This is a genomic window from Pseudomonas oryzihabitans NBRC 102199 (assembly GCF_000730625.1).
Classification (GTDB): domain Bacteria; phylum Pseudomonadota; class Gammaproteobacteria; order Pseudomonadales; family Pseudomonadaceae; genus Chryseomonas; species Chryseomonas oryzihabitans.
Window position 1 is genome coordinate 113,095 of the sequence record NZ_BBIT01000019.1, and the last position, 54,946, is coordinate 168,040.

Genomic DNA, 54,946 nt, shown 5'->3' on the forward strand with positions numbered 1-54,946 from the left:
CGCCGGGCATCCTCGACGAAGCCCTGGCCGGGCTGTGCCGGCGCAGTGGTCTGGCGCCGGAGGCCCTGCTCGCTGCCGAAGGCGTCCAGCCAGCCGAGCTGCTGCTTGACCGCGAGCGCCTCTCGGCGCCGCTGTTCGGCCAGCTGTGGTATCGCCTGGCGTGGCGTTTCGATGACGAGTTCTTCGCCCTTGGCCCACGCCCGCTCCCGGCTGGCAGCTTTGCCTTTCTCTGCCAGAGCACCCGCCTGCAACCGACCCTCGGTGACGCCCTGCGGCAGAGCGCCGACTTCCTGCGCCTGACCCTGGGCGTCGATCTGCGCCTGCAGCGCAATGGCGAGCAGGCGACCCTGCGGCTGGCCCCCGGCAGCCTGCCGGGTAGCTTTGCCGTCTTTACCCTCTGGCTGATCCTGCATGGCCTGGCCTGCTGGCTGGTAGGCCGCCGCTTGCCACTGGCGGAGATTCGCCTGACCGCCCAGGAGCCGCCGGCGGAACTGCTGGCCGACTATCACCAGCGCTTCGGCACCCACCTCAGCTTCGCCCACGGCGAAGACTGCCTGCTGCTGGACGCCGCCGTATTGGGCCTGCCGATCCGCCGCAGTGCCGCGGATGCGCGTCGCTTCATCGCCGCCGCACCGGGCAATCTGCTGGTGCACTATCGCGACGACGCCAGTCTGATCGCCCGCATCCGCGCCCTACTGCGCAGTCGTGCCCCGGAAGACTGGCCGGACGCCGTCAGCCTGGCCGCGACCCTGGGTCTTTCGGCTGCGACCCTGAGACGCCAGCTGGCGGCGAGCGGCCAGACCTACCAGCGCCTCAAGGACGAACGTCGCTGCCGCCTGGCCTGCCGCCAGCTGGATCAGGGCGCCCTGCCCCTGGAGGAGCTGGCCCTGCGTCTGGGTTTCGCCGATCCCCGCTCCTTCCAGCGCGCCTTTCGCAAGTGGACGGGCTTGAGCCCCCTGGGCTATCGCCAGCGCCAGACCCGAGCGGGTTAGCCCTCGGCCAGCTGGGCAGCGATGGCGGCGGTGTCGATCACCGAGCGCACCTCACGGATTCGCCCGTTCTCGAAGCGATAGAAGACGTGCTCGCTGAAACGCACCCGCCGTCCGTTTACCGCCAGCCCGAACAGCTCGCCCCGTGGCGTGCAGTCGAAGTCCAGTTGCGCGGCCAGCCAGGGCGCTTCCACGACCAGCAAGCGCGCCGCGAAGTGCAGATCGGGAATGGCGGCATGATCGCCTTCCAGCATGGCCTGGTAGCCCGCCAATCCCAGGGGCCGGCCGTTGTGCTCGACGCCTTCGTCGACATAACGGCCCAGCTCCGTCCAGGCCTGGCGGTTGAGGCAGTCGAGGTAGGCCTGGTAGTGACTGCCGAGTTCGGTTGCGGCGAGGGGCATCACGAATTCTCCATGGGCATTGACTGCTACAGGGGACCACGCCAGGCCGGCAAGTCTCCCTTCACCCGAGGCGATTCTTTACCAGACGGCCGCCCTGCAGGATGACGTCCAACCGCTCGCCCTGCCCCACCAGGCAGGAAATATCGGTCAAGGGATCGCCATCCACGACCAGCAGATCCGCCAGGGCGCCAGCCGCGATGCAACCCAGCTCGCCCTCCCGTTCGAGGATGCGCGCCGCGACGCTGGTGGCGCTGCGCAAGGCTTCCAGATTGCCCAGCACCTCGGCGCGGATGCGCAGTTCCTGGGTCTGGTATTCGTGCATCTCGCCCAGCAGGTCGGAGCCGTAGCCCATGGGTACGCCCGCCTCGGCGAAAAATTCCAGGGCGCGACGGCCGGCCAGGCGGACGTCTTCGATCTTGGCCACGGAATCCGCTGGCAGCCCATAGCGGGCGCCGTGCTCGGCGAGCATCTCGTAGGTCACCTGGGTGGGCACGGCGAAGGCGCCCCGCTCGCGCATCAGCTGCGCCGTCTCCCGGTCGACCAGATTGCCGTGCTCGATGGTGCGCACCCCGCACGCCACGGCGCGGCGAATGGCGCGGGCGGTATAGGCATGGGCCATCACATAGGTATTGGCCGCTTCGGCTTCCTCGACGATGGCGCGGATCTCGGCTTCGCTGTACTGGGTATTGGCGATGGGATCGGTGGGCGAGGACACCCCGCCGGAGGCCATGATCTTGATCTGGCTGGCGCCCTGCTGCAGTTCCTCGCGCACCGCCTTGCGCACGTTGTCCACCCCGTCCACCACCCGGGCGATGGCACCGGCGCGGAAGCAGCAACTGCACGGCTCGTTCAGCAGCAGCTCCCCACGCGCCCGCATGTCGCCATGGCCGCCGGTCTGCGACAGCGCCTTGCCGGAGGCGAAGATCCGCGGGCCCGGCACCAGTCCCAGGGCGATGGAGCGCGCCAACGCCCAGTCCGCGCCGCCGGCATCGCGGACGGTGGTGAAGCCGCGCTCGAGCATGGCGCCCAGGATCGGCAGGGCGCGGTACATGATGATGGCGTTCGGCTGCAGGGCGTTGAAACCCAGGTTGGCGCTGGATGCCAGGACATGCACATGGCAATCGATGAGGCCGGGCATCAGGGTGCGGCCGCCCAGATCGATGACGGTGACGCCTGCCGGCGGCGCAGCGCTCTGGTCGCGCACGGCGGTAATGCGCTCACCCTCCACCAGGACTTCCTTGCCGGTGATCAGGGTGCCGCTCGCCAGATCCAGCAGCTTGCCGTTGCGCAGCAGTAGAGAGGTGCCTTGAGTCATGCGGATTCTCCCGAAGGTTGCTCGCTGGCGGCGTCGCGAAACAGCGCCGCGCCCACGGCACTGATGGCCGCGGCGAACATGATGTAGAAGGCCGGCGCCAGCGGGCTGCCGGTGGCGGCGATCAGCCAGGTCACGGTAAAGGTGGCGAAGCCGCCGAACAGGGTCACGGCGAAGTTGTAGGCCACCGACAGTCCGGTGGAGAGCACCCGGGTCGGCAACAATTCGCCGAAGGCCGCCAGCAGACCGCCCAGATAGCCGGAGATCAGCAGTCCCAGCACGGCCTGGAACACCAGCAGGGAAGCCAGGCCCGGCCAGCGATTGAGCATCCAGAACAACGGCCAGGCGAGGCAGAAGATGGCGATGGCCGACCCCAGCAGCCAGGGTCGCTTGCCCTGGCGATCGGCCAGGCGCCCTACCAGCGGCGTCGCCACCAGCAATACCAGGCCACCGAGTACGCCGGCGGTGAAGCCCAGGCCACTGGGCAGACCCAGCACCCGGGTGGAGTAGGACGGCAGGTAGAACAGCACGGAGTAGGTGCAGACCGTCCAGAGCACGACCATGGAAAAGGTGATCGCGGTCTGGCGGGGATAGATGCGCACTACCTCCCGCAGCGGCGACTGGGCACGCTCGACGGTGGCATAGGCCGGGGTTTCGTCGATGCGGCTACGGATGTAGAAACCGACGGGGCCGATCAGGGAGCCGAACAGGAACGGCAGGCGCCAACCCCAGCTCTCGAGTTGCTCCGGAGTCAGCAATGCCGACAGCAGCGCGCCGGCGCCTGCACCCAGGGCGACCGCCACCCCGATGCTGGCCTGGATCCAGCTGGAGTAGTAGGCCTTTTGCCCAGCGGGCGCGTGCTCGGTGAGAAAGGCGGTCGCGCTGCCCATCTCGCCACCCGCGGAAAAGCCCTGCAGCAAGCGCGCGAAGACGATGAGCGCCGGGGCGAACAGCCCCCACTGGGCATAGCCCGGGGTCACGGCGATGATCAGGGTACCGGCGGCCATCAACAGGATGGTCAGCGACAGCGCCGCCTTGCGGCCGCGGCGATCGGAGTAGATGCCGAGCAGGATGCCCCCTACTGGCCGCATGAAGAAACCGACGCCAAAGGTGGCCAGGGCCAGGAGGTAGGAGGTGAGTTCGCTGGCGGTCGGAAAGAACACCTTGGCGATGATGACGGAGAAGAAGCTGTAGACGGTGAAGTCGAACCACTCCAGACCGTTGCCGACCACGGTGGCGACGACCGCCTTGTTGGCCTGGCGGCGGTGGGCGGTGGACGGCTGCGGGAAGGTCGTAGCGCTCTGCATTGTTGGCTCCCTGAATGCGAGTCGCGCAGGAAACTCGGGAGTCCCTGCACCGGCGACGGCAGTTTCGATAAAGGAAACAGGACGAGGATCTCCGCCCTCTGCCGCCGAGCTTAAGGGGCTACCCGGGACGCAGGAAAACGCTGATTGCAGGGGTTTGCATGCGCCAGGCGCATGCAAGAGGGGTCAAGGTGACGCGCTCAGGGCGTCGTTAAGCCAGGCTTCGAAACGGCGCGTCGCCAGGCCCGGCTGGCGATCGCCCGGCCACAGCAGGTAGTAACCCCCCTGCCCCTGCACGCATTCGCTACAGGCTTCGACCAGCGCGCCCGAGCGCAGGTGGGCATCGATCATGGGGCGCCAGCCCAGGACGATACCGTGACCGGCAATCGCCAGATCGACCAGGATGGGGTACTGACTCACGGTGAGCCGCTGGCGGATCCGCGGGGCTGGATAGCCTAGCCGCGCGAACCACTCCGTCCAGGACAGCCAGCGTCGCTGCCCGTCCTCGATCATCAGCAGGCGCCGGTCGAGCAGCTCCGGGGGAGACAGCTGCTGCCCGCCCAGGTAGTCCGGGGCGCAATAGGCGCCTACCCATTCGGGAAACAACTGGCGACCGGCCAATCCCGGCGGCGGCGGTTCCCGCAGGAAATAGAGCGCCAGATCGAATTCGGGCTTGAGCAAGGTATCGAGGTTGTCCAGCACCCGCAGGCGCACGTCGATGCCGGGAAAGGCACTGGCAAAATGGCCGATCAGCGGCCCCAGCCACAGGGCGGCGACGCCCGAGGAGCAGGCCAGGACCAGTTGCTGCTCGCCACTGAGATCCATAACCTCGGCGGTGGTTTCCGCCAGGCCCGCCAAGAGTTGCTGGACCCGCTCGGCATAGCGCTGCCCGGAGACGGTCAGGTGCAGCCGCTTGTGTTCCCGCCGAAACAGCGCGCGACCGAGAAAGGCCTCCAGCTGCGCCACCTGACGGCTGATGGCGCTTTGCGTGAGATTGAGTTCGAGCGCGGCACGGGTAAAGCTGCCAAGCCTGACCGTTGCCTCGAAGGCAATCAGATTGGTCAGGGGTGGCAAGGGGTCGATACGCATCCGAAGGCTCTACGACGCTGGGCGGAAACGGCCAGTCTAGCGCCTCCGAGAGGCGCCGGGAGCGCTCAACGATGCTCGAACTTCGCCGGCCGCTTCTCGACGAAGGCGGCCATGCCTTCCTTCTGGTCGGCGCTGGCGAACAGCGAATGGAAGACCCGGCGCTCGAAGCGGATACCCTCGGCCAGGCTGGTCTCGAAGGCGCGATTGACGCTCTCCTTGAGCAGCAGGGTCGCCGGCAGCGAGCGACTGGCGATGCCACGGGCGGCTTCCAGGGTGCGCTCCAGCAATTCGTCGGCGGGAAACACCTGGGCGACCAGGCCGGCGCGCTCGGCTTCGGCGGCGGGCAGCTGGCGTCCGGTCAGGCACAGCTCCATGGCCTTGGCCTTGCCCAGGGCGCGGGTCAGGCGCTGGGTGCCGCCGATGCCAGGAATGACACCCAGGGTGATCTCCGGCAGGCCGAAGCGCGCGGTGTCGGCGGCATAGATGAAGTCGCACAGCAGCGCCAGTTCGCAGCCACCGCCCAGGGCGTAGCCGGCCACGGCGGCGATCAGCGGCTTGCGCCGCTCGGCGATGCGGTCGGCGACACGGAAATAGTCGTCCAGGTAGATCTGCGGATAGCCCTGCCCCGCCATTTCCTTGATATCGGCGCCGGCGGCGAAGGCCTTGGCCGAGCCGGTGAGCACCACGCAACCGACCTCGGGATCGGCGTCCAGACGCGCCAGCATGGCATCCAGCTCGTGCAGCAGCTGGGCATTGAGGGCGTTGAGCGCCTTGGGGCGGTTGAGGGTGATGAGGGCAACGCGCGCCTCGATCTCCAGCAGCAGGGTCGATTCGGCAGAGGGTTCGCTCATGGTCTTGTCCTTGTCTAGTCGTTGAGTTCCAGCGCCATGGCCGTGGCCTCGCCACCGCCGATGCAGATGGCGGCCACGCCCCGGCGCAGACCGCGCTGGCGCAGCGCCTGGATCAGGGTCACCAGGATCCGCGCGCCGGAGGCGCCGATGGGATGGCCCAGGGCACAGGCGCCACCGTGCACGTTCAGGCGCTCCGGGTCCAGCCCCAGGGCATCCTGGGCGGCCAGTGCCACCACGGCGAAGGCTTCGTTGATCTCGAACAGGTCGACGTCGTTCAGCTGCCAGTCGATGCGCGCGAGCAGGGTGCGGATGGCGCCGATGGGCGCGGTGGGAAAGTCGCCCGGCGCGCCGGCATGGGCGGCATGGCCACGGATCGTCGCCAGCGGCGTCAGGCCTTCGCGCACCGCCGTGCTGGCGCGCATTAGCAGCAATGCCGCGGCGCCATCCGAGATGGAGCTGGCGTTGGCCGCGGTGACGGTACCGCCTTCGCGAAAAGCCGGCTTTAGGGTGGGAATGCGTGCCGGATCGGCACGGCGCGGTTGTTCATCGGTGTCGATGCTCAGGGTTTCCTTGCGCCCCGCCACCTCCACCGCGACGATCTCGGCGACGAAGGCGCCACTGGCCTGCGCCTGGCGCGCCCGGGCGAGGGACTGCTGGGCATAGGCATCCTGGCGCTCGCGGCCGATACCCAGACGCGCCGCGCAGTCCTCGGCGAAGGTGCCCATCAGGCGCCCGGGCTCGTAGGCGTCTTCCAGGCCGTCGAGAAACATGCTGTCGATCAGGGCGCCGTGGCCGAGGCGGTAGCCGCTACGGGCCTTTTCCAGCAGATAGGGCGCGCGACTCATGCTTTCCATGCCGCCCGCCACCACCACCTCGGCACTGCCGGCGCGCAGCAGGTCATGGCCGAGGATGGCCACCTGCATGCCCGAACCGCACATCTTGTTCAGGGTGGTACAGCGCGTGCTCTGGTCCAGGCCGGCGCCAAGGGCCGCCTGGCGGGCCGGTGCCTGGCCGAGGCCGGCGGGCAGCACGCAGCCCATGAGCACCTCGTCGACCCGCTCCGGCGACCAACCGCTCCGCTCCAGCACGGCGCGAATCACGGCGCTGCCCAGCTGTGGCGCCGACAGCGCCGCCAGTTCGCCGCCCAGGGCGCCCATGGGGGTGCGAGCGGCGGCGACGATAACAATGGGATCGTTCATGACAACTCTCCTAGGCCCTTACGAAAAGTGCCTACACTCGGTGATGCTTCGTTGAAAAGCGCTTCGGAATGCTCATTTACCACTCGTAAACTCCGCTTCCTCAGCGCTTTTCGCCTCGCCTGACCATCGCTCGGCGACTTTTCGTACAGGGCCTAGCGCGGGGCCATGCGCAGCGCACCGTCGAGACGGATCACCTCGCCGTTGAGCATGGGATTCTCGATGATGTGGCGGACCAGGGCGGCGAATTCCTCGCCGCGACCGAGGCGCGGGGGAAAGGGCACGTTGGCGGCCAGGGCCTCGCGCACCTCGGGGGTCATGCCGGCCATCATGGGCGTCTCGAAGACGCCCGGCGCTATGGTCATGACCCGGATGCCCTGCCCGGCCAATTCGCGCGCCGCCGGCAGGGTGAGCGCGGCAACGCCCCCCTTGGAGGCGGCATAGGCGGCCTGGCCGATCTGGCCGTCGAAGGCGGCGATGGAGGCGGTGTTGATGATCACGCCGCGTTCGCCGCCGGCATCGGCCTCGCCCTGGGCCATGGCCGCGGCGGCCAGGCGCAGCACATTGAAGCTGCCCACCAGGTTGACGTTGATGATGCGCGCGAAGGCGGCGAGATCGTGGGGGCCGTTGCGCCCGAGGATGCGTGCGCCGCCAACGATGCCGGCGCAGTTGATCGCCCCCTGCAGACCGCCCCAGCGGGCCAGGAGGGTATCCATGGCAGCGCTCAGGGCCTCGGCATCGGTCACGTCCACGGCGAGCGCCAGGGCCCGGTCGCCGAGTCGTTCGGCCTGGGCCTGCACGGCCTCGGCCTGCAGATCCAGCAGCGCCACCCGGGCGCCTGCCGCGATCAGCGCCGCGGCGGTGGCGGCGCCAAGGCCGGATCCGGCGCCGGTTACCAGAAAGGTGTGCTCGTCGATGCGCATGGGCGGGCTCTCCAGGATGATGGACTTATCTTCGATCCTCGACAGAGGTCGGACAAGGGCCGGATCGCTCAGCCGCACTGAGCGATCCGGCCCCCTGCTCACCAGGGCAGGGCCTGGCCCTGGTAGTCGAGAAAGGCACAGCCGCGCTGGCCGGCCCGCGCCTCGATCGTCGCTACCAGACCGGCAACGCTAGCGGCCACCTCGACCGGCGCGCCGGCCCCGCCCAAGGCGGTACGCACCCAACCCGGGTGCAGCGCCAGCACGGCGAAGGCGGGTTGCTGCCCGGCTACCCAGCTCTGCAACAGGCTGTTGAGCGCCGCCTTGCTGGCGCCATAGAGCGGCATGTCGGCGGCCCGTGCCAGGCTGACGCTGCCCATCTGCGAACTCAGGCAGGCCGCCACTCCCGCCGCAGCCATCCGCGGCGCCAGGGCCTCCAGCAGCCGCAGCGGCGCCACGGCATTGGTCAGGAACAGCTCGCCCAGCTCTGCGGCGGTCGCCCGCTGCCCCTCCTCCTCTGTCGGCCCCATGATGCCGGCATTGACGATCAGCCGATCCAGCGGCTCATCGCGGCTTTCGCTCAGCAGTCGCGTGCCCAGCTCGGGATCGCAGAGATCGCCGGTCACCACCCGCAGCCGCCCTGCGGTGGTCGCCGCCAGGGCGTCCAGCGCCGCATTCGGTGTTCGTACCAGCGCCAGCACCTGGTCGCCACGACCCAGGTAGCGCTCGACCAGCCCCAGTCCTATGCCCCGCGAGGCGCCTATCACCCAGACCTTCATCGCCTTCTCCTCAGTCCACCGCTGTGATGCGCAGATGCCGCTTCTTGCCCAGACTTACCCGTCGACCGACGTCGCCCGCCGTGAGCCGCACATCGGGATCGGGTACCGGCTGCTCGTCCAGGCGCAAACCCCCGCCTTCCGCCAGCCGGCGGACCGCACTGCGCGACGGCTGCACACCGGTCTGCACCAGCAGCTCGACCAGGCTGACACCCCCATCGAGCTGCCGGCGACTCAGAGCGAGCGTCGGCAAGCGACCACCGCCGTCCCGGTCGGCGAAGACCTCGGCGGCCGCCGCCTCGGCCGCACGCTGGGCCTGCTCGCCGTGGGCCAGGCGGGTCGCCTCGTTGGCCAGCACGGTCTTGGCCAGATTGATCTCCGCGCCGCCCAAGGCCGCCAGCCGCCGTACCTCGTCCAGCGGCAGCTCGGTAAACAGCGCCAGGAAACGCTCGACGTCGGCATCGTCGCAGTTGCGCCAGAATTGCCAGAAGTCGAAGGCCGACAGCCGCTCCTCGTTGAGCCAGACCGCGCCCTGGGCCGACTTGCCCATCTTGCGGCCGTCACGGGTGGCCAGCAACGGCATGGTCAGGCCATGGAGCTGAGGGCCACCCTGCCGGCGTGACAGCTCCACGCCATTGATGATGTTGGCCCACTGGTCCGCGCCGCCCAGTTGCAGGGTGCAGCCATAGCGCCGCGACAACTCGACGAAGTCGTAGGCCTGCAGCAGGGTGTAGCCGAATTCCTCGAAGGACAGCGAGTGCTCGCGATCAAGGCGATTCCTAATGGCATCGAAGGTCAGCAGTCGATTGATGGAAAAGTGCCGACCCACGGCGCCGAGGAAATTCAGATAGCCGAGGCCGTCGAGCCATTCGGCGTTGTCCACCACCTGGGCGCGACCGTGGCCATCGCCGACCTCCAGGTAGCGGTGGAAGGCCTTGGCGATACCGGCCATGTTCAGGGCGATCTGGCCGTCGGTGAGCACCGGACGGCTGCTGTCGCGAAAGCTGGGATCGCCGATGCGGGTGGTGGCGCCGCCGATCAGCAGCAGGATGGGATGGCCGGCGCGCTGCAGCCAGCGCATCAGCATCAGGCCCTGCAGATGGCCGACGTGGAGACTGTCGGCGGTGGCGTCGAAGCCGAGATAGCCGGTCACCGGGCCGCTGGCAAAGGCGCGGGCGAGGCCGTCACGGTCAGTGGTCTGATGGACGAAGCCGCGGGCTTCGAGGGTGGCGAGCAGGTCTTGCGTAGTGCTGTCCATGGGGTCTCCTGTGGCTGGACGGTGCCTGGGAGACCGGGAGAAGTTGCCTTGACCGAGCCGCCCTGGGCGGTTCGGTCATGCAGCGCAGTACCTACCACCCGATATTGGTCAGGTAGTAGTAATAGGCGCTGATGGGGCAAAGGAAGGTTCGCATGGGGCGCCACGCTACCCACTCGCCCGCCGCTTGGCAACTGCGAACCGCTCGCACTGCCGCTTCGACCAGATGTCGCACCTCCTCTGCCGGCGGCTGAACGAACGGCGACAGTGGCGTTCCGAGTCCTGTCCTTTGCCAGCAGTATCGAGACGCAGAGATGAACCTACCCGCTCCACCCCCCGAGATCCCCAGCACCGGCATGACAGTCCCAGGCGTACCTGGACAAGGAACAGCCCTTGCGTGAGAGGATCTCCCCGATGAAAAGCATTACCCCGGCCAACCTGCTTTTGCTGCTGCTCTGCCTCACAGTACTGGCCTACGCCACCGATCTGATCGGCTAGCCGAGCCCGGCCGATCGGCCGGTTACCCGGTTGGCTCGGCGGTCTGGCGGTTGCTCTCCGCCGTCTCTTGGCCTAGCGTTCAGGGCCTGTCCGTAAGAGAACTACCGCGCCATGCCCAGCCAACCCTCCAGTACCGTCGAAAGCATCGAGCTGCTGGCGTCCCTGGATTCCGTCGCGGCGCTCCTGCGCGTGGTCTGCGACATCAGCGGCCTCGGGGTCGCCACCGTGGCCGAGGTCACCGAGCAGCGCTGGATCGCCTGCGCGGTGGAGGATCGCATCGCCTTCGGTCTGCAACCCGGCGCCGAACTGGATCTCGAATCCACCCTGTGCAATCACGTGCGCTCCTCCCACGACGCCGTGATCATCAGCGACGTGACCCAGAACCCTACTTACTGCGACCATCCGGCGCCCGGCCTCTATGGCTGGAAGAGCTATCTGTCGGTCCCGGTGTTCCGGCCCAATGGCACCTTCTTCGGCACGCTGTGCGCCTTCGATCCCCAGCCCGCACCGCGGCTGGAGCAGCGCCCGGTGATCGACACCCTGGACGGCTTCGCCCGTCTGCTGGGGGAATTGCTCGCCCGAGAAGAACAGCGTCGCGAGGCGAGCCCCGGTGCGCGTGGCGACCACGATCTCACACCGCTGCGCGAGCAACTGCTGGTGCTGCTGGAAGAAGACCTGCAGCGTCCGCTGCAGGCGCTGGCCGCGCAGGACCTGCCCACGAGCGCCGCAGAGGCCGAGCCCTGGCAGGCCGAGGCCCGGCGCCTGGCTGAACGCAGCGCTGCGGCCGCCGATTTCGTCCGTGTGCGTCTCGGCCACGGCCTGCCGCTGAAACTGACCTTGGTGGAGGGCGTCAACGAGCGTCTGACCAACCTGCTCGCCACGCTGCAGGCCCGTTTTCCCGACCAGACCCTAGGCAGCGAGCTGCCGGAGTTACCCGCCGCGCTGCGCCTCGATCTGCCGCGCCTGCTACAGGCCGTGGGCGCGCTGCTGGAGTGGGTCGCTTGCCGCAATCCCCCCGGCGGTACCCTGCTATTACGCGGCCTGATCCAGGAACGCTGCTACAGCCTGGCCGTGGAAAGCCGCACCGCCGTGGTGGATCCTGGCAGCCTGAGCCAGGTGTTCCAGCCGGCGCTGAGCCAGGCCACGCCTGAACAGCCCGCCCGCCTGGAGCTGAGCCTCTACCTCGCCCAGGAGGTCGCCCGCGGCCATGGCGGCAGCCTGATCGCGCGACTGGAAGACGGCCGCCTGCGTTTCCTTCTCACCCTGCCCACGGCCCTGGACTGATGCCCTTGCCCTTCCCCGCTCCCTTGCTGGTGATCCGTCACGGCGAAACCGACTGGAATGCCAGCGGCCGCCTGCAGGGTCGCCAGGACATACCGCTCAACGCCCGTGGCCGGGCCCAGGCCGAGGCCGTGGGCCTGGCCCTGCGCGAACGCCTCGACGTCTCTCGCTTCACCTGCCTGAGCAGTCCGCTGCAACGCGCCAGCGAAACCCTCGATCTGATCCTGGCGCAGCTGCCCGGTGCGCCACTCAGCCTGGGCCGCGATGCGCGTCTGGCGGAAAAGGCCTTTGGCGACTGGGAAGGCCTGGACATGCCGACCATCGCCCAGCGCTATCCCGAGCAGCACGCCCAGCGCATGGCCGAGCCCTATACCTTTAGGGTGCCCGGTGGCGAAAGCTATGCCGATGCCGCCGAACGGGTGCGCCCCCTGCTGGAAGAACTCCAGGGTCCCACCCTGCTGGTGGCCCACGGCGCCCTGATCCGCAGCCTGCTGGTGGCCCTCGGCCTGGCCAGCCCGGAGGTGGCGACCCGGATGGTCATCCACCAGGGCCGCTGGCTGGAGCTGGATGCGGCCGGTTATGCGTGGTACAGCGCCCCCGGCTGGGACGCTCAGGCTTAACTCAGCCGGCGGGCGAACTGGCTGACCGCGCCCACCACCTGGCGGGCGCCCTCCTGGATCTCGGTGATGCGCACCCCGGCGTTGCTGGCTAGGTGCAGCCCCTGCTCCGCCTGCTGGCGACTGGCGGCCATGTTGCTGACCGCCGTCTGCGCCAGTTGCTGGTTCTGCTGCACCACGCCGACGATTTCTTCGGTGGCCTTGCTGGTGCGCCCGGCCAGTTGCCGGACCTCGTCCGCCACCACCGCGAAGCCGCGCCCCTGCTCGCCGGCCCGGGCGGCTTCGATGGCGGCGTTGAGCGCCAGCAGATTGGTCTGCTCGGCGATGCCGCTGATGGTCTTGACGATGGCGCTGATCACCAGCGACTGCTTGCCGAGGTCCTCGATGCCATTGGCGGCGACCTGGATCTCGTCGGCGATGCGGGTCATCACCGCGACGGTGTCCTGCACCACCGCCGCGCCCTGGCGGGCGCTTTCGTCGGTGGTCTGGGAGATGTCGAAGGCGACCCGCGCGGCCTCGGCCACCGCCAGTTCCTGTTCCACCTGATCGGTGATGACGGTGGCGAACTTGATGACCTTGTACAGCTCGCCACGGGTGTTGAGTACCGGGTTGTAGGAGGCTTCCAGCCAGACGGTACGGCCATGGCTGTCGATGCGCTTGAAGCGGCTGGCCACGTAGTCGCCGCGATTGAGGCGCTCCCAGAAGGCGCGATAGTCGGCCGATTCGGCCTCTTCACGGGTGCAGAACATCCGGTGGTGCTTGCCGACGATCTGCGCCAGCGAATAGCCCATGCCCTGCAGGAAGCGCTCGTTGGCGGTCAGCACCTCGCCGGACAGGTTGAATTCGATCACCGCGGTGGATCTCAGCAGCGCATTGATGATGCCCGAGTGTTCCGTGGAGGTCTCCACCTGCTCGGTACGGTCATAGGCATAGCAGCGGATCTGCTTGACCTGGCCCTGGCTATCGCGCACTGGCGTCCAGATCGCATAGAGCCAGGCGACGCCGCCCGTTCCGCGCAGCAGCCGATAGATGCCACTGGCCTGGCGGCCTTCGCTGAAGCTGCGTTTCAGGTCGCCGTAGCAGACCAGCTTCTTCACGTAGTCCGGAATGATGTCGTCCAGATTGCGCCCGGTCAGACTGCCGGGGGCGTAGCCTAGGCAGAGCGCGAAGTTCTCGTTGAAATCCTCGATCCGGCCCTGGGCGTCCAGCAGCAGATGCAGCGAATCCTGATGGAAGGCCGCGCTCACCTGGCGGTGCTCGGACAGTTCGGCTTCGAGATCGGCGATGCGACGTTTGAGTGCGGCGTTGAACATGGGATCACCCAGGAAAGTTGTGTCTTTCTCTGGTTCGACGCGCCGCGGGATTTCTTGACCGGGTGCTGATGAACGCCTGGCTCCCGAGCCGGCAACAACAGCGCCGATCGCGCGCCCGGCCTGACATTGGAGGGAAAACCCGAGCGGCTCTAGCCTGCCGCTGCCGCTTCGATGATGACGTCCGGCGGGGCCGGACCAGAGTGCCGGCGATCCGTTACCCGACCGCTCAGCGAAGCGACAGGCGGTAGGTCAGATCGCCGCGACCAAGGGCTCCGGCAGGGTCTGGCGTGGCTGGCCTTCCAGGCGCCGCGCCAGGGCGCCGAGGTCGATCAGGGTCGCCTGGCGACTGTTGCCCGGAGCCCCTACCCCTACCCAGCTCTGCGCCCGCTGCGCCGGCACCGCGCCGCCCTCCCCGGGCAGTTGCCAGCTGCGCGTCAGGGCATCGGCGCGCAATTCGGTAAAGGCCTCGATGGCTTCCACCCGCTGCACCACGAAGCCCAGGCGCTGGCGCTGCCCCTCCACCACGATCACCTGATCGTCGGGGTCGGGAGCGACCGCCACCGCGCCGGCGAGGGTGCGCAGGCACACCAGGGTGATCTGCTGGCCGCGGACCTCCATCACCCCCAGCAGCCGCGGATCCCGCTGACCGAGGCGCAGGAAGTGCGCCGGCAGCGGCAGGACCTCGGCCACCTGCTCCAGCGGTACGGCGAACAGCAGTTCGGCGAGAAAGGTCAGGCACGGCTGACGTCGCACCTGGCGGCGCTCTTCGCGCAACAGGTCGCGATCGGTGCGATAGATCCGCGCATAGGCGACCGCCGCCTCCTGGCACCCCGGGGCCAGATGATCGATCACGATCGCCGCCTCGCCGTCCGCGGCGCTGAATACCCCACGCAACAGCGCCGGCTGCTCCAGGCCAAAGCCCAGCAGTGGCGCGCATTGCGCCGGATCCCGGCGCCACATGCCGAGCAGCCGCTGGAAGCCGAAGGCGACCCGATACTGACCCTGGTCGCCCGCCGCCAGCACCAGCAGCTGCTCATGGTGACCGTTCGCCGGCGTGGCCAGGCCGAGCAGCTCGGACAGCTCCAGCACCGGCAGGGCCTGGCCCCGCAGCTGCACCTGATAGCGACAGCTGTCGCTGGCGAATTCGCTGGGGGTCAGTTGCGGTCGATCCACCAGCTCCTGCACCACCGCCGCGTCCAGGCACAGGCGGCGCCCGTCGCACTCGAACAGCAGATAGAGGCGCTCCCCTTCCTTGCCGCGGGCCACCTGCTGCCGCGTCGACGGCACGTCGGCACTGACCTCGAAGCCCGGCAAGGCGGCCAGGGCGTCCAGGTCCAGCAAATGCACCAGCCGACCGCTGTCCGGGCGCAGGTACACCTGCCCCAGCAGGCGTCCAGGCGCCCCTTGCAACCGTACGATGACGTCATCCGCCAGACCGAGGAGATCCACCACGCCATCGATGGCCAGGCCGAAGCGTCCACCGCCCTGGCGGATCACGGCGATCCGCCGCTCGCCCTCGCCCGCCGGCAGCCCCAGCAGGCGATGACCGTCCACCAGCGGCAGCGGCTGGCCGCCCAGCTCGAAGAGGCCGAGCAGCCAGGGCACCGGACTTGGATGAGGGGCCAGGCGCTCCGGCCAGGGCACCACGCGTTCCAGGGCCTGGGCGGACAGGGCGACTTCCAGTTCGCCGATTCGCACGACGCCCTGGGTCGCGGTCACGATCGCGCTCCCCCGGTCACCGGCGTGAGCGTGGTGGCCGCGTCCAGCTCCTGGATCAGTTGATTGACCCGCGCCGCATCCTCGAGCTGGGCCGCGGTGGAGCCGTTGATGGCCTCGATGGACTGCTGGGTCTTGCCCACCCCTTCGGCGATCAGGCCAAAGGCCTCGCCCACGCTGCGCGAGATCTCGCTGCCCTGGGCGATGCTCTTGACCGACTCCAGGATCAGCTTGTTGATCTCCTTGGTCGCCTGGGACGACTTCTCGGCCAGCTTGCGCACCTCGTCGGCCACCACCGAGAAGCCCAGTCCGTGCTCGCCGGCACGGGCCGCCTCGATGGCGGCGTTGAAGGCCAGCATGTTGGTCTGGTTGGCGATGTCGCTGATCACCTGGACGATGTCCTGGATGCCCCCGGCCGTGGTGCCTATGGCCTCCATGGCGTCCAGCGAGCGGCCCAGGGTCAGGGAGCCGCGTTCGGCTTCCTCCAGGGTGCGTCGGGCCATGCGGTTGGCGTCGTCGGTGGTCTCGGCGATCTGGTTGATGGAGCGGGTCAGGGCATGCAGCGAGAGATTCATCTGCTCGATCTTCTGCCGCAGGTGCTGCTCCAGCTCCACCTGGCGGGTGATATCGGTGGCGAACTTCACAACCTTGTGCACCTGACCGTCGGCGTCGAAGATGGGGTTGTAGGTGGCCTGGATCCAGATGCGCTGGCCGAACTTGCTCAGCCGCATGAAGCGTCCGCCAAACACCTCGCCCTGGGCCAGCCGCGCCCAGAACTCGCGGTATTCGCCGGAGGCGACGTGCTCCGCCTCGCAGAAGATGCGGTGATGCTGGCCGCGGATCTCTTCCAGGCGATAACCCAGGGTCGCCAGGAAGTTGCGGTTGGCTTCGAGGATCTTGCCGGTCAGGTCGAATTCGATCACCGCCTGGCCGCGGTCGACGGCCGCCACCTTGCCCGCATAGTCGCTGTTGCGAATCTGGCTCTCGGTGATGTCCACGGCGAACTTCACCACCTTGCACGGCTTGCCGTCGGCGTCGAAGATCGGGTTGTAGGTGGCCTGGATCCAGATCTCCTCGCCCCGGCTGTTGCGTCTCTTGTACACCCCGGCGTCGAATTCGCCCCGCGCCAATTTATCCCAGAACAGCCGGTACTCCGCGGAACGGGCATAGTCGTCGGGACAGAAGATGCGGTGATGCTTGCCCACCACTTCATCGGCCTGGTAACCCAGGGCCAGCAGGAAGTTGCGGTTGGCGGTGATTACCGTGCCGTCGAGGGAGAATTCGGCGATGGCCTGGGAGCGGTCGATGGCCGCCACCTTGCCTTCGTAGTCGCTGTTGCGCAGCTGACTCTCGGTGACGTCGCTGGCGAACTTGACCACCTTGTAGGGCTTGCCCTCGGCATCGAGGATGGGGTTGTAGGTGGCCTGGATCCACACCTGGCGGCCGTCGCTGGCGCGTCTCTTGTACAGCCCGGTATCGAAGTCGCCGCGGCCGAGCTTCTCCCAGAACAGCCGATAGCCCGGTGAGCGGGCAAGCTCGGGTTCACAGAAGATCCGGTGATGCTTGCCGCGCACCTCGTCCAGGCTGTAACCCATGGCCGACAGGAAATTCTCGTTGGCGGTCAGGATATTGCCGTGCAGATCGAATTCGATCACCGCCTGGGCACGATCGATGGCGGCCATCTTGCCTTCGAACTCCGCGGCCTGCAGTTGCGCATCGGTGACATCGGTGGCGAACTTCACCACCTTGTAGGGCCGACCGTCGCTGTCGAGGATGGGGTTGTAGGTGGCCTGGATCCAGATCGGCCGGCCATCGCGGCGGATGCGCTTGTAGACGCCGGTATCGAAAACGCCCTGCCCCAGGCGATTCCACAGCAGGGCGTATTCCGCCGAACGCGCATAGTCGGCCGGGCACATCAGGCTGTGATGACGCCCGCGCAGCTCGTCCAGCGCATAGCCGGTCATGCCAAGGAAATTGTCGTTGGCCCAGAGCACGTTGCCCTGCAGATCGAATTCGATCACCGCCTGGGAACGATGGATGGCCTCGATCTTGCCCTCGTACTCGACCGCCTGCAGGCGCGCCTCGGTAATGTCGGTGGCGAACTTGATGATGCGCTGCGGGCGCCCTTGCGCATCCAGCAACGGATTGTAGGTGGCGCGGATCCACTTCAGGCTGCCGTCCTTGTGCCTGCGGCGATAGACGCCGCTATGGAATTCGCCGCGCCCCAGCGTTGCCCAGAAGTCCTGATAGTCGTCGCTTTCCGCTACCCCGGGCGGGCAGAACAGCCGGTGATGCCGCCCACTGATCTCCTCGAGACGATAGCCGAAGGTCTCCAGGAAGTTGTCGTTGGCGTGCAGCACATTGCCCTGCAGATCGAATTCGATCACCGCCAGGGAGCGGTCCAGCGCCTGGCGCAGCACGTGATAGGCAGAGGCATCGTCAACAGCGGCGAATTCGGCAGTGGCGGAGGACATGGGACAGCTCCAGGAAAGGACTCGGCGATCAGGTTATCGGCAATCGCGATAACAGTTTTAATACCGCCTATCCTAGAGATGTTTTGCACTAGCGGATCGCCAGTAGTCGTCCGATGAACGACCTTAAGTTTTCCATCTAGGTTCAGACCACCAGCTTGGTGCCTATGACCAGCAGCATGACCGCCAGGCAGGGCCGCAGGACAGCGTCCGGTACCCGTCCGGAGAGATGACTGCCCAGGAAGATGCCCGGCAGCGAACCCAGCAACAGAAAGCCCAAGACATTCCAGTCCAGATTGCCCAGGCCGGCGTGTCCCAGCCCTGCCACCAGTGTCAGGGGGACCGCATGGGCGATCTCGGTGCCGACCAGACGCCGCGTCGCCATCAGCGGATAGAGCAGAAAGAGCGCCACCGTACCCAGGGCACCCGCGCCGATGGAGGTCAGGGTCACCATGAAGCCCAGTACCGCGCCGGTCAGGACCGTCAGGGCATTGAGCCGCCCGGCGCTCAGGTGGAATCTGTCGCCGGCATGGCGGCTGGCAAAGACGAAGATCTGCTTTTTGAACAGGATGGCCAGGGCCGTCAGCAGCAACACGATGCCCAGGGCATGCTTGATCAGTGTATTGGTCGCCTGCTGATCACCGGGTAGCAGGGCCAGGGCCAGCAGCGTCAGGGCCGCCGCGGGCACGCTGCCGGCGGCCAGCCAACCGGTCACCTTCCAGTCGATGTTGCTATTGCGCTGGTGGACGAAGACGCCGCCCGCCTTGGTGATGGCGGCATAGAGCAGATCGGTCCCCACCGCTGCGGCCGGATTGATCCCGAACCAGAGCAGGATGGGCGTCATCAGCGAGCCACCGCCCACCCCTGTCATGCCGACGATGAAGCCAACCACCAGCCCCGCGACCACGAAGCCCATCGACCCTACTTCCATTACAGCCCCAATTGCCGTTGTCGGCTCATCTTGCGGCCGCACAGGATAACCACTCAGGTTATGCCGACCTATATGAAAAGAGTCTTTGCTTATAACCGAAAACGCTAAACCAGGGGATCATCGGCCCTGGTGGGCATTCAGATAGGCCGCCACCTCGTCGTCGCCATAGCCGGCGCGCCGCGCATGGGTTTCGATGGCGGCGCGACAGGCAGGGTCGGTGATGGTCGCTGGCAGGGTGGACCCGCACGGCGTCAGGGCCGCCTGGGCCAGGAAGCTCGCGAGATCCTGCTTGTGTTCGTCGGCGACGGGATGGGTACCCGTGGTGGGTGCATGGGCCGCTACCGGCGGCGTGGTGGTGGCCACCACGGCCGGCTCGCTGCCGGTCGAGTCGCTGCGATGGGTAGTGGCCACCGCGGCGATCACCAGCAGGCCGAAACCTGCGGTCAGCACCAGCAACTTGCGCGTCGAATTCCCGCTCATGATCTGTTCTTCCCTCTATAAAGCTGACATCTCGGACCTGAAAACGACATGAGCTGCCGAAAGTCCGACTTTTGACCAATCAAGTCAGACAATATTTTTCCCACCTGTGTTCAGTCGAAGCTCCCCCATGCCACACTCCGAAGCATCAGGAGATAGGAGCGGCTCATGCAGCAGAAGGATTTCATCGGGCCCCGCCTGCGCCAGCTCAGTGCGGATCTCTCGCTCGCCGATCGGCTGGCGGAGAGCGCCCAGGTCGATCTCAACGCCGATCTCAAGCGCCGGGTTCGCGAAGACCTGGAACAGGCGCTGCGCGAAGTGGGTCAGCTCAGCGAAGAACAGACGCTCTGGCTGAACTGGGCGAACAGCTAGCCTTGATGCGACTGGTGTCGTCGCGCTGTAACGCGCGGTTGCTATCTGTAGCGGCATCTACCTTCTGGAGCCCAGCATGAAAGCGGAATACGAAATCAGTGACGACATCGCCCAGTTCGTGGGCGGCGCCTTGATCAGCCTGGTCCTGATCAGTGGCGGAGCCCTCGGCGGCGCCTTCTTCCTGCTGACCTCAACACTCAACTGACCGTTGGTCGCCACCACCCGCCTGACCCGCCCCGAGGCGCGGCCGTCCTTGACCGGCTGCGCGGCCAGCGGCGCCGCCGCCACTCGTCCGGGCTCTCCAGGCATCTTGCATTACCCGCCCAGCGCATTATCTTGAAGGTGCCAATAACAATTAGTGCATACGGCAAGAGGTCGGATCATGCGAACCCAATTGACCCGCTCGATCACCCTGTTCGATAGCGCCATCGATCAGTCCGCCACGGCAGGCTCGCCGCCGCCCGTGTGCCACAGGCGCACCGCGCAACGCTGGACCCGGGCCCTGCTGTTCGGCACTTCGCTGGCCTTCGCCCTCTGCGCGCCGCTGCTGCGGCATCTGCACTGAGGTCCGGCGCCGGCGCTTGCGATCCTCTGGCCGCCCGCTAAATCGCGGGCACAAAAAAACCGGCACTGGGCCGGTCTTTTGCTGTGCATCTTGATTGGTGCGGACGGAGAGACTCGAACTCTCACACCTTGCGGCGCCAGAACCTAAATCTGGTGTGTCTACCAATTCCACCACGTCCGCGAGACGCTTGAAACACGAACGCCAGACACAAGGTCTGGCGTTCGCTAAATATGGGGTGGACGATGGGAATCGAACCCACGACACCAGGAGCCACAATCCTGTGCTCTACCAACTGAGCTACGCCCACCATATCTTACCTGCTTGCCGTCGCCGAACCGCCAATGGCGCGCCCGGCAGGACTCGAACCTGCGACCATCCGCTTAGAAGGCGGATGCTCTATCCAGCTGAGCTACGGGCGCCTGTTACGGCAGCTGCCCTAGCAGAGACTTCCTTGGTGAGAAGCCTCTTGCCTGGCCCTTGTCAGTGACTTGGGCTGTGCTCGGCAAGCGGGGCGAATGTTATAAAGCTCGCGCAGGTCCGTCAACTAATTTTTTAAAAATTTTTAAGCAGAAGAATGAGTTAGCCGCCGCAGAGGCTTCTCTGTTGCGAGCGGGCCCGTCCATGCGAAAATAGCCGACCCTTTTCCGTCACCACCAGAAATCGCCCATGACCGCCCAACTGATCGACGGCAAGTCCATTGCCGCCCGCCTGCGCCAGGATATTGCCCAGCGAGTCTCTCAACGTCGTAGCGCCGGACTGCGCGCCCCTGGCCTCGCCGTCATCCTGGTCGGCGACGATCCCGCCTCGCGCGTCTATGTGGCGCACAAGCGCAAGGACTGCGAAGAGGTCGGTTTCGACTCCTATGCCCATGACCTGCCGGCCACTACCAGCCAGGCCGAGCTGGAAGCCCTGATCGATCGTCTGAATGACGACACCGGCGTCGACGGCATCCTGCTGCAACTGCCCCTCCCCGCCCACCTGGACGCCACCGGGTTGCTGGAGCGCATCCGCACCGACAAGGACGTGGACGGCTTCCACCCCTACAATTTGGGCCGGCTGGCGCAGCGCAATCCCCAGCTGCGCCCCTGCACGCCCAAGGGCATCATGACCCTGCTGCACAGCACCGGCGTCGACCTCTATGGTCTGGATGCGGTGGTCGTCGGCGCCTCCAATATCGTCGGCCGCCCCATGGCGCTGGAATTGCTGCTGGCCGGCTGCACCACCACCGTGACCCACAGGTTCACCCGCTCCCTCGAGCACCATGTCAGCCAGGCCGACCTGGTGGTGGTTGCCGTGGGCAAGCCCGGACTGGTCAAGGGTGAATGGATCAAGCCCGGCGCCATCGTCATCGACGTCGGCATCAATCGTCAGGCCGATGGCCGCCTGGTCGGCGACGTCGAATACGAAAGCGCCTGCGCACGCGCCAGCTGGATCACCCCGGTCCCGGGTGGCGTCGGCCCCATGACGCGGGCCTGCCTGCTGGAGAACACGCTGTACGCGGCCGAGCAGCTGCACAGCTAGCAAAACGGGCCCCGCGGGGCCCGTTCTTCATTCGGCCAACCCTCAGGGCAGCCAGGACTTCACGCGATCCGGATGGGCAGCGATCCAGGCCTTGGCGGCCTCTTCCGGCTTCTTGCCCTCTTCCACGGCCAGCATCACCTCGTTCACCTCACCCGGCTGCCAGGCGAATTTCTTTAGGAAATCCCAGACCGGCTTGGCCTTGGCTTCCAGGGCCGGGTTGGCCACGGTGTCCACATGCTCGGAGCCACCGAACACGCCCTTGGGATCTTCGAGGAACTTGAGCTTCCACTTGGCGAACATCCAGTGCGGTACCCAGCCCGTCACCACGACCGGCTTCTGGTCCTTTTCCGCCCGGGTCAGCTCGGCGATCATGCCGCTGCCCGAACTGGCCACCAGCTTGTAGTCCAGGCCGTAGTCCTTGATCGCCTGGTCGGCCTTGAGCATGACCCCGGCACCGGCGTCGATACCGACGATCCGGCCGCCGAAGTCGGCCTTCTGCGCCTGCAGATCGGCGATGCTGTTGGCCTTGACGTACTCCGGCACGATCAGACCGATCTTGGCATCGGGGGTATTGACGTTCAGATCGACCACCTGGTCCTTCATCTTCTCGTAGTAGGCGCCGTGAGTGACCGGCAACCAGGCGGAGAGCATGGCGTCGAGCTTGCCGCGCGCGACCCCCTGCCACATGATGCCGGCGGCGACCGGCATGAGCTTGACCTCATAGCCCAGATTCTGGCGGATCACTTCAGCTGCGGTATGGGTCGTGGCCACGCTATCGGCCCAGCCATCGACATAGCCGATGGTGATTTCCGGCTTGGCCGCCTGGGCCAGGCTCATGGCCGAGGTCAGCGCAACACCGAGTCCTATTCCCAACAGTTTCTTCACCATGCTCATGCAGCAGTCCTCTCGCTATGGAAGTCGGGCGGTTGCCCCACCCCCATCATTCGGGCAATGCAAGATGGCCACTACCGCCTGGACGACGCATAACGACCGGTTAGCGACAAGAGCTGCACTTTTCGCGACATCCGATGTCGCTTGACGCAGCCCGTCGACCGCTCTGTAATCGACGCCTCGCAGTAACCTTCGCTTGCCGATGCAACCTATCGGCGAGTCGTTGTCTTACCTACGCTCTCAAGCCCTCTGAAAGGACTCTGTCCATGCGTCTTCCGTTGCGCGTCGCCGCCCTGCTGGGCGCGCTGTTTTCCGGCCTCTGGGGTACCGCGCACGCGGCCGCCGAAGTGGATGCCGCCACCTATGGCTATCCACTGGTCAATCCTTTCGAAGCCACCATCGTCACCACGCCGGAAAAATTCCGCCCCGAGCTGCCGCCCGAAAGCACCATCGACCAGGATGACTACAGTCTCAACCTGCGTCCGGAGCGGGAATACCAGCTGCCCGGCAACTTCTGGCCGGTGAAGAAATTCCACTACCGCCTCGCCCGCCAGGACCATCCGGCGCCGCTGATCTTCCTGATCGCCGGCACCGGGGCCAACTACTCTTCCAGCACCCAGGAATACCTCAAGCGGCTGTATTACGCGGCCGGCTACCACGTGGTGCAGCTGTCCTCGCCCACCAGCTGGGACTTCATGGTGTCGGTGTCGCGCACCGCCACCCCGGGCTACACCCCGCACGATGCCGAGGACCTCTATCGGGCCATGCAGGCGGTGCGCGCCCAGCATCCCAAGCTGCCCGTCACCGACTACTACCTGACCGGCTACAGCCTAGGCGGCCTGGACGCCGCCTTCGTCTCCTACTTGGACGAAAGCCAGCGCAGCTTCAATTTCAAGAAGGTGCTGATGGTCAATCCGCCGGTCAATCTGCTTACCTCGGTACGCAACCTGGATCGCCTGGTGCAGACCGAGGTGAAGGGCGTCACCAACAACCGCACCTTCTACGAGCTGATCCTGTCCAAGCTGACCCGCTACTTCCAGGAAAAGGGCTACGTCGACTTCAACGACGCCGTGGTGCGCGACTTCCAGCGCTCGCCGGAGCGGCTGAGCAACGAAGAACTGGCCATGCTGATCGGATCGTCCTTCCGCTTCTCGGCAGCCGACATCGCCTTTACCTCCGACCTGATCAACCGTCGCGGCCTGATCACCCCGCCGACCTACCCGATCAGCGAGGGCACCAGCCTGACGCGCTTCTTCGCCCGTTCGCTGCAGTGCGATTTCGACTGCTACATGACCGAGCAGGTGATGCCGTTCTGGCAAAAGAACTTCAAGGGGCAGAACCTCGACGATCTGGCGCGCAAGTCCAGCCTCACCGCGCTGGAGGACTATCTGAAGAGCAGCCCGAAGATCGGCGTCATGCACAATGCCGACGACATCATCCTCGGCCCGGGCGACCTCGGTTTCCTGCGCAAGACCTTTGGCGATCGCTTGACCGTCTATCCCCACGGCGGCCATTGCGGCAATCTCAACTACCGCGTCAACGCGAACGCCATGCTGGAGTTCTTCGCCCGTGGTTAAGTCCCTGCTCGCTCTTCTCCTGATGGCCAGTGCCTCGGTATTCGCTGCCGAATCGAGCCCGCCGCCCTCCTCCTCCCTGACCATCGGCTCGGACACCATGCCGGCCGCGCCCGTGGGCGCCGACGGCTTCAGCAATCCGCTGTCGACCCTCAAGTACAACCCGGGGCTGGACCAGCGCGAATTCGAACGGGCGTCACTGGTGGCGCTGGACGTCTACGACCCCTTCGAATCCTGGAACCGCCACGTCTACCACTTCAACTATCGGCTGGACGAGTGGGTCCTGCTGCCGGTGGTCAATGGCTATCGCTATATCACCCCGCGCTTCGTCCGCTCGGGCGTGAGCAACTTCTTCAGCAACCTGGGCGACGTCAACAACCTGCTCAACAGCCTGCTGCAGTTCAAGGGCCGCCGCGCCCTGGACACCACCGGCCGGCTGCTGCTCAACACCACCGTGGGGGTGTTCGGCCTGTGGGATCCGGCGACCCGCGTCGGGCTGATCAAGCAGCCGGAAGACTTCGGCCAGACCCTGGGCTTCTATGGCGTGGGTGACGGCCCCTTCCTGATGCTGCCGATCCTCGGCCCGTCCAACCTGCGCGACACCGGTGGCCTGGCGGTGGACTTCGCCGCCGAGGCGCAGATCAACTTCCTCAACGTCAGCGACGAGAGCAGTCGTCATCCGGAGATCATGGTGCTGCGCGGCATCAACCTCAGGTACGTGACCGACATGAGATACGGCCAGCTCAACTCGCCCTTCGAGTACGAGAAGATCCGCTACTTCTACACCAAGGCGCGGGAACTGCAGATCGCCGAATAAGGCCTAGGCGCCGGCGAGAAAGGCCCGCAGCTCCGGTAGGCGGGCCTGGGCATCGGCCCGTCCCAGCGCCATGAGTTCCTGGCAATAGGCCGCCTCGAACAGCAGATAGCTGAGCAGTGCACTGCCCGAAGGCCGGTTCACCCCGACGCCGCGCAGCAACTGCCGCAAGGCCGGCGGCAGGCGCTTGCGATGGTGGGTGGCGATATCCGCCAGCGGCTGGCTGGGCGAGATCACCAGCATCTCCACGGGACGGCAGAACCGTCCGCTGACCGGATCCCCCGCGGGCAGCGCACTGCTCAGCAGATTGAGACGCCGCAGGGTTTCGGTGTCGCTGTCCAGGGCATCGACGAAGGTGCTGTTGAGCAGGTGGCCGCCGATCTGCGCCACCGTCGGCGGCCGACCCTGCAGGCCGTGCTCGTGCCCCCCGGGCGCGCCGAGCCCTATGACCAGGATGCGATCCGCCCCCAGATGCAGCGCCGGACTGATGGGCGCCGTCTGCCGCACCGAGCCATCGCCCAGGTATTCACGCCCCACCTTCACCGGCGGAAAGAACAGCGGAATGGCCGTGCTGGCGAGCAGGTGGTCGACCGCCAGCCGCGCCGGAACCCCGACGCGCCGATGGCGAAACCAGGGATCCAGGGCGCCATGACTCTGATAGAAGGTCATCGCCTGGCCCGAGGCGTAACCGAACGCCGTGACTGCCACGGCGCGCAGGGCGCGCTGGCGCAAGGCGGCGGTGATGCCGGAGAAATCCAGCTCGCGGCTGAGCAGGGCCCGCAGCGGGGCGTTGTCGAGCAGGGCCAGGGGCTCCTGGCGCCAGGCGCCGAACAGCGTCTGCAGCCCGAAACGCGCGGCCTGGCGGGTCGCCCCCGCCCAGTCGCTGCGATAGATCATCGCCGTGTTCAGCCCTGCCCAGACCGCCGCCAGGCGATCCACCGCGCGGCCGAAATCCAGGGCGCCACAGCCCAGCACGGCGGCGTTCAGCGCCCCCGCCGAGGTACCGACGAGAATCGGAAAGGGATTGTCGGAACGGACCGCCAGGGTGTCCGCGACCACCTGCAGCACCCCGACCTGATAGGCGGCCCGCGCGCCACCGCCGGCCAGAATCAGCCCCGTGCGCCCTTCGCCGCCCAGACTCATCTAGCGTTTCTTCTTCGGATAGAGCTTGGGCTCACCGGCCGGGCGGGTCTTGAAGCGCCGGTGGGCCCAGAGGTACTGCTCGGGCAACTGGCTGACGCAACGCTCCACCCACTGGTTGATGCGCAGGCAGTCGGCTTCCTCGCTGTCGCCAGGGAAGTCGGCCAGCGGCGGATGGACCACCAGGCGATAACCCGAACCATCCGCCAGGCGTTCCTGGGTGAAGGGCAGCACCCTGGCCCGCCCCAGACGGGCGAACTTGGTGGTGGCCGTCACCGTCGCCGCCTGGATGCCGAACAGCGGCACGAAGAGGCTCTGCTTGGCGCCGTAGTCCTGATCCGGCGCGTACCAGATGGCACGACCGGCGCGCAGCACCTTGAGCATGGCGCGCACGTCCTCGCGCTCGATGGCGGTGGCGTCCAGGTTGTGGCGCTCGCGACCACGGCGCTGGATGAAGTCGAACACCGGATTCTTGTGCTGGCGGTACATGCCATCGATGGTGTGCCGCTGACCGAGCAGCGCCGCACCGATTTCCAGGGTGGTGAAATGCAGCGCCATGAGGATCACGCCCTGCCCGTCGCGCTGGGCGGCCTGCAGGTGCTCGAGGCCTTCGATGTGGGCCAGCCGGGCCAGGCGCTGCCGCGGCCACCACCAGCTCATGGCCATCTCCAGCAGGGCCATGGCGCTGCTGGCGAAGTTGCGCCTGAGCAACAGGTCACGCGCCTGTTCGTCGAGCTGGGGAAAGCAGAGTTCCAGATTGCGGCGGGCGATGGCTCGGCGCTGCCCGGCGACGTGATAGAAGATCCAGCCGAGTCCCCGGGCCAGACGCAGCAGCACGGCGTAGGGCAGTTGCACCACCAGCCAGAGCAGACCGAGCCCCAGCCAGAGCGGCCAATAACGTGGATTGAGAAAGGCGAGGCGGAAAGACGGCCGCTCCATCGGAACTCCTGCATGAAAAAGTCGCGCCATTCTACAGGCCTCGCGCAGATTTCCCGTAGCCTTCACAGTCACGGCCCCCCGCACCCGGTGAGGGTTGCGACACGCGGGGCATCCCGCTATAAGTCCCGCCATCCAAGCACAAGTACCCACCATGACCGCAGCCGATCCTTCCGAAAGCGACTCCGTCTTCCAGCTCAAGGGCAACATGCTCGCCGTGACCGTGCTGGAGCTTCTCCGCAACGACCTGGGGCGCCTGGACCGGCAACTGGCCCAGAAGGTCGCCCAGGCCCCCAACTTCTTCCAGGAAACGCCGCTGGTGCTGGGCCTGGACAAGCTCGCCGAGGATGCCGGCCCGCTCGACCTGGGCGCCCTCCTCGATCTCTGCCGCCGCCACGGTCTGCGCACCCTGGCTCTGCGTGCCAGTCGCAGCGGGGACCTGGCCGCCGCCAACGACTACGACCTGCCGATCCTGCCGCCCAGCTCCGGCGGCCGCGAGCGCCAGGTCGAACCACGCGATCGCGAACCGGTGAAGCCGGCGGAACCGCCCAAACCGGTCGTACCGCCCGCCCCGCCGATCAATCCCACCAAGATCATCACCGCACCGGTGCGCGGCGGCGTGCAGCTCTATGCCCCGGCCGGTGATCTGGTGGTGCTGGCACCGGTCAGCCCGGGCGCCGAACTGCTCGCCGACGGCAACATCCATGTCTATGGACCCATGCGCGGCCGCGCGCTGGCCGGCGTCAAAGGTGATACTAAAGCGCGGATTTTCTGCCAGCAGCTGACCGCGGAACTGCTTTCCATCGCCGGCCAGTACAAGGTCGCCGAAGACCTGCGACGCCATCCACAATGGGGCAATCCGGTGCAGGTCAGCCTGGTGGGAGATGTGTTGAACATCACCCGTCTTTAACGGATACTTCCGCGAATTTTTCGCACTTGGCGCCTAAGCCGCCAACGGCAACACGAAGCGCGACACTGCCTGCAATCTCGTCACCGAGGGCACCGAGTCGCTTCAGTTATTACTTTCGATCAAGGTGAATCAGTTTGGCCAAAGTACTCGTAGTCACCTCCGGCAAGGGCGGCGTCGGCAAGACCACCAGCAGCGCCGCCATCGGTACCGGTCTCGCCCTGCGCGGCCACAAGACCGTCATCGTCGACTTCGACGTCGGCCTGCGTAACCTCGACCTGATCATGGGCTGCGAGCGCCGCGTGGTGTACGACTTCGTCAACGTGATCAACAACGAAGCCACCCTGAGCCAGGCCCTGATCAAGGACAAGCGTCTCGAGAACCTGTTCGTGCTGGCCGCCAGCCAGACCCGTGACAAGGACGCCCTGACCCAGGATGGCGTCGAGCGTGTGATCAATGAACTCAAGCAGACCTTCGATTTCATCGTCTGCGATTCCCCCGCCGGCATCGAGAAGGGCGCCCACCTGGCGATGTACTTCGCCGACGAGGCCATCGTGGTGACCAACCCCGAAGTCTCCTCGGTCCGCGACTCCGACCGCATGCTCGGCCTGCTGGCCAGCAAGTCGCGGCGCGCGGAAAAGGGCGAGGAAGCCATCAAGGAACACCTGCTGCTGACCCGCTACAACCCCGAGCGCGTGACCAAGGGCGAAATGCTCGGCGTCGAGGACGTGGAAGAGATCCTGTCCATTCGCCTGTTGGGCGTGATCCCCGAATCCCAGGCGGTGCTCAAGGCGTCGAACCAGGGTATTCCGGTGATTCTCGACGAACAGAGCGACGCCGGTCAGGCCTACAGTGATACCGTGGAGCGACTGCTCGGCAAGGAAGTGGCCTATCGCTTCCTCGACGTGAAGAAGAAAGGCTTCCTGCAACGTCTGTTCGGGGGTGGTGGCGAATGAGCATCTTCGACTTCTTTCGCGATCGGAAGAAGCAGAACAGCGCTTCGATAGCCAAGGAGCGGCTGCAGATCATCGTGGCCCACGAACGCGGGCGCCACGAGCAGCCGGACTATCTGCCGCAACTGCAGAAGGACCTGCTGGAAGTGATCCGCAAGTACGTGCCCATCGAGCAGGACCAGATCCAGGTCGAACTGGAAAACCAGGGCAGCTGCTCGATCCTCGAACTCAACATCACCCTGCCCGACCGCTAAGGCGCGTCTTGCAGGACAGCGGCGGCCCCAGGGCCGCCGTTGGCGTTTAAGCCATGTCGAATCCGCTGCGCCCGTCAGGCGCGGGCCGGCTTCGCAAGCAGGCCCCCAGGAAGCCCATGCCCCTCTCCAACATCCGTATCATTCACCAGGACGACGCCCTGCTGGTGGTCGACAAGCCCACCCTGCTGCTATCGGTCCCCGGTCGCGCCGAAGACAACCGTGACTGCCTGGTGACCCGCCTGCAGGAAAACGGCTATCCGGAGGCCCGTATCGTCCACCGCCTGGACTGGGAGACCTCCGGGGTCATCGTGCTGGCGCGGGATGCCGACAGCCACCGCGAGCTGTCCCGGCAATTCCATGACCGGGAAACGGAAAAGGCCTATAGCGCCCTCTGCTGGGGCGAGCCGGAGGCCAACAGCGGTCGCATCGAATTGCCGCTGCGCTACGACCCGCCGACCAAGCCGCGCCACGTGGTGGATCACGAACTGGGGCGCCATGCCCTGACCTTCTGGCAGGTGCTGGAGCGTCACGGTCACTACAGCCGGGTGGAACTCACCCCCATCACCGGCCGCTCCCACCAGTTGCGCGTCCATATGCTCAGCATCGGTCATCCGCTGCTGGGCGATCAGCTCTATGCCCAGGGCGAGGCGCTGGCGCTCCGGCCCCGCCTCTGCCTCCACGCCAGCCTGCTGACGCTGACCCATCCCGTCTCGGGCGAGCGGATGAGCTTTACCAGTCCCGCGCCTTTCTGATCCTTCGCTGGCCTACTGAGGCACTCGACCGGAGGAACGCCGCTTGTCGCAATGGACGTCCTACTACACCGCCACCGCCGCAGGCGGTCCGCGTGAGACCTTGCTGCAGGCGCTCTCGTCCTGGTCGAGTCCGCCAGGCTTGGCGCTGGACCTGGGCTGTGGCACCGGTCGCGACACCCTGGTGCTGCTGGAGCAGGGCTGGCAGGTGCTGGCCCTGGATGCCGAGCCGGAGGCCCTGAGCGCGCTGCGCGAGCGCACGCCGGCCCTGCTGCAGGGGCGCCTGGAAACCCGCCAGGCCCGCTTCGAGACGGTCACCCTCCCCCGCTGCGACCTCCTCAATTCCAGCTTCGCCCTGCCCTTCTGCGAACCGGCGCATTTCCCCGCGCTGTGGAACGGGATCACGGCGGCGGTCCGTCCGGGTGGTCTGTTCTGCGGCCAGCTCTTCGGCGAGCGGGACAGCTGGGCCAGCAAGGGCGTGACGGTAGTCGACGCCGCGGCCCTGCGGCGGTTGCTCCAGGACTGGGACGTCCTCCTGCACCGGGAAGAGGAAGAGGACGGCCATACCGCGGTCGGGCGGCCCAAGCACTGGCACATCCATCACCTGGTGCTGCAGCGCCGCTGAGCATGGCGGTGCCGCTGGGCGCGGCGCTACGCTCGACTCCCCCGGGCCCAGAACCTAGACTGGACGCCTTGTCGTCCGGAGTCGTCCATGCGTACCGATCAGATCCAAGGCCTCATCGATTTCCTCTCCCGTTCGCCCACCCCCTTCCACGCCACCGCCACCCTCGCCCGCCGTCTCGAAGCCGCCGGCTACCAGCGCCTGGACGAGCGCGAGAGCTGGTCCGTGCAGCCGGGTGGACGCTACTACGTCACCCGCAACGATTCCTCGCTGATCGCCGTGCGCCTGGGCGCCCAACCCCTGGAGCGCGGTCTGCGCCTGGTCGGCGCCCATACCGACAGCCCCTGCCTCAAGGTCAAGCCGCAGCCGGAGCTGCAACGGCAGGGCTTCTGGCAACTGGGCGTCGAGGTCTACGGCGGCATGCTGATGGCGCCCTGGTTCGACCGCGACCTGTCCCTGGCGGGCCGGGTGACCTTTCGCGCCGGCGGCCGGGTGCAGAGTCGACTGATCGACTTCCGCAAGCCGCTGGCGATCATTCCCAACCTGGCCATCCACCTCAATCGCGAAGCCAACCAGGGCTGGGCCATCAATGCCCAGAACGAATTGCCGCCGATCCTGGCCCAGGTGCCGGCCATCGAGCGCCGCGACTTCCGCGCCCTGCTGGCCACCCGCCTGCAACAGGAACACGGCCTCGACGACGCCGAGGTGCTGGATTTCGAACTGAGCTTCTATGACGTCCAGCCCGCCGCCCTGGTCGGCCTGGAAGACGACTTCATCGCCGCCGCGCGCCTGGACAATCTGCTGTCCTGCTATGCCGGTCTGGAGGCCCTGCTGGCCGACGAGGGCGACGAGAACGCGGTACTGGTCTGCACCGATCACGAGGAAGTGGGCTCCACCTCCTGCTGCGGCGCCGACGGCCCCTTCCTCGAACAGGTGCTGCAGCGCCTGCTGCCCGCCGGAGACGCCTTTACCCGCACCCTGCAGCGCTCGCTGCTGATCTCGGCCGACAACGCCCATGGCGTGCACCCCAACTACGCCGACAAGCACGATGGCAACCACGGCCCGAAACTGAACGCCGGACCGGTCATCAAGGTGAATGCCAACCAGCGCTATGCCACCAGCAGCGAGACCGCGGCCTTCTTCCGCGACCTCTGCCAGCGCGAAGGGGTGCCGGTGCAGAGCTTCGTGGTGCGCAGCGACATGGGCTGCGGCTCCACCATCGGCCCCATCACCGCAGGGCAGCTGGGCGTGCGCACCGTGGACATCGGCCTGCCCACCTTCGCCATGCACTCCATCCGCGAACTGGCCGGCAGCCACGACCTGGGCCACCTGATCAAGGTGCTGACGGCCTTCTATTCGAGCAGCGAACTGCCGCTGTGACGCCGGTCTAGTCCGGCACCTCGACCCTGACCTGGATGGCGTCGTGCCGCCAGAATTCCAGGTCGCAGTCGATCAGGCGCCCCTGCTGGTCGTGGTTGATGCGGGTGATGTGCAGCGCCGGACTGCCCTGCGCTACCCGCAGCGCCTGGGCCGCTTCCGGCAGCAGCGCCGTGGGCAGGATCTCGAAGCGCACCTCGCCGTAGCGGATGTCATAGCGGTCGCGATACAGCTCGGTGAGGGAGCGCTGCAGGTCGTGCTCCAGCAGGCCCGGGAAATAGGCGGCATTGAGGTAATGCTCGACATAGAGCACCAGTCGGCCGTCCACGCGGCGGACCCGGCGGATCTGATAGACGCTGGACAGCGCCGGCAACTCCAGCAGGCGGCAGATCTCCGCCGACGCCAGCATCTGCCGCGCCGCCAATACCTCGGTCGCCGGCACCCGCCCCTGGGCTTCCACCATCGCATGGAAATGGGTCCGCGCCAGGGGGTTGTACGACAGGCGCGGCGGGGCGACGAACCAGCCGCGGCGTTCCTCGCGATAGACCAGGCCCAGGGCTTCCAGTTGCAGCAGGGCTTCGCGCAGGGTGATGCGGGTGGTGGCGAAGAGTTCGCTCAGCTGGCGCTCGGACGGCAGGCGCTCCATGGGCGGCAACAGCCCATGGGCGATCTGCTCCTGCAGGGCCTGGCGGATGGCGCTGGCGCCTGGCGCACTTCTTTGGACTAGACCAGTTTCAGATTGGTGCACCCGTAACGCCTCGACTAGGGTTTGGTTGGAGACTAAGACGGCCAGATGACCGCTTGGTGACGACTGCAGCGCCCGTGCCAGCGGAGAACCTGGGCGGATTGCCATCAAATCGTCATACCCCGGTCCTAGATTGGCCTGTGTCTTGCTGACCTAGACCAAGCCCTAATCCCTGGAGCGCCCGTATGACCCGTCTGCTTGCTTCCCTGTTGGCCACAGCCGTTGCGGTACAGGCCGGTACCGCCTTCGCCGATACCGTCGATCTCAAAGCCCTCGAAGCCGCCGCCCGCAAGGAAGGCGAGGTGAACAGCGTCGGCATGCCCGATACCTGGGCAAACTGGAAAGGCACCTGGCAGGACCTTGAGCAGAAGTACGGACTCAAGCACCAGGATACCGACATGAGCTCCGCCCAGGAGATCGCCAAGTTCGCCGCCGAAGGCGAGAACGCCTCCGCCGACATCGGTGACGTCGGTGCCTCCTTTGGCCCCATCGCCGTGCAGAAGGGCGTTACCCAGCCCTACAAACCCAGCACCTGGGACCAGGTCCCGAGCTGGGCCAAGGACAGCGAAGGTCACTGGGCGCTGGCCTACACCGGCACCATCGCCTTCATCGTCAACAAGCAGACCGTCAAGGACGTTCCCCATTCCTGGGCCGACCTGCTCAAGGGCAACTACAAGGTCACCATCGGCGACGTCAGCGCGGCCTCCCAGGCGGTGAGCGGCGTACTGGCGGCGGCCTATGCCAACGGCGGCGACGAAAAGAACATCAAGCCGGCGCTGGATTTCTTCGCCAAGCTGGCCAAGCAGGGCCGCCTGGCCTTCACCAACCCGGTGGTGGCCAACCTCGAGAAGGGTGAAGTGGAAGTCGGCGTGGTCTGGGACTTCAATGCCCTCAACTATCGCGACCAGATCGATCGCTCGCGCTTCGAGGTGCTGATCCCCTCCGATGGCTCGGTGACCTCCGGCTACACCACCATCATCAACAAGTATGCCAAGCACCCCAACGCCGCCAAGCTGGCCCGCGAGTACATCTTCTCCGACGCCGGCCAGATCAACCTGGCCCAGGGCTATGCCCGGCCGATCCGCGCCGAGCACCTGACCCTGCCGGCCGATGTCCAGGCCAAGCTGCTGCCCCAGGCGCAATACGCCAAGGCCCGCCCCATCGCCGATGCCAAGGCCTGGGAAGAGACCTCCAAGCGCCTGCCGCGGCTCTGGCAGGAACACGTTCTGATCAACATGCAGCAGTGACATCATGAAGGTCATCCTGGTCGTGCTGGACGGACTCGCCCTGAGGGTCGCCGAACACGGACTCGGCTTCCTCCAGGCGCTCTGCCTGGCCGGCCGGGGTCGCCTCTACCGGCTGGAATGCGAGTTGCCCTCGCTCTCTCGTCCGCTCTACGAATGCCTGCTCACCGGGGTGCCCCCGGTGCGCAGCGGCATCGTCCACAACGGCGTGGACCGGCTATCCAACCAGACCAGTTTCTTCCACCTGGCCCGGGCCGCCGGCCTCACCACGGCGGCAGCGGCCTATCACTGGGTCAGCGAACTCTACAACCGCAGCCCCTTCGACCGGGCACGGGACAGGCACGTCAGCGACACCGCCCTGCCGATCCAGCACGGCCACTTCTATTACGCCGACCACTATCCGGATTCCCATCTGTTCGACGATGCCGAGCACCTGCGCCTGGCCCATGACCCGGACATCCTGCTGGTGCATCCGATGAACATCGACGATGCCGGTCACCGGCACGGGCTCTCCAGCCCCGAGTACCGCAACGCCGCGCGCCGCGCCGACGGCCTGCTGTCCCACTACCTGCCCGCCTGGCTGGACGCCGGCTACCAGGTGCTGGTGACCGCCGATCACGGCATGAACGACGACCGCAGTCACGGCGGGACGCTGCCGGAAGAACGCGAGGTGCCCCTGTTCGTCTTTGGCGCAGGCTTCTCCCTGGGCGAGGCGACGCCGCTGCAGGTGGAGCTCTGCGGCACCGTCTGCACGCTGCTGGGCCTCGCCCATGACAAGCCCCTGTGTCGGGAGCTGCTGGCATGAAGCGGCCCCGACTCGCCCTGCTGCTGATCCTGCCTTTCCTGCTGGTGTTCGGCGCCTTCCAGCTGGCGCCCCTGGCCTGGATCGCCTTCAACAGCTTCAACTCCAGCGAAAGCGGCTGGGGCCTGGGCAACTACGCCGAAATCCTCGGCTCGCCCTTCTACCTGCAGGCCATCCGCTTCTCCCTGGAGATTTCGCTCTGGTCCAGCGTCTCCGGCCTGCTGATCGCGCTGCTCGGCGCCTATTCGCTGACCCGGGTCGACTCGCGGCTGCGCGGCTTCGTAGTGGCCTTCACCAACATGACCAGCAACTTCGCCGGGGTGCCGCTGGCCTTCGCCTTCATCATCCTGCTGGGGATCAACGGCTGCCTGACCCTGGCGCTCAAGCAATTCGGGCTGATCGAAGGCTTCAACCTCTACACCAAGGGCGGCCTGATCCTCATCTACACCTACTTCCAGATTCCCCTGGGCGTGCTGCTGCTGTTCCCGGCCTTCGAAGCCCTGAAGCAGGACTGGCGCGACGCGGCGGCGCTGCTGGGTGCCGGCACCTGGCAATACTGGCGGCACATCGGCCTGCCGGTGCTCAGTCCGGCGCTGATCGGCACCTTCATCATCCTGCTCGCCAACGCCCTGGGTGCCTACGCCACGGTCTATGCCCTTACCACCGGCAACTTCAACGTGGTGCCGGTGCGCATCGCCGCCCTGGTCTCCGGCGACATCTATCTGGAGCCCAACCTGGCCGCGGCGCTGGCCATGCTGCTGGTGGCCTTCATGACCCTGATCACCCTCGTCCATCAATGGCTGCTGCGGCGGAGTCGTCATGTCCAGAGCTGAGCGCCTCTACCATCGGCTGGTGGTCTGGATCCTGTTCCTGATCCTGTTCACGCCCCTCGCCGCGACCCTTATATATTCCCTGGCCACCCAGTGGTCGGCGACCCTGCTGCCGGCGGGCTTCACCTTCAAGTGGTACCTGCAGCTGTGGAGCGATCCGCGCTTTCTCGCCGCCTTCGGTCGCTCCCTGGCGATCTGCTTTGGCGCCCTGGCGCTGTCCTGCGTGCTGATCCTGCCGACCATGTTCGCCGTCGCCTATCACTTCCCCCGGCTGGATGCGCTGATGAACGTGCTGATCCTCCTGCCGTTCGCCGTGCCGCCGGTGGTCTCGGCGGTGGGCCTGCTGCAGCTCTATGCGAGCGGGCCGCTGCCGCTGACCGGCACGCCCTGGATCCTGGTGTTCTGCTACTTCACCATCGCCCTGCCCTTCATGTACCGCGCCATCAGCAACAACCTCCAGGCGCTGAATCTGCGCGACCTGATGGACGCCGCCCACCTGCTCGGCGCCAGCTCCTGGCGCGCCGCCCTGCTGGTGGTGCTGCCCAATCTGCGCACCGGCCTGATGGTGGCGCTGTTCCTGTCCTTCTCCTTTCTCATCGGCGAATTCGTCTTCGCCAACCTGCTGGTGGGGACGCGCTACGAGACCCTGCAGATCTATCTCTACAACCTGCGCAACGGCAGCGGCCACCTGACCAGCGCCCTGGTGATCTCCTACTTCCTCGCGGTCCTGCTGCTGACCTGGATCGCCAATCGCCTGAATCGGGAGCGGACATGAGCTATCTCGCGGTCAAGGGACTGCACAAGCGCTACGGCGCCAATACCCTGTTCACCGACATCGAATTCCATGCGGAACAGGGCGAACTGGTGACCCTGCTCGGCCCCTCGGGCTGCGGCAAGTCCACCCTGCTGCGCTGCCTGGCCGGGCTCACCGAGGTCGATCGCGGCGCCATCGTGCTGGCGGGACAGGACATCACCCACCTGCCGCCGCAGCGCCGTGGCATCGCCATGGTGTTCCAGAGCTATGCGCTGTTTCCCAACATGACCGTGGCGCAGAACGTCGCCTTCGGCCTGCGCATGCAGCGCCTGGCGCGGGACGAAATCGAACAGCGGGTGCGCGAGGCCCTGACCCTGGTAGAACTGCAGGGCTTCGCCGAGCGCTATCCGCATCAGCTCTCCGGCGGCCAGTGCCAGCGCGTGGCCCTGGCGCGCTCGCTGATCGTGCGGCCGCGGCTGCTGCTGCTGGACGAACCCCTCTCGGCGCTGGATGCCCGCATCCGTCGCCACCTGCGCGAACAGATCCGCGCCATCCAGCAGGAGCTGGGCCTGACCACGGTGTTCGTCACCCACGATCAGGAAGAAGCCCTCACCCTGTCCGATCGCATCGTGCTGATGCGCGAGGGGCGCATCGTCCAGAGCGGCGATGCCGAGACCCTCTACACCGCACCGGTGGATGCCTTCGCCGCCGGCTTCATCGGCAACTACAACCTGCTCAGCGCCGACCAGGCCAGCCGCCTGTTCGGCCAGACCTTCCAGGGACAGGTGGCGATTCGCCCCGAGGCCATCCGACTCGGCGTCGCCAGCGGTTTCAGCGGCCGCATCGTCGGTCACAGCCTGTTGGGCAACGTGATCCGCTACCGGATCGCCACCGAAGCCTGCGAACTCAATGTCGACGTTCTCAACCATGGGCCGACGGCCTTGCAGCCGAACGGCACAGCCGTCACCCTGGCCGTCGATTCCGACAGCCTGAGAGAAGTGGCATGACCCTGGCGATTTTCGATCTCGACGAAACCCTTATCGACGGTGACTGTTCCAGCCTGTGGAGCCAGCAGATGGGCGTGCTCGGCTGGGTCGACCGCGAATCCTTCGTGCGGCGCGACAGCGAGCTGATGGCGGCCTACGCCCAGGGCGAACTGGCCATGGAAGACTACATGGCCTTCCACCTCGAACCCCTGGTGGGCCGCACGCCCGAGGAAGTGGATTTCGAGGTCGGGCCCTGGGTCGAGGACGTCATCGAACCCCTGATCTTCAGCGACGCCATGAAGTGCATCGCCGCCCACCGCGCGGCCGGCGACCGGGTGATCATAGTCTCGGCTTCCGGGGTGCATCTGGTGGAGCCCATCGCCGAACGCCTCGGCGTGGAAGAGGTGCTGGCCATCGACCTGCAGGTCAGCCACGGCGTCTACAGCGGCCAAGTGGAGGGCGTCATGACCTTTCGCGAAGGCAAGCTGACCCGCCTGCTGGAACTGCTCGGCGGCGACCGCAGCCTGCTGGCTGGCGCCAGCTTCTACTCCGACTCGCGCAACGACCTGCCGCTGCTCGAAGCGGTGGGCAAGCCGCACGTGGTCAACCCCGATCCGGTACTACGCGAGCGCGCGGCACAGGCTGGCTGGCCGATCCTCAGCTGGCGGTAGAGTCAGACACGTATGTTATCGCGGCCATGGGCCGCTCCTACAGAAGCATCACCCCTCGTAGGAGCGGCCCATGGCCGCGATAAAGACAGTTGCGCCTACAGCGGACTCGATCTGTAGGAGCGGCCGTAGCGGCGGACCGCCATGGCCGCGATAACCCTGGCCGTGGGTGCTACTCCAGCCCTTCGTCCAGCACCAGCACCACCTTGCCGTTCACCTCGTTGCTTTCCAGGGCGGCAAAGGCGGCTTCGGCGTTCTGGGCGGCGAAGCGGCGTTCCAGGTTGACGTTCAGCTTGCCTTCGGCGAACAGCGGCCACACCTTGGCCTCCAGGGATCTCATGGTCTTGGCCTTGAATTCCACGGATCTGTTGCGCAGCGTCGAGCCGATGATGCGGATGCGCTTGCCGAGCACCTTGCCCAGATCCATCTCGGCCTGGCGACCGCCCATGAGGCCGATCAGCACCCAGCGTCCGTCCTGGCCCAGCAGATCCAGATTGAGCGACGCATAGTTCGCGCCGACCGGATCGAGGATGACGTGGAAGGGGGCGAAATCGCGCAGCCCTTCCAGATCGGTCTTGCGCAGCACCCCGCCCTCGGCACCGAGGCGCTCGCAATGCGCCAGGCGATCCTGGGAGCCGACGCTGACCCAGCAGGGATTACCGAAGGCCTTGCACAGCTGGATGGCGGCCGAGCCGACGCCGCTGGCGCCGGCATGCAGCAGTACCTTTTCGCCCGGCTGCAGTGCGGCCAGATCGAACAGGTTGCTCCAGGCAGTCGCCCAGACCTCGGGCAGCGCCGCGGCCTCAATCAGCGACAGGCCTTCCGGCACTGAGGCCGCCTGACGCCCGTCCACCACCACCTCGCTGGCCATGCCACCGCCAGCCAGCAGCGCGCAGACGCGGTCACCGACCTGCCAGCGCGAATCCGCAGTGGTCTCGCTGACCACCCCGGCACATTCGAGGCCCAGGGTCGCCGGCGCGCCGGGCGGCGGCGGATAGTTGCCCGCCAGCTGCAGCAGGTCCGCGCGGTTGAGACCGGCAGCCGCCACCTTGATGCGAATTTCCCCAGGCGCCAGCGCGCGCGCGCTCAGTGACTGCCATTCCAGTTGCCCTTCGATACCTTGCAATGCGTTCACGGTGCCTCCATAGTGGCTCAGGCTTTGACGAAAAGCGCCTGCGCCGGCGGGTTCTGCGGGAGTCGAGCGGACCGGAAGACGCGGGGCTGTCACAGCCTTCCCCTCCGATCGCCGCTACCCTTAAGACCGCCGTCAGACGACTTTCGTCAGCGCCCGTCATACTTCCCCTGGCCGCGGAACCGCCCGGGCCGGGAAGGGCCTATAGCCTATTCCTTTCCGTGCATTAGTCGAATACACATGAAGCAGCTCTTGTCCCGTACCGCCCTCGTTGTCCTGCTTGGCGTCAGCGCAACGCCCCTCTTCGCCAAGCCCAACGCGCCGGTAGGCGCCGAGAAACTGCAACCCGATCGCGACCAGGTCATCGCCAGCCTCAACATCGTCGAGCTGCTCAAGCGGCACCACTACAGCAAGCCGCCGCTCAACGATGCCCAGTCGATCAAGATCTACGACAGCTATCTGAAGATGCTTGATCCCGGCCGGCTGTATTTCAATGCCGCCGACATTCGCGAATTCGACGCCTCGCGGACCCGCTTCGACGACTACCTCAAGCAGGGTAACCTCGAACCGGGCTTCGCCATCTACCGTCGTTATGCCCAGCGCATGACCGAGCGGCTGAACTACGGCCTGGGCCTGCTCAACGCCGGCATCGGCAAGCTCGACTTCACCGTCGACGAATCCTTCAACACCAATCGCGAGAAGGCGGCCTGGCCGGCGGACACCGCTGCGCTGGACGATCTCTGGCACCGCAAGCTCAAGGACGAGGTCCTGCGCCTGCGCCTGTCCGGCAAGACCGATCAGCAGATCCAGCAGCAGCTGACCAAGAGATACAAGAATCAACTGGCACGGCTCAACCAGACCCGCAGCGAAGACGTCTTCCAGACCTACATCAACGCCTTCGCCGAGTCCTACGACCCGCACACCCAGTATCTCTCCCCGGAAAGCGCGGAAAACTTCGACATCAACATGAGCCTGTCGCTGGAAGGCATCGGCGCAGTGTTGCAGAACGACAACGACTACGTGCAGATCCTGCGCCTGGTACCGGCCGGCCCGGCCGACAAGTCGAAGCAGATCGCCCCGGCGGACAAGATCGTCGGCGTCGCCCAGGGCGACGGCGAGATGGTCGACGTCATCGGCTGGCGGCTGGACGAGGTGGTCAAGCTGATCCGCGGACCCAAGGGCTCCAAGGTCCGCCTGGAGGTCATCCCGGCGAGCAATGCGCCGAACGACCAGAAGACCAAGATCGTCACCATCACCCGCGAAGCGGTCAAGCTCGAAGAGCAGGCGGCGCAGAAGCACGTGATCGACGTGCCCCACGAGGGCAAGCACTACAAGCTCGGCGTGATCGACGTACCGGCCTTCTATCTGGACTTCAAGGCCTATCGCGCCGGCGACCCGAACTACAAGAGCACCACGCGTGACGTGAAGAAGCTCATCGGCGAGCTGCAGAAGGAAAAGGTCGATGGCATCGTCCTGGACCTGCGCAACAACGGCGGCGGCTCGCTGCAGGAAGCCACCGAACTGACCGGGCTGTTCATCGACCAGGGTCCCACCGTGCTGGTGCGCAATGGCGACGGCAAGGTCGAGGTGCTGGCCGACGACGAAGGCGGCGCCTTCTACAAGGGCCCGCTGACCGTGCTGGTCAATCGCCTGTCCGCCTCAGCCTCGGAGATCTTCGCCGGCGCCATGCAGGACTATCACCGGGCGCTGATCGTCGGCGGCCAGACCTTCGGCAAGGGCACCGTCCAGACCATCCAGCCGCTCAACCATGGCGAGCTGAAGCTGACCATCGCCAAGTTCTACCGCGTCTCCGGCCAGAGCACCCAGCACCAGGGTGTACTGCCGGACATCGACTATCCGGCGGTGGTGGACACCAAGCAGATCGGCGAGAGCGCCCTGCCCGACTCCATGCCCTGGGACACCATCGCCCCGGCGGTGACCGGTCTGAGCAATCCCTTCGCCAACTACCTGCCGGAACTGGTCAAGCGCCATGACGTGCGGGTGCAGAAGGATCCCGACTTCATCTTTGCCCGCGAGCGCCTGAAGCTGGCCCAGGAACTGGCGGCGGATACCACCGTCAGCCTCGACGAGAAGAAGCGCCGCGCCGAGCAGACCGCGCTGGACGAGCGCCAGCTGGCCATGGAAAACCAGCGTCGCAAGGGCAAGGGCGAAGCCCCGCTCAAGGAGCTGAAGAAGATCGACGAGGACAACCCGGCGATCGACGACGACAAGACCAAGCCGCAGGACGACGCCTATCTCATGGAGTCCGGCCATGTGCTGCTGGACTACCTGGACCTGAGCCAGACGCCGCCCAAGCGCTGACATCAAAACGTCACATCTCTGTCGTGAAATGCCCGGGGGTCGCCACCTGCGACCCCCGGGCATTTTCGTTTCCGGGTTCCTGCAGGCTTATCATGACGCTTAACGACCAGGCTGGGGTGTTGGATCGCATTCTCGCCAACCGCGAGTTGCATTCGCTCTTTCAACCCATAGTGTCCTTGAGCGAGCGACGCATCCTCGGCTACGAGGCGCTCATTCGCGGCGCCTCGAATACCCCGCTGCAATCCCCCCTGCCCCTCTATGCCACCGCCCGCCAGGCCGGTCGCCTGTCCGAACTGGAAATCGCCGCACGCCAGCAGTCCTGCCAGACCTTTCGCGAGCTGGCGCTGGATGGCCTGCTGTTTCTCAACGTCTGTCCGGAAACCCTGCTGGAACCGGCGCACCAGTCGGGCCAGACCCTCAAGCTACTGCAGCGCCTGGGTCTCTCCCCGGCGCAGGTGGTGATCGAGCTCACCGAGCAGGCGCCCATCGATGACTTCGCGCTGCTGGCCACCGCCCTGCACCACTACCGCGCTATGGGCTTTTCCATCGCCCTCGACGACCTAGGCGCCGGCTATTCCAGTCTCAGGCGCTGGTCGGAATTGCGCCCGGACTTCGTCAAGATCGATCGCCACTTCATCGAGTCCATCCACCGCGATGCGGTGAAGCGCGAATTCGTCGGCTCCATCCTGAAGATGGCCGAAGCCTCGCGCGCCCAGGTGATCGCCGAAGGCATCGAGACCCACGAAGAGCTCTCGACCCTGGCGAACATGGGCGTGGATCTGGTCCAGGGCTATCTGCTGGGTCGACCGACCGCCGCCCCACCGCGCGAGATCCAGACCCTGCTGCCGGTGATGGAAGTCCGCAGTTCCGAGCTTGCCGAAGAATCGACCACCGTTGCCAGTCTCAGGGTCGAGCAGGTCGCGGTCGGCCAGGACATGCTCATTCCCGAAGTGCTGGAGCGTTTCCGCCTGCAGCCGAGCCTCAACACCCTGGCGGTGGTGGACGAAGACGATCGCCCGGTGGGCATCGTCCACCATCACGAACTGAGTTCGGCGCTGCTCAAGCCCTTCGCCCACGAGGTGTTCGCGCGCAAGCCCATCGCCCGACTGATGAGCCAGGACTTCCTGGCGACCGAATCCGGCCAGTCGCTGCAGCAGGTCAGCCGCCTGCTCACCGCCCGGGCACGCCAGCGCATCGAAGAGGATTTCATCATCACCGAAGGCGGTCGCTATGTCGGCGTCGGACGGGTGATGGACGTGCTGCGCCTGATTACCGAACAGCGCATCCAGCAGGCCAAGCATGCCAACCCCCTCACCCAGCTGCCCGGTAACGTGCCCATCCAGCAGTGCCTGACCCGGCTGCTGGATCAGCAGCGCGAAGCCGTGGTCTGCTACGTCGACATCGACGGCTTCAAGCCCTTCAACGACCTCTATGGCTACGCCAAGGGCGACGAGGTCTTGCTCTGCCTGGCGCAGACCCTGTCCGAGCGCCTGGATCCACAGCAGGACTTCGTCGGCCACATTGGCGGTGACGACTTCCTGGTGGTGCTGGGGTCGGCGGACTGGCGGCGCCGTCTCAATGGCCTGATGGCGGCCTTCCAGGAGCGCTGCCGACATTTCTATCGCAGCGAGCACCTGGAGGCCGGCTGTTTCCTGGCCTACGACAGGGACGGCCGCCGGCGCGAGTATCCGCTGCTGTCGCTGTCCTTGGGGGTGGTGGAACTGGACCGGGAGGCCGGCCAGCGGGTGGATGCCAGCGGGGTGGCGGCGCTGGCCTCGGAGGCCAAGCGCAATGCCAAGAGGGTGCCCGGCTACAGCCTGCACCTGATGCGGGCCTGACGCCTATTCCTGGCGATGGTCGGGGTAGCGGTGATCGAACACCCGGGTCACCTCGGCCGCATGCCAGCTGATGGCGTCGGTGACTGGCGGCGAACCTTCCAGGGCGCCCAGGCGCAGGGCACAGTCGAAGAAACCTTCACGGGGGATACGCGTACCGCTCTGGCTGACCACCAGGGCACTGCGCAATGGCCGCCCCTCACGACGGTCGAGGGCGGCCAGATACTCTAGCGCCGTGGTCAGGGTCACCATCGCCGGCTGGGGCAGCCCCAGCCGTTCGATCACCGAGCGGTAGGTCAGGAGACTGCGGCTGCGCCGCGCGCTCTCCAGTTCATCCAGCAAGGCCAGCCAGTGCTGGCGACTGATGCGTACGCTCAAATCGCTCAATCCCGCAACTGATCGAGGGCGACGCCGGGCGCCGGCCGCTCGTGCTTGTCGGGCAGGGCCGCCAGGGCCGCCTGCTGGCTCGCGGTGCGGTTGGCGCGCCAGGCCCGAAAGCCGTCCAGCTCATCGCTGCAGGCCTTGCCGACCCAGGCCAGCACGGCGAGGTCGTCGAACAGACCGAACATGGGCACCCAGTCGGGAATGAGATCGATGGGCAGCAAGAAGTAGACCAGACCGCCGGCGACGGTCAGCAGCGTCTTGCGACTCACGCCGCGGTATTCGCCTCGCCACCAGGCCAGCAACAGCTGATGGAACAGACTCAGGGTGTCGCGGGCCTCGCCCAGCTTGAGGCCGCGCTTGCTGGTCTTGCGCGCTACGCCGAGCAACAACGCGGGCAGGCGGCCACGGATCAGCAGGCGCTGGGCGATACCAAGGTAGCGATCAAAATTCTTCGGCGGCTTCATGGACACCTCGAGCAGGAGAGAGCATTGGCCAGAGACCCGTAAACCACAGGTCTTTGCGCCCTTGCTTGGATCGCACCGCTGCGGCAGGGTTTCCCGCCGTCCAATGTAAAACGCCCTGCTAGGCAGGGCGTTCGGTACAAAGAGTGCGGCTTACTTCTTGGCCGGAGCCTTTTCGGCAGCGGCCGGCGCCTCGGCAGCCGGAGCGGCCGGAGCGTCTTCGGCGTCCGCGGCAGCGGCGTCCTTGATGCCGAGCAGTTCCAGGTCGAACACCAGCACGGAATTGGCCGGGATCGCCGGGCTCGGGCTCTGGGCGCCGTAGGCCAGCTCGGAGGGGATGTACAGCTTGATCTTCTCGCCGACGTGCATCAGTTGCAGCGCCTCGACCCAGCCCGGAATCACGCCGTTGACCGGCAGGTCGATCGGGGTGCCACGCTTGATGGAGCTGTCGAACACGGTGCCGTCGACCAGCTTGCCCTCGTAGTGCACGGTGACCACGTCGGTGGGCTTGGGCTGCGGGCCATCGGCCTTCTTGACCACTTCATACTGCAGGCCGGAAGCGGTGGTGATCACGCCAGGCTTCTTGCCGTTCTCTTCGAGAAACTTCTTGCCGGCCTTGGCGTTGTCTTCGCTGACCTTGGTCATCTTCTCTTCGGCGCGCTTCTGCAGGGCGGCGAAGGCTTCGGTCAGCTGCTGATCGGTCAGCTTCTGGTCCTTCTTGCCGACGGCGTCCTCGATACCCAGGGCGACGGCCTTGGGATCCAGGTCGTCGATGCCTTCCTGGGCCAGGCTCTTGCCCATGTTCAGGCCAATGCCGTAGGACGCCTTCTGGGCCGGGCTTTCCAGCTCGACCTTGGGCTTGGAGTCGCAGCCGCTCAGAACCAGACCCACCAGGGCCACCGCTGCTGCCAACCGATACTGTTTCATGTTGATTCCTTATCCGTGCGCATTGTGCGCGTTCAAATAACTGATCGAGCTTACAAGGAGACCTGCTCGCTTGCCATCGCCAGGCCTCTAAATGGCTGCAAAGGATAAGATTTCAAGCTTATGTCTGCCTGAACATCGCGTGAACGAGCGGCGGGCTATCCCTGCGACGTCTTGTCCGGGGTGCCCGGGCAGTGGCGACCGGCGCGACTCCAGGCGCTAAACTAGCGCCTTCTTCAGAGCCTGCCAGAGACCTCCATGTTCGAGCCCAACGATCTGAATCGCCCACCTCTCGACCTCGCCCGCGAATCGCGCAAGGCCGGTGGCTACGGCCTGCTGTACTCGGTGCTGCTGGCGATCGGCATCCTGCTCTATCACCACTGGGTGCCCAGCGCCTTCCCCGGCAGCCTGCTGCAGATGTCCCTGGCACTGCCCATCATCCTGTTCGCCGGCAGCGCCGTGTACTACCTCACCATGGTGCGCAAGTGCGAGCGTCTGCAGCGCGAGGAAGACGAGAAGGCCGGCAAGGGCAAGGCCAAGCGCCGCTAGCCGCGCTGAACGTCGCCGCCCCCGCCCGGTCGATTGCAGACCACGACCGGCGCTGGAGGCGCGATGCTGACCATCACCGATCTGCACAAGAGTTATCCGACGCCCCAGGGCCCGCTGCCGGTCCTGCGCGGCGTGGACCTCAGCCTGGCGCGGGGCGCGAGTCTGGCGCTCATGGGCGAATCCGGCAGTGGCAAGAGCACCCTGCTGCACCTGGTCGCCGGCCTCGACCGGCCTGACCGAGGCCACATCCAGGCCGCCGGCCAGGCACTCGACAGTCTCAACGAACGGGCCCTGGCCGCCTGGCGCCGCGAGGGCATCGGGCTGATCTTCCAGCAATTCAATCTGATCGCCAGCCTCACGGTGGCCGACAATCTCGCCTTCCAGGCGCGCCTGGCCGGGCGCCATGATCCGCGCTGGCAAGCCGAGCTGGCCGAGCGCCTGGGGCTGACCGCCCTGCTGGAGCGCTATCCGGAACAGCTTTCCGGCGGCCAGCAGCAGCGCGTGGCCCTGGGACGCGCCCTCGCCTCCCGGCCGCCCCTGCTGCTCGCCGACGAACCCACCGGCAATCTCGACGAAGCCAGTGGCGACCAGGCCCTGGCCCTGCTGCTGGAACTGGTCGCCGAGACCGGCAGCAGCCTGCTGATGGTGACCCACAGCGCGCGCATCGCCAGCCATCTGGATCGCACCCTACAACTGGAACGCGGGCGTCTCGGCGACGCAGCCGTGGGCCAGCCATGAGACTGCTCTACTGGAGTCTGCACAGCCTGGCCAGCCATTGGCGGCGTCATCCGCTGCAACTGGCCGGCCTCGTAGCCGGGCTATGGCTGGCGACCGCGCTGCTGATCGGGGTGCTGGCGCTCAATGCCCAGGCCCGCCAGAGCTATGCCCAGGCCAGCGCCTTCTTCGGTGCCGACCAGTCGAGTCTGGAAGCCCGTGACGGCAAACGCTTTCCCCAGGCGGTGTTCGTCGAATTGCGTCGTCAGGGCTGGCCGGTGTCGCCCGTCCTGCAGGGCCGCCTGACCCTGGCCGAGCGCGAGGGCGCCCTGCCGCTGCTGGGCATCGAGCCGGTCACCCTGCCCGGTGACCGGGGGGTGGCGGCCAGCGCTGCGCCCGAGGCCCTGTTCGACTTTCTCGGTCCGACTGGCACCACCTGGATCGCGCCGGAAACGCTGCGTGAATGGCGGCTCCAGGCCGGTGAGGTGCTGCACCGCGCCGATGGCCTGGCGCTACCACCGCTCCAGGCGCGCCCCGGCCTGGCGCCTGGCACCCTGGTCATGGACATCGGCCAGGCCCAGCGCCTGCTGGACGCACCGGACCAGCTTTCCCGGCTGATCCTGCCAAAGACCTTTCAGCGCGCCCTGCCCACCCTGGACGGGGTCGACCTGCAACGGGTGGAGAACGACCAGGGCGCCGAACTGGACCGCCTGACCGACAGCTTCCACCTCAACCTGCTGGCGCTCGGCCTGCTGGCCTTCGCCGTCGGCCTGTTCATCGTGCATGCCGCGACCGGTCTGGCGCTTGAGCAACGCCGCGCCCTGCTGCGCACCCTGCGCGCCTGTGGTCTGTCGGCCGCGACCCTGGTGCTGGCGCTGACCCTGGAACTGGCACTGATCGCCCTGGTGGCGGGCGCCCTGGGAGTTGCCAGCGGCTATCTGCTGGCGGCGCTGCTGCTGCCCGACGTGGCGGCCAGTCTGCGGGGACTCTATGGCGCCGAGATCGCCGGCAGCCTGACCCTAAGCCCGGCCTGGTGGCTGGCCGGCCTCGGCCTCAGCCTGGGCGGTGCCCTGCTGGCGGGTGCCGACGGCCTCTGGCGCGCCGCGCGGCTGCCGCTGCTGGCGCTGGCCCAGGGTGAGGCCTGGCGCGCCGCCCATGGCCGCTGGCTCAGGCGCCAGGCCCTGGGTGCCCTGCTGGTCGGCCTGGCGGCGCTGGGGCTGTGGCTGGGCGGCAACAGCCTGGCCAGCGGCCTGGCCCTGCTCGGTTGCCTGCTGCTGGCGGCGGCCCTGGCATTGCCGCCGCTGCTGAGCGCCCTGCTGGATCTGCTCCTCAAGCAGGCCCGGCGCCCGCTTTCACGCTGGTTCCTGGCGGACGCCCGCCAGCAGCTGCCCGGGCTGTCCCAGGCGCTGATGGCGCTGCTGCTGGCGCTGGCGGCCAATGTCGGCGCGGGCAGCATGACCGAGGGTTTTCGCCGCACCTTCGATGGCTGGCTCGACCAGCGCCTGGCCGCCGAACTCTATCTGCGCCCGCAGGATGCTACCCAGGCCGCGGCCCTGCTCGCCTGGCTACCCCAGCAATCCAGCGTCCGCGCGGTGCTCCCGGTGTACGAACTAGAGACCAGGATTGAAGGCCAGCCGTCCACCCTGAGCGGGGTGCTGGACGCTGACCTCTATCGCCAGCACTGGCCGCTGCTCGATGCCGGTGGCGACGCCTGGACGCCCTTCTTCGCGGGAGAGGGCGTGATGCTCAGCGAGCAACTGGCGCGCCGCCTCGGGGTGGCCAAAGGGCAGCGGGTGGAGCTGCAGGGCAGCCAGGGGCGCTGGTCCGCGCCGGTGCTCGCCACCTATGCCGACTATGGCAATCCGCGTGGCCACCTGCTGCTGGCCCAGGCGCGCCTGCGGGCGCTATGGCCGGATGCCGCCCTGGTGCGCATCGTCATCCGCATGGCGCCGGCGCAGGTAGAGGCCCTGCGCGGCGAGCTGCAGCAGCGCTTCGGGCTGGACGCCAGTCATTCCATCGACCAGGGGCAGTTGCGGCGCTATGCCGACCAGGTCTTCGAGCGCACCTTCAGCGCCACCGCCGCGCTTAACGCCCTGACCCTGGCGGTGGCCGGTCTCGCCCTGTTCATCGCCCTGCTCGGCCAGGCACAGCGGCGTCTCGGTCAGCTCGCGCCGCTCTGGGCGCTGGGCATCGAACGACCGCGGCTGATCCTGCTGAGCCTGGGCCAGTTGCTGGGGCTCGCCCTCCTCACCCTGGCCCTGGCCATGCCGCTGGGTATCCTGCTGGCCTGGTGCCTGGTGGCGGTGGTGAACGTCCAGGCCTTTGGCTGGCGACTGCCGCTGCAGGTCTTTCCAGGTCAGTTGCTGGCGCTTTCCGCCATTGCCCTGCTGGCTACCCTGGTGGCGGCCGCCTGGCCGCTGCTGCGGCTGCAACGCAGTCAACCGCTGGATCTGCTGCGAGAACTCGGCAATGAACGCTAGGGCCCTGCTGGTCGCACTCCTGCTGCTTACCGGTTGCGACCAGCAACCGGCTTCCGAAGGCTTCGCCGGCCTTGGCCAGGGCAGCGAGAATTTCGCCCCCGTCGTGCCCGGCAAGGTCTTCAGCTTTCCCGCCGATCACGGTGCTCATCCGGATTTCCGCATCGAATGGTGGTACGTCACCGCCAATCTCAGCGATGCCGAGGGTCATCACTACGGCGTGCAGTGGACGCTGTTCCGCAATGCCCTGCGGCCCGGCGCCGACCAGCCTGGCTGGAGCAATGGCAACCTCTGGCTGGGCCACGCCGGCCTCACCACCGAGACCCGCCAGTTCTCTGCCCAGACCCAGGGTCGCGGCGGCGTCGGCCAGGCCGGCGTGACGGCCGCGCCCTTCGCCGCCTGGATCGACGACTGGCGCCTCGCGGGCGACCTGGCCGGTCGGGCGCAGGTCCAGGCACGAGGCCCGGGCTTCGCCTATCGGCTGGAGCTCGCCGCTACCGGACCGCTGGTGCTCCAGGGCGAACGCGGGGTCAGCCGCAAGTCCGCCAGCGGCCAGGCGTCCTACTACTACAGCCAGCCCTTCTTCCAGGCCCAGGGCGAATTGGAGATCGAAGGACGGCGCGTGCCGGTCAAGGGCCTGGCCTGGCTAGATCGCGAATGGAGCAGCCAGCACCTGGCCGCCGACCAACTGGGCTGGGACTGGTTTTCCCTGCACCTGGACGACGGTCGCCAGTTGATGCTCTATCGCCTGCGCCAGGCCGACGGCCAGCATTATCTGTTCGGCAATTTGATCGCTGCCGATGGCCACAACCAGCCGCTGCATCCCGGCGATATCCGCTTGGCGCCAGAGTCCACCCACAGGGTCGCCGGCCGCGAGGTGCCGGTACGCTGGTCCATCACCCTACCGGGGCAGCAGCTCGATCTGCATATCGCGGCAGTCAACCCCGATGCCTGGATGGCCCTGGGCACGCCCTACTGGGAAGGTCCGGTCAGGGTGGAGGGCAGCGCCAGGGGGATGGGCTACCTGGAAATGACGGGGTACTGACAAGAGCGGAGAGACACCTCCCGGACGCATCTCACTCCGGAACTCCCGGCCCCGCTCCCGCCTCGAATCCTTACCTACTCCTGCCGCTGCGCAGGGCTCGTTAGCGTGATAACCGAGGTGTGTCGATGAATGTCAAAGAGCTGAATCAGCAGGTCAAGGCCGGCGCGGTCAAGGAAGTCAATCTGGTGTCCATGGAAGGCGGCTCCTACGTCATCCATGCGCTGGTGGAAGGCACCTCGGTCCCGGTCGCCGATGACAAGGGCGCCACCCTGCACGTGGCCTCGGTGGAAGAAGCCCGGCGCATCCTCGATGACGTCAAGGACGTGCGCCTGTTCATCGCCCAGCCGGCGGTCTATGAAGAGATGGTCGGCCAGCCGGTGAGCCAGACCGATTCGCGCGAAGAGATTCCGCTGCGCTCGACGATCGACAACCGCTGATCCGCCTTGCCCCCTGTCGCCGGCAGCCGGCGGCGACACCTCCGTGCCCCGGACGCCTCGCGCAGGCGTCACCCTCGAGCGATAGGTCGCCACGGCGCAACCACCCGGGATTGAATATTATATTATAACATCCACTTATCAGCCCGAGGATTCCGTCATGTCGATCGCCGCTCCTGCCCGCTCCAACGAAGAGATCGCCTGCCTGGCCGGAGCCAAGGCCGCGCTGTACACCTGGGCCGCGACCGTTGCCACCCGCGACGTGGAGGCCATCCTGGCGCTCTATGCCGCGGACGCCATCCTGGTGCCCACGCTTTCCAACGAGGTACGCGACAACGAGGAAAGCCGCCGCGAGTACTTCCGCAACTTCCTCGCCAACGACGGGCTGGTGTGCGATGTGCAGATCTTCAAGAAGAGGGTCAGCAGCAAGCTCGGCACCGTGGTGGTCGGCGGGCTCTATGTCTTCCACTATCGGGAAGGCGAGCAGGCCATCAGCGTGCCCGCGCGCTTCCTATTCACCTTCGAGCAGATCGACGGCCGCTGGCTGATCACCGGCCACCACTCCTCCCGAGAAGCCTGAGCTAGAGCGGTTGCATTTTGTAAAACTGCAATCCTTGCCGAATGTGCGCGAGTTCGAAATCCTGTCCTGGTGACCCGGGCCCCTCTGACGGCGTGTGCCGCCATGTCGAGTCATAGTCTTGAAACTTGACTAAGGAGGGGCTCATGAACGCCCTGCATGCATTCTTCTTCGCCGACTTCCTCGGCACCGCCACCTGGATGTGGCTCACCTTCTTCGCCGTCGTCATCGCCCTGCTGGCCTTCGACCTGGGTGTGCTCCACAAGGAGAACAAACCCATCGAGGTCAAGGAGAGCCTGCTGCTGTCCGCCGGCTACATCAGTGCGGGTCTGCTGTTCGCCCTCTTCGTCTGGCAGCTCAAGGGCGCCGACGCCAGTCTCGACTACGTCACCGGCTTCCTCATCGAAAAGTCGCTGTCCATGGACAACGTCTTCCTGATGGCGGTGATCTTCGGCTTCTTCGCCATCCCACGCGAGTACCAGCACCGGGTACTGTTCTGGGGCATCCTCGGGGTGATCGTGCTGCGCGCCATCATGATCGGCCTGGGCGCGGCCCTCATCCACCAGTTCGACTGGATCCTCTATCTCTTCGGCGCCTTCCTGGTGATCACCGGGGTCAAGATGCTGTTCGCCAAGGTGGATGAAGAGCCCAACCTCGACGACAACGTCTTCATCAAATTCCTGCGCAAGAAAATGCGGGTGACCGATGAGCTGCATGGCGATCATTTCTTCGTGCGCCAGCCCGATGCCAGTGGCAAGGCGGTGCTCTGGGCGACCCCGATGTTCCTGGCGCTGATCGTGATCGAGTGCGCCGACCTGGTGTTCGCGGTGGACAGCGTGCCGGCGATCTTCGCCATCACCCAGGACCCCTTCATCGTCTATACCTCCAACGTCTTCGCCATCCTGGGCCTGCGCGCGCTGTACTTCGCCCTGGCGGCGATGATTCATCGCTTCGCCTACCTCAAGTACGCCCTGGCGCTGGTGCTGGTGTTCATCGGCTGCAAGATCTTCCTGGTGGGCATCATCGGCAAGATTCCGCCGGCGATCTCCCTGAGCGTGACCCTGGGCCTGCTGGCCGGTGGCGTGCTGGTCTCGCTGTACAAGACCCGCGGCGAAGCCAAGCACAGCGCCGCCGGTCATGAGCCGCGCGATTCGCTGAAGCGGCCTTCGTGACAAGGAGCGGATGATCATGAGCACCAAAGCCATCCTCGGACTCGCCGGCATCCTCCTGCTGCTCGGCCTCGGCGGCTGCGACAGCGCCGAGAAGGCGGCGGACAGCTTCGCCACCAAGGTGGAAGAAGCCGCCCGCGAACAAGCCCGGGAAACCCTGGGCGGAACCCTCGACGAGCTGAACAGGAAGGTCGACGAGGCCCAGCAGCAGAGCCGCGCCTGGCTGGATCAGCACCGGCCGAAGCAGGAAAAGGAAGAAGCCGCACCGCCCAGGGCCAACCGGCCGGTGGAAGGGGTGGAGACCTGAGAGAGGGATTGCCCTGGCGGCAATCCTGAAATCACGGCAGACCTCATCGTCCCTTGATCGCGGCTATGGCGGTCCGCCGATGCGGCCGCTCCGACGGCCAACCTGAATGGTTGGAGCACTGTCCTAATGGCACAAAATGGTCGACGCCCTGAAGCGAGATCGGTAGGAGCGGCCCACGGCCGCGATCATCATCAACGGCGTCTCATGGCGTCGTAGCGTGGAAAACGGCGTAGCCTTTTCCACTGGGGCTTAGTGGAAGGACACCCTCACCCCAACCCTCTGCCGAGAGGAGAGAAGCTATCCGAGCGGGCATTCATCTCCACTGGCACCGGCAAGCCTGCGATCCGCCATCATTGCCCAGTCCATGGGAGCGGACCAAGGCCACGACGGAGATAGGACGTTACCTCTGCCCTACGCTAATACACCGCCAGGATCTCCTGCCGGTGCACCTTGCCTTCCACGGTCACCGCCACCTCGTCGCCCTCCTCCCGCCCGAGCAATGCCTGACCGAGGGGCGCGCGCGGGGAGATCACCAGCACCTCCTGGCCGTCCAGCCTGACCTTGAGTCCCGCCGCATCCGGGCCGAGGAACAGCCAGCGGCTGGCCGTGGCGGTAGTGAGTTCGATCAGGGCGCCGACGCGGACACCGTCGCTCATGGTCATGGGAGTCAGCGCGCGGTAGGCGGCCAGGGCCAGCTCGATCTCGTGCAGACGGCGGCGTTGGCCATCGGCCAGGTAGGCCGCTTCCAGACCGCGGGTGTCGTACTTGTTCTCGGCCTTGCTTTCGCTGTGGGTGGCCGCCTCGTGGCTGGCCGCCAGTTGCTGGCTGATGACCTCGCGGTCGGCTTCCAGCGCCTGGAGAATGAGGGTGAGCAGTCGAGCTTTGTCCATGAAACTGTCGCCGAGGCAAAGGGTGCGAGCCTAAGGCCTAACGCCGCGTCTCGCCAGCTCCCCCGGTGCGCCTGTCCGCCCGCCAGAACCCGTCCGCGGGCCGCCGGTCAGTACAAGGCAGGATGTAACAGGACATAACAGATGCGCACCCGTACCGGACTCACTCTCCTGGCCCGCGGCGGCTATGCCGCCCGCGGTCTCGTCTATCTCATCATCGGCGTGCTGGCGCTGCTGGCTGCACGCGGGTCCGGCCAGCCGGCGGACAGCCATGACAGCCTGGAAGCCCTGCTCGCCCAGCCCTTCGGCCACTTCCTGGTCGGCCTGGTGGTGGTCGGCCTAGTCGCCTTCGCGGCCTGGCGCATCCTCCAGGCCATCCGCGATGTGGATGACCATGGCAGCAAGCCCAAGGGCCTGGTGATCCGCGCCGGCCTGCTGGTGGGTGGCATCACCTATGGTGCCCTGGCCTTCTTCGCCCTGGGCCTGCTGGTCAGTGGTCTGCGCCAGGGCGGTGGCTCGGGTGGGGAAACCAACGATCTACTGCAGACGCTCCTCGGTTGGCGCTATTCCAACCTGCTGGTGTACGTCGCCGCGCTGATTCCGCTGGGCGTGGGCCTCGCCCATTTCGTGAAGGGCTGGAAGGCCAGCTTCGAGCGTTATCTCGAAGCCAGTCCGGAGCAGCTGCGACTGATCCGGCCCATCGGCCGCTTCGGCCTGATCGCCCGGGGCGTGGCCTTCGTCGAGATCGCCGTCCTGCTGGTGGTCAGCGGCTCGCGCTATCAGGCGCTGCATCCGCCGGGCATGAAGGACGCCCTGAACGGCCTGCAGAATCTGCCCTTTGGCGGACTGGTGCTGTCCGTGGTCGGCCTCGGCCTGATCGCCTTCGCCTGCTACAGCTTCGCGGAAGCCTGGTGGCGGCGCATCGAGATGGACCTGCCGGACGTGGGCGGCTCGCTGCGCCAGGTATTGCCGCGTTAGACCAGCGCCAGCCGCTCGCGCATGGCGCGCCAGTGGCTGCCTTCCCAGAACAGCTTGTCGCAGTGCGGACAGTGCAGGAAATGCCAGTGGCGTTCCCGCACGCGCGGAGGCAGGCGGTCGGCGACCTCCGCCAGGCTGACCGCCTGCAGACTCGAGTTGCAGGCCAGACAGCGCGAAAAGGGCAACGCCCAGGGACGCAGACCCAGGCGCTGGTAGAGCTCCTGCAGCTGCGCCTCCGGACGCAGGGCATGCACATAGCAGCCATGCAGCACCTGCCGTCGCTTGAGCAATTCACGATCCCGGGTGAGCAGGATACGTTCCTCGCGCCGGGCGAGATCGGCCAGGGCCGGATCGGCATAGGCGTTGTCGTACAGGGTATCGAAGCCCGCCATGCGCAGACGCCGCGCCAGCGCGCCGAGGTGTGCATCGGCGACGAAGCGCGGACGCCCTGCCCCTGGATGACCAAGCGCGGATTCGCCTGAGCTCTCGGCCTGCGCCGGATGAACGATGACCTCATCGCCGTCGTCCAGTCGCTGCGTCAGCGCAGCCGCCTCGCCGTTGATCAGCAGCAGACCCACCTCGGTATGGGGCACACCGAGGGCTTCGATCTGATGCTTGACGCTCGCCACCGCGGCGCATTCGACCCGGAT

56 protein-coding genes, 3 tRNA genes and 2 pseudogenes (2 of these 61 running past the window's edge) are annotated in these 54,946 nt (G+C 66.6%); 32 read left to right on the forward strand and 29 right to left on the reverse strand.

The features are described from left to right. Positions 1-992, forward strand: partial view of an AraC family transcriptional regulator gene (locus tag POR01S_RS19285; protein WP_042137762.1) — the 3' portion only. 28 nt of this gene lie to the left of the window's left edge; 992 of the gene's 1,020 nt are visible here — the last part of the coding sequence; the start codon falls outside the window, past its left edge; the stop codon is at positions 990-992. Here POR01S_RS19285 and POR01S_RS19290 read toward each other — a convergent pair. The 9 genes from POR01S_RS19290 to tyrS form a co-directional block, all read right to left on the reverse strand. Beyond that, a complete protein-coding gene (locus POR01S_RS19290) occupies positions 989-1,390 on the reverse strand; it encodes an ester cyclase (protein ID WP_042137765.1) in 402 nt (133 codons plus the stop codon). The genes POR01S_RS19285 and POR01S_RS19290 overlap by 4 nt on opposite strands. 61 nt (positions 1,391-1,451) lie before the next feature. Then, positions 1,452-2,705 (reverse strand): metal-dependent hydrolase family protein, encoded by a 1,254-nt coding sequence (locus POR01S_RS19295; protein WP_042137766.1) that lies wholly within the window; start codon positions 2,703-2,705, stop codon positions 1,452-1,454. After that, positions 2,702-4,009, reverse strand: a complete 1,308-nt coding sequence (locus POR01S_RS19300; protein ID WP_042137767.1) for an MFS transporter — start codon at positions 4,007-4,009, stop codon at positions 2,702-2,704. Before POR01S_RS19300 ends, POR01S_RS19295 begins: the two co-directional genes overlap by 4 nt. 183 nt (positions 4,010-4,192) lie before the next feature. Continuing rightward, on the reverse strand, positions 4,193-5,095 hold the full coding sequence (locus tag POR01S_RS19305) for a LysR substrate-binding domain-containing protein (protein WP_027597689.1): 903 nt from the start codon (positions 5,093-5,095) through the stop codon (positions 4,193-4,195). A gap of 65 nt (positions 5,096-5,160) precedes the next feature. Continuing rightward, a complete protein-coding gene (locus tag POR01S_RS19310) occupies positions 5,161-5,946 on the reverse strand; it encodes an enoyl-CoA hydratase (RefSeq protein ID WP_007162199.1) in 786 nt (261 codons plus the stop codon). A 14-nt stretch (positions 5,947-5,960) separates the two neighbouring features. Next, positions 5,961-7,145, reverse strand: coding sequence for an acetyl-CoA C-acyltransferase (locus tag POR01S_RS19315; RefSeq protein WP_042137769.1), 1,185 nt, complete (start codon positions 7,143-7,145; stop codon positions 5,961-5,963). A gap of 152 nt (positions 7,146-7,297) precedes the next feature. Then, positions 7,298-8,065, reverse strand: a complete 768-nt coding sequence (locus POR01S_RS19320; RefSeq protein ID WP_027597687.1) for an SDR family NAD(P)-dependent oxidoreductase — start codon at positions 8,063-8,065, stop codon at positions 7,298-7,300. A 98-nt stretch (positions 8,066-8,163) separates the two neighbouring features. Beyond that, positions 8,164-8,841, reverse strand: a complete 678-nt coding sequence (locus tag POR01S_RS19325; protein ID WP_027597686.1) for an SDR family oxidoreductase — start codon at positions 8,839-8,841, stop codon at positions 8,164-8,166. Positions 8,842-8,851: 10 nt separating this feature from the next. Then, the gene (gene tyrS / locus POR01S_RS19330) at positions 8,852-10,096 is read right to left on the reverse strand and encodes a tyrosine--tRNA ligase (RefSeq protein WP_042137772.1); all 1,245 of its coding nucleotides are present in this window, start codon (positions 10,094-10,096) and stop codon (positions 8,852-8,854) included. 606 nt (positions 10,097-10,702) lie between these two features. Here tyrS and POR01S_RS19335 point away from each other — a divergent pair. Continuing rightward, positions 10,703-11,875 carry a GAF domain-containing protein gene (locus tag POR01S_RS19335; RefSeq protein ID WP_042137773.1) on the forward strand — a complete coding sequence of 391 codons (1,173 nt, stop codon included), beginning with the start codon at positions 10,703-10,705 and terminating at the stop codon, positions 11,873-11,875. Positions 11,876-11,880: 5 nt separating this feature from the next. Further along, the gene (locus POR01S_RS19340; RefSeq protein WP_169742433.1) at positions 11,881-12,492 is read left to right on the forward strand and encodes a histidine phosphatase family protein; all 612 of its coding nucleotides are present in this window, start codon (positions 11,881-11,883) and stop codon (positions 12,490-12,492) included. Here the strand turns inward: POR01S_RS19340 and POR01S_RS24400 are convergent. The 7 genes and pseudogenes from POR01S_RS24400 to POR01S_RS19365 form a co-directional block, all read right to left on the reverse strand. Further along, a complete protein-coding gene (locus POR01S_RS24400) occupies positions 12,489-13,031 on the reverse strand; it encodes a methyl-accepting chemotaxis protein (protein ID WP_371099719.1) in 543 nt (180 codons plus the stop codon). The two genes, POR01S_RS19340 and POR01S_RS24400, sit on opposite strands and share 4 nt — an antisense overlap. Then, positions 13,032-13,802, reverse strand: a pseudogene (locus tag POR01S_RS24405) (PAS domain-containing protein); the annotation flags it as partial. 249 nt (positions 13,803-14,051) lie between these two features. Then, entirely contained in the window at positions 14,052-15,521 is a 1,470-nt protein-coding gene (locus tag POR01S_RS19350; RefSeq protein WP_042137777.1) for a chemotaxis protein CheW, read from the reverse strand. Beyond that, the gene (locus POR01S_RS24410; RefSeq protein WP_371099720.1) at positions 15,518-16,093 is read right to left on the reverse strand and encodes a methyl-accepting chemotaxis protein; all 576 of its coding nucleotides are present in this window, start codon (positions 16,091-16,093) and stop codon (positions 15,518-15,520) included. Before POR01S_RS24410 ends, POR01S_RS19350 begins: the two co-directional genes overlap by 4 nt. A 30-nt stretch (positions 16,094-16,123) precedes the next feature. Next, a pseudogene (locus tag POR01S_RS19355) lies at positions 16,124-17,992 on the reverse strand (PAS domain S-box protein); the annotation flags it as partial. Positions 17,993-18,134: 142 nt separating this feature from the next. Next, positions 18,135-18,920: a sulfite exporter TauE/SafE family protein gene (locus POR01S_RS19360; RefSeq protein WP_042137778.1), complete on the reverse strand. Its 786-nt coding sequence runs from the start codon at positions 18,918-18,920 to the stop codon at positions 18,135-18,137. Between the two features lie 117 nt (positions 18,921-19,037). Then, positions 19,038-19,400 carry a hypothetical protein gene (locus POR01S_RS19365; RefSeq protein ID WP_007162187.1) on the reverse strand — a complete coding sequence of 121 codons (363 nt, stop codon included), beginning with the start codon at positions 19,398-19,400 and terminating at the stop codon, positions 19,038-19,040. Between the two features lie 165 nt (positions 19,401-19,565). On the opposite strand from POR01S_RS19365, the gene POR01S_RS19370 reads away from it, so the two are divergent. The 3 genes from POR01S_RS19370 to POR01S_RS19375 all read left to right on the forward strand — a co-directional run bounded on the left by POR01S_RS19370 (position 19,566) and on the right by POR01S_RS19375 (position 20,334). Beyond that, positions 19,566-19,769, forward strand: a complete 204-nt coding sequence (locus POR01S_RS19370) for a hypothetical protein (RefSeq protein ID WP_007162186.1) — start codon at positions 19,566-19,568, stop codon at positions 19,767-19,769. Between the two features lie 76 nt (positions 19,770-19,845). Continuing rightward, positions 19,846-19,974, forward strand: a complete 129-nt coding sequence (locus tag POR01S_RS24050; RefSeq protein ID WP_007162185.1) for a hypothetical protein — start codon at positions 19,846-19,848, stop codon at positions 19,972-19,974. A gap of 177 nt (positions 19,975-20,151) precedes the next feature. After that, positions 20,152-20,334, forward strand: coding sequence for a hypothetical protein (locus POR01S_RS19375; protein ID WP_007162184.1), 183 nt, complete (start codon positions 20,152-20,154; stop codon positions 20,332-20,334). A 95-nt stretch (positions 20,335-20,429) separates the two neighbouring features. Here the strand turns inward: POR01S_RS19375 and POR01S_RS19380 are convergent. The 3 genes from POR01S_RS19380 to POR01S_RS19390 form a co-directional block, all read right to left on the reverse strand. Further along, positions 20,430-20,514 (reverse strand) — tRNA-Leu (locus POR01S_RS19380). Between the two features lie 51 nt (positions 20,515-20,565). Next, a tRNA-His gene (locus POR01S_RS19385) sits at positions 20,566-20,641 on the reverse strand. Between the two features lie 35 nt (positions 20,642-20,676). Then, a tRNA-Arg gene (locus POR01S_RS19390) sits at positions 20,677-20,753 on the reverse strand. Positions 20,754-21,000: 247 nt separating this feature from the next. On the opposite strand from POR01S_RS19390, the gene folD reads away from it, so the two are divergent. Then, complete coding sequence (gene folD, locus POR01S_RS19395) at positions 21,001-21,855, forward strand: bifunctional methylenetetrahydrofolate dehydrogenase/methenyltetrahydrofolate cyclohydrolase FolD (RefSeq protein WP_042137780.1); 855 nt, start codon at positions 21,001-21,003, stop codon at positions 21,853-21,855. A 42-nt stretch (positions 21,856-21,897) separates the two neighbouring features. On the opposite strand, the gene POR01S_RS19400 is transcribed toward folD, so the two are convergent. After that, positions 21,898-22,743 carry a glycine betaine ABC transporter substrate-binding protein gene (locus tag POR01S_RS19400; RefSeq protein WP_371099721.1) on the reverse strand — a complete coding sequence of 282 codons (846 nt, stop codon included), beginning with the start codon at positions 22,741-22,743 and terminating at the stop codon, positions 21,898-21,900. 269 nt (positions 22,744-23,012) lie between these two features. On the opposite strand from POR01S_RS19400, the gene POR01S_RS19405 reads away from it, so the two are divergent. Together POR01S_RS19405 and POR01S_RS19410 are read left to right on the forward strand one after the other, a co-directional pair. After that, positions 23,013-24,323: an alpha/beta fold hydrolase family protein gene (locus POR01S_RS19405; protein ID WP_027597678.1), complete on the forward strand. Its 1,311-nt coding sequence runs from the start codon at positions 23,013-23,015 to the stop codon at positions 24,321-24,323. A 97-nt stretch (positions 24,324-24,420) separates the two neighbouring features. Next, entirely contained in the window at positions 24,421-25,137 is a 717-nt protein-coding gene (locus POR01S_RS19410) for an MlaA family lipoprotein (protein ID WP_223855461.1), read from the forward strand. A gap of 3 nt (positions 25,138-25,140) precedes the next feature. Here the strand turns inward: POR01S_RS19410 and POR01S_RS19415 are convergent, their stop codons facing one another. Continuing rightward, complete coding sequence (locus tag POR01S_RS19415) at positions 25,141-26,277, reverse strand: patatin-like phospholipase family protein (RefSeq protein ID WP_042137782.1); 1,137 nt, start codon at positions 26,275-26,277, stop codon at positions 25,141-25,143. Further along, positions 26,278-27,213: a lipid A biosynthesis lauroyl acyltransferase gene (locus tag POR01S_RS19420; RefSeq protein WP_042137784.1), complete on the reverse strand. Its 936-nt coding sequence runs from the start codon at positions 27,211-27,213 to the stop codon at positions 26,278-26,280. It lies immediately after the preceding gene. 151 nt (positions 27,214-27,364) lie between these two features. On the opposite strand from POR01S_RS19420, the gene minC reads away from it, so the two are divergent. From minC to POR01S_RS19450, 6 genes are all read left to right on the forward strand, one after another. Continuing rightward, positions 27,365-28,120: a septum site-determining protein MinC gene (gene minC / locus POR01S_RS19425; RefSeq protein WP_027597674.1), complete on the forward strand. Its 756-nt coding sequence runs from the start codon at positions 27,365-27,367 to the stop codon at positions 28,118-28,120. Positions 28,121-28,254: 134 nt separating this feature from the next. Continuing rightward, positions 28,255-29,073: a septum site-determining protein MinD gene (gene minD, locus POR01S_RS19430; protein WP_007162176.1), complete on the forward strand. Its 819-nt coding sequence runs from the start codon at positions 28,255-28,257 to the stop codon at positions 29,071-29,073. Beyond that, on the forward strand, positions 29,070-29,324 hold the full coding sequence (gene minE / locus POR01S_RS19435; RefSeq protein WP_007162175.1) for a cell division topological specificity factor MinE: 255 nt from the start codon (positions 29,070-29,072) through the stop codon (positions 29,322-29,324). The genes minD and minE overlap by 4 nt, the downstream gene beginning before the upstream one ends. Before the next feature lie 116 nt (positions 29,325-29,440). After that, positions 29,441-30,076, forward strand: coding sequence for an RluA family pseudouridine synthase (locus POR01S_RS19440; protein ID WP_007162174.1), 636 nt, complete (start codon positions 29,441-29,443; stop codon positions 30,074-30,076). A gap of 43 nt (positions 30,077-30,119) precedes the next feature. Further along, on the forward strand, positions 30,120-30,698 hold the full coding sequence (locus tag POR01S_RS19445; protein ID WP_027601256.1) for a class I SAM-dependent methyltransferase: 579 nt from the start codon (positions 30,120-30,122) through the stop codon (positions 30,696-30,698). A gap of 87 nt (positions 30,699-30,785) precedes the next feature. Then, complete coding sequence (locus POR01S_RS19450; protein WP_042137794.1) at positions 30,786-32,075, forward strand: M18 family aminopeptidase; 1,290 nt, start codon at positions 30,786-30,788, stop codon at positions 32,073-32,075. A gap of 7 nt (positions 32,076-32,082) precedes the next feature. Here POR01S_RS19450 and POR01S_RS19455 read toward each other — a convergent pair whose 3' ends face one another. Further along, a complete protein-coding gene (locus tag POR01S_RS19455) occupies positions 32,083-32,820 on the reverse strand; it encodes a UTRA domain-containing protein (protein WP_042137795.1) in 738 nt (245 codons plus the stop codon). Positions 32,821-33,002: 182 nt separating this feature from the next. On the opposite strand from POR01S_RS19455, the gene POR01S_RS19460 reads away from it, so the two are divergent. From POR01S_RS19460 to POR01S_RS19485, 6 genes are read left to right on the forward strand one after another with little or no spacing between them, the layout of a single operon-like run. Next, positions 33,003-34,064: an ABC transporter substrate-binding protein gene (locus POR01S_RS19460; protein WP_042137796.1), complete on the forward strand. Its 1,062-nt coding sequence runs from the start codon at positions 33,003-33,005 to the stop codon at positions 34,062-34,064. Positions 34,065-34,068: 4 nt separating this feature from the next. Further along, positions 34,069-34,866, forward strand: coding sequence for an alkaline phosphatase family protein (locus POR01S_RS19465; protein ID WP_042137797.1), 798 nt, complete (start codon positions 34,069-34,071; stop codon positions 34,864-34,866). Further along, a complete protein-coding gene (locus POR01S_RS19470; RefSeq protein ID WP_042137798.1) occupies positions 34,863-35,696 on the forward strand; it encodes an ABC transporter permease in 834 nt (277 codons plus the stop codon). Before POR01S_RS19465 ends, POR01S_RS19470 begins: the two co-directional genes overlap by 4 nt. After that, positions 35,683-36,468 carry an ABC transporter permease gene (locus tag POR01S_RS19475; RefSeq protein WP_027597665.1) on the forward strand — a complete coding sequence of 262 codons (786 nt, stop codon included), beginning with the start codon at positions 35,683-35,685 and terminating at the stop codon, positions 36,466-36,468. The genes POR01S_RS19470 and POR01S_RS19475 overlap by 14 nt, the downstream gene beginning before the upstream one ends. Beyond that, positions 36,465-37,454, forward strand: coding sequence for an ABC transporter ATP-binding protein (locus POR01S_RS19480; RefSeq protein ID WP_042137800.1), 990 nt, complete (start codon positions 36,465-36,467; stop codon positions 37,452-37,454). Before POR01S_RS19475 ends, POR01S_RS19480 begins: the two co-directional genes overlap by 4 nt. Next, on the forward strand, positions 37,451-38,104 hold the full coding sequence (locus POR01S_RS19485; protein WP_042137802.1) for an HAD family hydrolase: 654 nt from the start codon (positions 37,451-37,453) through the stop codon (positions 38,102-38,104). The genes POR01S_RS19480 and POR01S_RS19485 overlap by 4 nt, the downstream gene beginning before the upstream one ends. 169 nt (positions 38,105-38,273) lie before the next feature. Here POR01S_RS19485 and POR01S_RS19490 read toward each other — a convergent pair whose 3' ends face one another. Further along, positions 38,274-39,236, reverse strand: a complete 963-nt coding sequence (locus POR01S_RS19490; RefSeq protein WP_027597662.1) for an NAD(P)H-quinone oxidoreductase — start codon at positions 39,234-39,236, stop codon at positions 38,274-38,276. 237 nt (positions 39,237-39,473) lie between these two features. Here POR01S_RS19490 and POR01S_RS19495 point away from each other — a divergent pair, with 237 nt between their 5' ends. Together POR01S_RS19495 and POR01S_RS19500 are read left to right on the forward strand one after the other, a co-directional pair. After that, the gene (locus POR01S_RS19495; protein WP_007162163.1) at positions 39,474-41,555 is read left to right on the forward strand and encodes a carboxy terminal-processing peptidase; all 2,082 of its coding nucleotides are present in this window, start codon (positions 39,474-39,476) and stop codon (positions 41,553-41,555) included. A 92-nt stretch (positions 41,556-41,647) separates the two neighbouring features. Beyond that, positions 41,648-43,393, forward strand: coding sequence for a bifunctional diguanylate cyclase/phosphodiesterase (locus tag POR01S_RS19500; RefSeq protein WP_007162162.1), 1,746 nt, complete (start codon positions 41,648-41,650; stop codon positions 43,391-43,393). 3 nt (positions 43,394-43,396) lie between these two features. Here the strand turns inward: POR01S_RS19500 and POR01S_RS19505 are convergent, their stop codons facing one another. The 3 genes from POR01S_RS19505 to bamJ form a co-directional block, all read right to left on the reverse strand. Next, positions 43,397-43,768: a hypothetical protein gene (locus tag POR01S_RS19505; protein ID WP_007162161.1), complete on the reverse strand. Its 372-nt coding sequence runs from the start codon at positions 43,766-43,768 to the stop codon at positions 43,397-43,399. A gap of 5 nt (positions 43,769-43,773) precedes the next feature. Continuing rightward, positions 43,774-44,238, reverse strand: a complete 465-nt coding sequence (locus tag POR01S_RS19510) for a YkvA family protein (RefSeq protein ID WP_007162160.1) — start codon at positions 44,236-44,238, stop codon at positions 43,774-43,776. Positions 44,239-44,388: 150 nt separating this feature from the next. Beyond that, positions 44,389-45,162 carry a BamJ family beta-barrel-assembly machinery protein gene (gene bamJ / locus POR01S_RS19515; protein ID WP_007162159.1) on the reverse strand — a complete coding sequence of 258 codons (774 nt, stop codon included), beginning with the start codon at positions 45,160-45,162 and terminating at the stop codon, positions 44,389-44,391. Between the two features lie 255 nt (positions 45,163-45,417). Here bamJ and POR01S_RS19520 point away from each other — a divergent pair, with 255 nt between their 5' ends. The 8 genes from POR01S_RS19520 to POR01S_RS19555 all read left to right on the forward strand — a co-directional run bounded on the left by POR01S_RS19520 (position 45,418) and on the right by POR01S_RS19555 (position 52,431). Beyond that, a complete protein-coding gene (locus POR01S_RS19520; protein ID WP_042137805.1) occupies positions 45,418-45,708 on the forward strand; it encodes a hypothetical protein in 291 nt (96 codons plus the stop codon). A gap of 63 nt (positions 45,709-45,771) precedes the next feature. Continuing rightward, positions 45,772-46,446, forward strand: coding sequence for an ABC transporter ATP-binding protein (locus POR01S_RS19525; RefSeq protein ID WP_007162157.1), 675 nt, complete (start codon positions 45,772-45,774; stop codon positions 46,444-46,446). Further along, the gene (locus tag POR01S_RS19530; protein ID WP_042137808.1) at positions 46,443-48,902 is read left to right on the forward strand and encodes an FtsX-like permease family protein; all 2,460 of its coding nucleotides are present in this window, start codon (positions 46,443-46,445) and stop codon (positions 48,900-48,902) included. The genes POR01S_RS19525 and POR01S_RS19530 overlap by 4 nt, the downstream gene beginning before the upstream one ends. Next, the gene (locus tag POR01S_RS19535) at positions 48,892-49,944 is read left to right on the forward strand and encodes a lipocalin-like domain-containing protein (RefSeq protein WP_042137809.1); all 1,053 of its coding nucleotides are present in this window, start codon (positions 48,892-48,894) and stop codon (positions 49,942-49,944) included. Before POR01S_RS19530 ends, POR01S_RS19535 begins: the two co-directional genes overlap by 11 nt. Positions 49,945-50,069: 125 nt before the next feature. Next, complete coding sequence (locus POR01S_RS19540) at positions 50,070-50,381, forward strand: DUF6482 family protein (RefSeq protein ID WP_007162147.1); 312 nt, start codon at positions 50,070-50,072, stop codon at positions 50,379-50,381. A 157-nt stretch (positions 50,382-50,538) separates the two neighbouring features. Then, a complete protein-coding gene (locus POR01S_RS19545) occupies positions 50,539-50,958 on the forward strand; it encodes a DUF4440 domain-containing protein (RefSeq protein ID WP_007162146.1) in 420 nt (139 codons plus the stop codon). A 143-nt stretch (positions 50,959-51,101) separates the two neighbouring features. After that, positions 51,102-52,127 (forward strand): TerC family protein, encoded by a 1,026-nt coding sequence (locus POR01S_RS19550; protein WP_042137812.1) that lies wholly within the window; start codon positions 51,102-51,104, stop codon positions 52,125-52,127. Positions 52,128-52,143: 16 nt separating this feature from the next. Further along, positions 52,144-52,431: a hypothetical protein gene (locus tag POR01S_RS19555; RefSeq protein WP_042137852.1), complete on the forward strand. Its 288-nt coding sequence runs from the start codon at positions 52,144-52,146 to the stop codon at positions 52,429-52,431. A 416-nt stretch (positions 52,432-52,847) separates the two neighbouring features. Here POR01S_RS19555 and POR01S_RS19560 read toward each other — a convergent pair whose 3' ends face one another. After that, positions 52,848-53,321, reverse strand: coding sequence for a GreA/GreB family elongation factor (locus POR01S_RS19560; protein WP_042137814.1), 474 nt, complete (start codon positions 53,319-53,321; stop codon positions 52,848-52,850). 141 nt (positions 53,322-53,462) lie between these two features. Here POR01S_RS19560 and POR01S_RS19565 point away from each other — a divergent pair, with 141 nt between their 5' ends. Further along, positions 53,463-54,296, forward strand: a complete 834-nt coding sequence (locus tag POR01S_RS19565; RefSeq protein ID WP_027597651.1) for a DUF1206 domain-containing protein — start codon at positions 53,463-53,465, stop codon at positions 54,294-54,296. On the opposite strand, the gene POR01S_RS19570 is transcribed toward POR01S_RS19565, so the two are convergent. After that, positions 54,293-54,946, reverse strand: the 3' portion of a protein-coding gene (locus POR01S_RS19570; protein ID WP_042137816.1) for a Mut7-C RNAse domain-containing protein. Its footprint extends 72 nt past the window's final position; the window shows 654 of its 726 coding nt (coding positions 73-726); the start codon falls outside the window, past its right edge — the gene reads right to left on this strand; the stop codon is at positions 54,293-54,295. The two genes, POR01S_RS19565 and POR01S_RS19570, sit on opposite strands and share 4 nt — an antisense overlap.

Excerpts from the sequence above, each read along its gene's own strand:
- POR01S_RS19560 (WP_042137814.1), bottom strand. The coding sequence starts at position 53,321 with ATGGACAAAGCTCGACTGCTCACCCTCATTCTCCAGGCGCTGGAAGCC.
- POR01S_RS19495 (WP_007162163.1), top strand. The coding sequence starts at position 39,474 with ATGAAGCAGCTCTTGTCCCGTACCGCCCTCGTTGTCCTGCTTGGCGTC.
- POR01S_RS19520 (WP_042137805.1), top strand. The coding sequence starts at position 45,418 with ATGTTCGAGCCCAACGATCTGAATCGCCCACCTCTCGACCTCGCCCGC.
- minC (WP_027597674.1), top strand. The coding sequence starts at position 27,365 with ATGACCGCAGCCGATCCTTCCGAAAGCGACTCCGTCTTCCAGCTCAAG.
- POR01S_RS19300 (WP_042137767.1), bottom strand. The coding sequence starts at position 4,009 with ATGCAGAGCGCTACGACCTTCCCGCAGCCGTCCACCGCCCACCGCCGC.
- POR01S_RS19470 (WP_042137798.1), top strand. The coding sequence starts at position 34,863 with ATGAAGCGGCCCCGACTCGCCCTGCTGCTGATCCTGCCTTTCCTGCTG.
- folD (WP_042137780.1), top strand. The coding sequence starts at position 21,001 with ATGACCGCCCAACTGATCGACGGCAAGTCCATTGCCGCCCGCCTGCGC.
- POR01S_RS19545 (WP_007162146.1), top strand. The coding sequence starts at position 50,539 with ATGTCGATCGCCGCTCCTGCCCGCTCCAACGAAGAGATCGCCTGCCTG.
- POR01S_RS19360 (WP_042137778.1), bottom strand. The coding sequence starts at position 18,920 with ATGGAAGTAGGGTCGATGGGCTTCGTGGTCGCGGGGCTGGTGGTTGGC.
- POR01S_RS19290 (WP_042137765.1), bottom strand. The coding sequence starts at position 1,390 with ATGCCCCTCGCCGCAACCGAACTCGGCAGTCACTACCAGGCCTACCTC.
- POR01S_RS19550 (WP_042137812.1), top strand. The coding sequence starts at position 51,102 with ATGAACGCCCTGCATGCATTCTTCTTCGCCGACTTCCTCGGCACCGCC.
- POR01S_RS19320 (WP_027597687.1), bottom strand. The coding sequence starts at position 8,065 with ATGCGCATCGACGAGCACACCTTTCTGGTAACCGGCGCCGGATCCGGC.
- POR01S_RS19420 (WP_042137784.1), bottom strand. The coding sequence starts at position 27,213 with ATGGAGCGGCCGTCTTTCCGCCTCGCCTTTCTCAATCCACGTTATTGG.
- POR01S_RS19480 (WP_042137800.1), top strand. The coding sequence starts at position 36,465 with ATGAGCTATCTCGCGGTCAAGGGACTGCACAAGCGCTACGGCGCCAAT.
- POR01S_RS19325 (WP_027597686.1), bottom strand. The coding sequence starts at position 8,841 with ATGAAGGTCTGGGTGATAGGCGCCTCGCGGGGCATAGGACTGGGGCTG.
- POR01S_RS19440 (WP_007162174.1), top strand. The coding sequence starts at position 29,441 with ATGCCCCTCTCCAACATCCGTATCATTCACCAGGACGACGCCCTGCTG.
- POR01S_RS19555 (WP_042137852.1), top strand. The coding sequence starts at position 52,144 with ATGAGCACCAAAGCCATCCTCGGACTCGCCGGCATCCTCCTGCTGCTC.
- POR01S_RS19540 (WP_007162147.1), top strand. The coding sequence starts at position 50,070 with ATGAATGTCAAAGAGCTGAATCAGCAGGTCAAGGCCGGCGCGGTCAAG.
- POR01S_RS19565 (WP_027597651.1), top strand. The coding sequence starts at position 53,463 with ATGCGCACCCGTACCGGACTCACTCTCCTGGCCCGCGGCGGCTATGCC.
- minE (WP_007162175.1), top strand. The coding sequence starts at position 29,070 with ATGAGCATCTTCGACTTCTTTCGCGATCGGAAGAAGCAGAACAGCGCT.
- POR01S_RS19400 (WP_371099721.1), bottom strand. The coding sequence starts at position 22,743 with ATGGTGAAGAAACTGTTGGGAATAGGACTCGGTGTTGCGCTGACCTCG.
- POR01S_RS19465 (WP_042137797.1), top strand. The coding sequence starts at position 34,069 with ATGAAGGTCATCCTGGTCGTGCTGGACGGACTCGCCCTGAGGGTCGCC.
- POR01S_RS19315 (WP_042137769.1), bottom strand. The coding sequence starts at position 7,145 with ATGAACGATCCCATTGTTATCGTCGCCGCCGCTCGCACCCCCATGGGC.
- POR01S_RS24410 (WP_371099720.1), bottom strand. The coding sequence starts at position 16,093 with ATGAATCTCTCGCTGCATGCCCTGACCCGCTCCATCAACCAGATCGCC.
- POR01S_RS19405 (WP_027597678.1), top strand. The coding sequence starts at position 23,013 with ATGCGTCTTCCGTTGCGCGTCGCCGCCCTGCTGGGCGCGCTGTTTTCC.
- POR01S_RS19530 (WP_042137808.1), top strand. The coding sequence starts at position 46,443 with ATGAGACTGCTCTACTGGAGTCTGCACAGCCTGGCCAGCCATTGGCGG.
- POR01S_RS19485 (WP_042137802.1), top strand. The coding sequence starts at position 37,451 with ATGACCCTGGCGATTTTCGATCTCGACGAAACCCTTATCGACGGTGAC.
- POR01S_RS19525 (WP_007162157.1), top strand. The coding sequence starts at position 45,772 with ATGCTGACCATCACCGATCTGCACAAGAGTTATCCGACGCCCCAGGGC.
- POR01S_RS19450 (WP_042137794.1), top strand. The coding sequence starts at position 30,786 with ATGCGTACCGATCAGATCCAAGGCCTCATCGATTTCCTCTCCCGTTCG.
- POR01S_RS19475 (WP_027597665.1), top strand. The coding sequence starts at position 35,683 with ATGTCCAGAGCTGAGCGCCTCTACCATCGGCTGGTGGTCTGGATCCTG.
- POR01S_RS24050 (WP_007162185.1), top strand. The coding sequence starts at position 19,846 with ATGAAAGCGGAATACGAAATCAGTGACGACATCGCCCAGTTCGTGGGC.
- POR01S_RS19535 (WP_042137809.1), top strand. The coding sequence starts at position 48,892 with ATGAACGCTAGGGCCCTGCTGGTCGCACTCCTGCTGCTTACCGGTTGC.
- POR01S_RS19295 (WP_042137766.1), bottom strand. The coding sequence starts at position 2,705 with ATGACTCAAGGCACCTCTCTACTGCTGCGCAACGGCAAGCTGCTGGAT.
- POR01S_RS19375 (WP_007162184.1), top strand. The coding sequence starts at position 20,152 with ATGCGAACCCAATTGACCCGCTCGATCACCCTGTTCGATAGCGCCATC.
- tyrS (WP_042137772.1), bottom strand. The coding sequence starts at position 10,096 with ATGGACAGCACTACGCAAGACCTGCTCGCCACCCTCGAAGCCCGCGGC.
- bamJ (WP_007162159.1), bottom strand. The coding sequence starts at position 45,162 with ATGAAACAGTATCGGTTGGCAGCAGCGGTGGCCCTGGTGGGTCTGGTT.
- POR01S_RS19370 (WP_007162186.1), top strand. The coding sequence starts at position 19,566 with ATGCAGCAGAAGGATTTCATCGGGCCCCGCCTGCGCCAGCTCAGTGCG.
- POR01S_RS19510 (WP_007162160.1), bottom strand. The coding sequence starts at position 44,238 with ATGAAGCCGCCGAAGAATTTTGATCGCTACCTTGGTATCGCCCAGCGC.
- POR01S_RS19310 (WP_007162199.1), bottom strand. The coding sequence starts at position 5,946 with ATGAGCGAACCCTCTGCCGAATCGACCCTGCTGCTGGAGATCGAGGCG.
- POR01S_RS19500 (WP_007162162.1), top strand. The coding sequence starts at position 41,648 with ATGACGCTTAACGACCAGGCTGGGGTGTTGGATCGCATTCTCGCCAAC.
- POR01S_RS19305 (WP_027597689.1), bottom strand. The coding sequence starts at position 5,095 with ATGCGTATCGACCCCTTGCCACCCCTGACCAATCTGATTGCCTTCGAG.
- POR01S_RS19365 (WP_007162187.1), bottom strand. The coding sequence starts at position 19,400 with ATGAGCGGGAATTCGACGCGCAAGTTGCTGGTGCTGACCGCAGGTTTC.
- POR01S_RS19410 (WP_223855461.1), top strand. The coding sequence starts at position 24,421 with ATGCCGGCCGCGCCCGTGGGCGCCGACGGCTTCAGCAATCCGCTGTCG.
- POR01S_RS19460 (WP_042137796.1), top strand. The coding sequence starts at position 33,003 with ATGACCCGTCTGCTTGCTTCCCTGTTGGCCACAGCCGTTGCGGTACAG.
- POR01S_RS19335 (WP_042137773.1), top strand. The coding sequence starts at position 10,703 with ATGCCCAGCCAACCCTCCAGTACCGTCGAAAGCATCGAGCTGCTGGCG.
- POR01S_RS19415 (WP_042137782.1), bottom strand. The coding sequence starts at position 26,277 with ATGAGTCTGGGCGGCGAAGGGCGCACGGGGCTGATTCTGGCCGGCGGT.